Source organism: Mycolicibacter sinensis (genome assembly GCF_001667375.1).
GTDB classification, from domain to species: domain Bacteria; phylum Actinomycetota; class Actinomycetes; order Mycobacteriales; family Mycobacteriaceae; genus Mycobacterium; species Mycobacterium sinense_A.
On sequence record NZ_LZIN01000066.1, the window covers coordinates 1 to 54,549 of the forward strand.

54 protein-coding genes and 3 tRNA genes are annotated in these 54,549 nt (G+C 68.0%); 39 read left to right on the top strand and 18 right to left on the bottom strand.

The window, feature by feature from the left end:
* Positions 1 to 128: 128 nt before the first annotated feature.
* The 4 genes from A5771_RS12660 to A5771_RS12675 are packed head-to-tail and all read right to left on the bottom strand — an operon-like array spanning position 129 to position 2,606.
* On the bottom strand, positions 129 to 746 hold the full coding sequence (locus tag A5771_RS12660) for an RES family NAD+ phosphorylase (RefSeq protein ID WP_109401124.1): 618 nt from the start codon (positions 744 to 746) through the stop codon (positions 129 to 131).
* Entirely contained in the window at positions 739 to 1,254 is a 516-nt protein-coding gene (locus A5771_RS12665; protein WP_064855570.1) for a hypothetical protein, read from the bottom strand. Before A5771_RS12665 ends, A5771_RS12660 begins: the two co-directional genes overlap by 8 nt.
* A 9-nt stretch (positions 1,255 to 1,263) precedes the next feature.
* Complete coding sequence (locus A5771_RS12670; protein ID WP_064855571.1) at positions 1,264 to 2,103, bottom strand: cytochrome c biogenesis CcdA family protein; 840 nt, start codon at positions 2,101 to 2,103, stop codon at positions 1,264 to 1,266.
* A complete protein-coding gene (locus A5771_RS12675; RefSeq protein ID WP_064855572.1) occupies positions 2,100 to 2,606 on the bottom strand; it encodes a redoxin family protein in 507 nt (168 codons plus the stop codon). Before A5771_RS12675 ends, A5771_RS12670 begins: the two co-directional genes overlap by 4 nt.
* A gap of 45 nt (positions 2,607 to 2,651) precedes the next feature.
* Between A5771_RS12675 and A5771_RS12680 the strand changes: the two genes are divergently transcribed.
* The 3 genes from A5771_RS12680 to A5771_RS12690 are packed head-to-tail and all read left to right on the top strand — an operon-like array spanning position 2,652 to position 4,615.
* Positions 2,652 to 3,089, top strand: coding sequence for an SRPBCC family protein (locus A5771_RS12680; protein ID WP_064855573.1), 438 nt, complete (start codon positions 2,652 to 2,654; stop codon positions 3,087 to 3,089).
* An 11-nt stretch (positions 3,090 to 3,100) separates the two neighbouring features.
* Positions 3,101 to 3,562 (top strand): cyanase, encoded by a 462-nt coding sequence (cynS, locus tag A5771_RS12685; RefSeq protein WP_064855574.1) that lies wholly within the window; start codon positions 3,101 to 3,103, stop codon positions 3,560 to 3,562.
* Between the two features lie 9 nt (positions 3,563 to 3,571).
* Positions 3,572 to 4,615, top strand: a complete 1,044-nt coding sequence (locus tag A5771_RS12690; RefSeq protein ID WP_064855615.1) for a patatin-like phospholipase family protein — start codon at positions 3,572 to 3,574, stop codon at positions 4,613 to 4,615.
* Positions 4,616 to 4,618: 3 nt separating this feature from the next.
* Here A5771_RS12690 and A5771_RS12695 read toward each other — a convergent pair whose 3' ends face one another.
* Together A5771_RS12695 and A5771_RS12700 are read right to left on the bottom strand one after the other, a co-directional pair.
* Complete coding sequence (locus A5771_RS12695; RefSeq protein ID WP_064855575.1) at positions 4,619 to 5,449, bottom strand: hypothetical protein; 831 nt, start codon at positions 5,447 to 5,449, stop codon at positions 4,619 to 4,621.
* A gap of 11 nt (positions 5,450 to 5,460) precedes the next feature.
* The gene (locus A5771_RS12700) at positions 5,461 to 6,177 is read right to left on the bottom strand and encodes an MBL fold metallo-hydrolase (RefSeq protein ID WP_064855616.1); all 717 of its coding nucleotides are present in this window, start codon (positions 6,175 to 6,177) and stop codon (positions 5,461 to 5,463) included.
* A 178-nt stretch (positions 6,178 to 6,355) separates the two neighbouring features.
* Between A5771_RS12700 and A5771_RS12705 the strand changes: the two genes are divergently transcribed.
* The 11 genes from A5771_RS12705 to rplA all read left to right on the top strand — a co-directional run bounded on the left by A5771_RS12705 (position 6,356) and on the right by rplA (position 10,978).
* Positions 6,356 to 6,428 (top strand) — tRNA-Thr (locus A5771_RS12705).
* A 38-nt stretch (positions 6,429 to 6,466) separates the two neighbouring features.
* A tRNA-Met gene (locus A5771_RS12710) sits at positions 6,467 to 6,540 on the top strand.
* Between the two features lie 43 nt (positions 6,541 to 6,583).
* A complete protein-coding gene (gene rpmG / locus A5771_RS12715; RefSeq protein WP_013827599.1) occupies positions 6,584 to 6,751 on the top strand; it encodes a 50S ribosomal protein L33 in 168 nt (55 codons plus the stop codon).
* Positions 6,752 to 6,763: 12 nt separating this feature from the next.
* Positions 6,764 to 7,240, top strand: a complete 477-nt coding sequence (gene hadA / locus A5771_RS12720; protein ID WP_064855576.1) for a (3R)-hydroxyacyl-ACP dehydratase subunit HadA — start codon at positions 6,764 to 6,766, stop codon at positions 7,238 to 7,240.
* Positions 7,227 to 7,655 (top strand): (3R)-hydroxyacyl-ACP dehydratase subunit HadB, encoded by a 429-nt coding sequence (gene hadB / locus A5771_RS12725; RefSeq protein WP_064855577.1) that lies wholly within the window; start codon positions 7,227 to 7,229, stop codon positions 7,653 to 7,655. The genes hadA and hadB overlap by 14 nt, the downstream gene beginning before the upstream one ends.
* Before the next feature lie 10 nt (positions 7,656 to 7,665).
* Positions 7,666 to 8,166, top strand: coding sequence for a (3R)-hydroxyacyl-ACP dehydratase subunit HadC (hadC, locus tag A5771_RS12730; RefSeq protein WP_064855578.1), 501 nt, complete (start codon positions 7,666 to 7,668; stop codon positions 8,164 to 8,166).
* Between the two features lie 154 nt (positions 8,167 to 8,320).
* Positions 8,321 to 8,393 (top strand) — tRNA-Trp (locus tag A5771_RS12735).
* An 86-nt stretch (positions 8,394 to 8,479) separates the two neighbouring features.
* A complete protein-coding gene (gene secE, locus A5771_RS12740; RefSeq protein WP_064855579.1) occupies positions 8,480 to 8,923 on the top strand; it encodes a preprotein translocase subunit SecE in 444 nt (147 codons plus the stop codon).
* A gap of 23 nt (positions 8,924 to 8,946) precedes the next feature.
* Positions 8,947 to 9,720 carry a transcription termination/antitermination protein NusG gene (gene nusG / locus A5771_RS12745; RefSeq protein WP_064855580.1) on the top strand — a complete coding sequence of 258 codons (774 nt, stop codon included), beginning with the start codon at positions 8,947 to 8,949 and terminating at the stop codon, positions 9,718 to 9,720.
* Positions 9,721 to 9,746: 26 nt separating this feature from the next.
* The gene (gene rplK, locus A5771_RS12750; protein WP_064855581.1) at positions 9,747 to 10,175 is read left to right on the top strand and encodes a 50S ribosomal protein L11; all 429 of its coding nucleotides are present in this window, start codon (positions 9,747 to 9,749) and stop codon (positions 10,173 to 10,175) included.
* 95 nt (positions 10,176 to 10,270) lie between these two features.
* Entirely contained in the window at positions 10,271 to 10,978 is a 708-nt protein-coding gene (rplA, locus tag A5771_RS12755; protein WP_064855582.1) for a 50S ribosomal protein L1, read from the top strand.
* An 88-nt stretch (positions 10,979 to 11,066) separates the two neighbouring features.
* Here rplA and A5771_RS12760 read toward each other — a convergent pair whose 3' ends face one another.
* The 7 genes from A5771_RS12760 to A5771_RS12790 all read right to left on the bottom strand — a co-directional run bounded on the left by A5771_RS12760 (position 11,067) and on the right by A5771_RS12790 (position 17,469).
* Positions 11,067 to 11,954, bottom strand: coding sequence for a cyclopropane mycolic acid synthase family methyltransferase (locus A5771_RS12760; protein ID WP_064855617.1), 888 nt, complete (start codon positions 11,952 to 11,954; stop codon positions 11,067 to 11,069).
* A 129-nt stretch (positions 11,955 to 12,083) separates the two neighbouring features.
* A complete protein-coding gene (locus tag A5771_RS12765) occupies positions 12,084 to 12,947 on the bottom strand; it encodes a cyclopropane mycolic acid synthase family methyltransferase (RefSeq protein ID WP_064855583.1) in 864 nt (287 codons plus the stop codon).
* A 140-nt stretch (positions 12,948 to 13,087) separates the two neighbouring features.
* Entirely contained in the window at positions 13,088 to 13,951 is an 864-nt protein-coding gene (locus A5771_RS12770; RefSeq protein ID WP_064855584.1) for a cyclopropane mycolic acid synthase family methyltransferase, read from the bottom strand.
* 83 nt (positions 13,952 to 14,034) lie between these two features.
* On the bottom strand, positions 14,035 to 14,883 hold the full coding sequence (locus A5771_RS12775; RefSeq protein WP_275084986.1) for an alpha/beta fold hydrolase: 849 nt from the start codon (positions 14,881 to 14,883) through the stop codon (positions 14,035 to 14,037).
* 59 nt (positions 14,884 to 14,942) lie between these two features.
* Entirely contained in the window at positions 14,943 to 16,289 is a 1,347-nt protein-coding gene (locus tag A5771_RS12780) for an ABC1 kinase family protein (protein WP_109401125.1), read from the bottom strand.
* Positions 16,290 to 16,339: 50 nt separating this feature from the next.
* Entirely contained in the window at positions 16,340 to 16,942 is a 603-nt protein-coding gene (locus A5771_RS12785) for a DinB family protein (protein WP_207545440.1), read from the bottom strand.
* Positions 16,943 to 16,944: 2 nt separating this feature from the next.
* Positions 16,945 to 17,469, bottom strand: coding sequence for a DinB family protein (locus tag A5771_RS12790; protein WP_064855587.1), 525 nt, complete (start codon positions 17,467 to 17,469; stop codon positions 16,945 to 16,947).
* Positions 17,470 to 17,571: 102 nt separating this feature from the next.
* On the opposite strand from A5771_RS12790, the gene A5771_RS12795 reads away from it, so the two are divergent.
* Entirely contained in the window at positions 17,572 to 21,738 is a 4,167-nt protein-coding gene (locus tag A5771_RS12795) for an NEW3 domain-containing protein (RefSeq protein WP_064855588.1), read from the top strand.
* A gap of 5 nt (positions 21,739 to 21,743) precedes the next feature.
* Positions 21,744 to 22,655 (top strand): ROK family protein, encoded by a 912-nt coding sequence (locus tag A5771_RS12800; protein ID WP_064855619.1) that lies wholly within the window; start codon positions 21,744 to 21,746, stop codon positions 22,653 to 22,655.
* 6 nt (positions 22,656 to 22,661) lie between these two features.
* Here A5771_RS12800 and A5771_RS12805 read toward each other — a convergent pair whose 3' ends face one another.
* The 3 genes from A5771_RS12805 to A5771_RS12815 all read right to left on the bottom strand — a co-directional run bounded on the left by A5771_RS12805 (position 22,662) and on the right by A5771_RS12815 (position 24,635).
* Entirely contained in the window at positions 22,662 to 23,159 is a 498-nt protein-coding gene (locus tag A5771_RS12805; protein WP_064855589.1) for a carboxymuconolactone decarboxylase family protein, read from the bottom strand.
* Positions 23,156 to 24,244 (bottom strand): NAD(P)H-dependent amine dehydrogenase family protein, encoded by a 1,089-nt coding sequence (locus A5771_RS12810; protein WP_064855590.1) that lies wholly within the window; start codon positions 24,242 to 24,244, stop codon positions 23,156 to 23,158. The genes A5771_RS12805 and A5771_RS12810 overlap by 4 nt, the downstream gene beginning before the upstream one ends.
* A 67-nt stretch (positions 24,245 to 24,311) precedes the next feature.
* Positions 24,312 to 24,635: a winged helix-turn-helix transcriptional regulator gene (locus A5771_RS12815; RefSeq protein WP_064855591.1), complete on the bottom strand. Its 324-nt coding sequence runs from the start codon at positions 24,633 to 24,635 to the stop codon at positions 24,312 to 24,314.
* 71 nt (positions 24,636 to 24,706) lie between these two features.
* Between A5771_RS12815 and A5771_RS12820 the strand changes: the two genes are divergently transcribed.
* The 12 genes from A5771_RS12820 (at position 24,707) to A5771_RS12875 (ending at position 42,512) form a co-directional block, all read left to right on the top strand.
* Complete coding sequence (locus tag A5771_RS12820) at positions 24,707 to 25,135, top strand: DUF1772 domain-containing protein (protein ID WP_064855592.1); 429 nt, start codon at positions 24,707 to 24,709, stop codon at positions 25,133 to 25,135.
* Positions 25,136 to 25,379: 244 nt separating this feature from the next.
* Positions 25,380 to 25,985, top strand: coding sequence for a 50S ribosomal protein L10 (gene rplJ, locus A5771_RS12825; protein ID WP_064855593.1), 606 nt, complete (start codon positions 25,380 to 25,382; stop codon positions 25,983 to 25,985).
* A gap of 52 nt (positions 25,986 to 26,037) precedes the next feature.
* The gene (gene rplL, locus A5771_RS12830; protein WP_064855594.1) at positions 26,038 to 26,427 is read left to right on the top strand and encodes a 50S ribosomal protein L7/L12; all 390 of its coding nucleotides are present in this window, start codon (positions 26,038 to 26,040) and stop codon (positions 26,425 to 26,427) included.
* 189 nt (positions 26,428 to 26,616) lie between these two features.
* A complete protein-coding gene (locus A5771_RS12835; RefSeq protein WP_064855595.1) occupies positions 26,617 to 27,660 on the top strand; it encodes an ABC transporter ATP-binding protein in 1,044 nt (347 codons plus the stop codon).
* Between the two features lie 378 nt (positions 27,661 to 28,038).
* Complete coding sequence (locus tag A5771_RS12840) at positions 28,039 to 31,593, top strand: DNA-directed RNA polymerase subunit beta (RefSeq protein ID WP_082947214.1); 3,555 nt, start codon at positions 28,039 to 28,041, stop codon at positions 31,591 to 31,593.
* A 38-nt stretch (positions 31,594 to 31,631) separates the two neighbouring features.
* Positions 31,632 to 35,582: a DNA-directed RNA polymerase subunit beta' gene (locus A5771_RS12845; protein WP_064855596.1), complete on the top strand. Its 3,951-nt coding sequence runs from the start codon at positions 31,632 to 31,634 to the stop codon at positions 35,580 to 35,582.
* A 165-nt stretch (positions 35,583 to 35,747) separates the two neighbouring features.
* Positions 35,748 to 37,277 (top strand): hypothetical protein, encoded by a 1,530-nt coding sequence (locus A5771_RS12850; RefSeq protein WP_064855597.1) that lies wholly within the window; start codon positions 35,748 to 35,750, stop codon positions 37,275 to 37,277.
* 10 nt (positions 37,278 to 37,287) lie between these two features.
* On the top strand, positions 37,288 to 38,046 hold the full coding sequence (locus A5771_RS12855) for a deoxyribonuclease IV (protein WP_064855598.1): 759 nt from the start codon (positions 37,288 to 37,290) through the stop codon (positions 38,044 to 38,046).
* A 343-nt stretch (positions 38,047 to 38,389) separates the two neighbouring features.
* The gene (locus tag A5771_RS12860; RefSeq protein ID WP_064855599.1) at positions 38,390 to 40,030 is read left to right on the top strand and encodes an acyl-CoA dehydrogenase family protein; all 1,641 of its coding nucleotides are present in this window, start codon (positions 38,390 to 38,392) and stop codon (positions 40,028 to 40,030) included.
* Between the two features lie 40 nt (positions 40,031 to 40,070).
* Positions 40,071 to 41,006: a crotonase/enoyl-CoA hydratase family protein gene (locus A5771_RS12865; RefSeq protein WP_064855600.1), complete on the top strand. Its 936-nt coding sequence runs from the start codon at positions 40,071 to 40,073 to the stop codon at positions 41,004 to 41,006.
* A 7-nt stretch (positions 41,007 to 41,013) separates the two neighbouring features.
* Positions 41,014 to 41,751, top strand: a complete 738-nt coding sequence (locus A5771_RS12870; RefSeq protein WP_234783040.1) for a PaaX family transcriptional regulator C-terminal domain-containing protein — start codon at positions 41,014 to 41,016, stop codon at positions 41,749 to 41,751.
* Positions 41,748 to 42,512, top strand: coding sequence for a crotonase/enoyl-CoA hydratase family protein (locus A5771_RS12875; RefSeq protein ID WP_064855602.1), 765 nt, complete (start codon positions 41,748 to 41,750; stop codon positions 42,510 to 42,512). Before A5771_RS12870 ends, A5771_RS12875 begins: the two co-directional genes overlap by 4 nt.
* A 20-nt stretch (positions 42,513 to 42,532) precedes the next feature.
* Here the strand turns inward: A5771_RS12875 and A5771_RS12880 are convergent, their stop codons facing one another.
* Together A5771_RS12880 and A5771_RS12885 are read right to left on the bottom strand one after the other, a co-directional pair.
* Positions 42,533 to 42,928, bottom strand: coding sequence for a DUF3060 domain-containing protein (locus tag A5771_RS12880; protein ID WP_064855603.1), 396 nt, complete (start codon positions 42,926 to 42,928; stop codon positions 42,533 to 42,535).
* Positions 42,925 to 43,290 (bottom strand): DUF3060 domain-containing protein, encoded by a 366-nt coding sequence (locus tag A5771_RS12885; RefSeq protein ID WP_064855604.1) that lies wholly within the window; start codon positions 43,288 to 43,290, stop codon positions 42,925 to 42,927. The genes A5771_RS12880 and A5771_RS12885 overlap by 4 nt, the downstream gene beginning before the upstream one ends.
* 142 nt (positions 43,291 to 43,432) lie before the next feature.
* On the opposite strand from A5771_RS12885, the gene A5771_RS12890 reads away from it, so the two are divergent.
* The 11 genes from A5771_RS12890 to A5771_RS12940 all read left to right on the top strand — a co-directional run.
* Complete coding sequence (locus A5771_RS12890; protein WP_064855605.1) at positions 43,433 to 44,062, top strand: TetR/AcrR family transcriptional regulator; 630 nt, start codon at positions 43,433 to 43,435, stop codon at positions 44,060 to 44,062.
* Between the two features lie 252 nt (positions 44,063 to 44,314).
* Positions 44,315 to 44,689, top strand: coding sequence for a 30S ribosomal protein S12 (rpsL, locus tag A5771_RS12895; protein ID WP_064855606.1), 375 nt, complete (start codon positions 44,315 to 44,317; stop codon positions 44,687 to 44,689).
* Positions 44,689 to 45,159, top strand: a complete 471-nt coding sequence (gene rpsG, locus A5771_RS12900; protein ID WP_064855607.1) for a 30S ribosomal protein S7 — start codon at positions 44,689 to 44,691, stop codon at positions 45,157 to 45,159. The genes rpsL and rpsG overlap by 1 nt, the downstream gene beginning before the upstream one ends.
* An 84-nt stretch (positions 45,160 to 45,243) precedes the next feature.
* Positions 45,244 to 47,346 carry an elongation factor G gene (gene fusA, locus A5771_RS12905; RefSeq protein ID WP_064855608.1) on the top strand — a complete coding sequence of 701 codons (2,103 nt, stop codon included), beginning with the start codon at positions 45,244 to 45,246 and terminating at the stop codon, positions 47,344 to 47,346.
* 91 nt (positions 47,347 to 47,437) lie between these two features.
* The gene (tuf, locus tag A5771_RS12910; protein ID WP_064855609.1) at positions 47,438 to 48,628 is read left to right on the top strand and encodes an elongation factor Tu; all 1,191 of its coding nucleotides are present in this window, start codon (positions 47,438 to 47,440) and stop codon (positions 48,626 to 48,628) included.
* 187 nt (positions 48,629 to 48,815) lie between these two features.
* Positions 48,816 to 49,646, top strand: a complete 831-nt coding sequence (locus A5771_RS12915; RefSeq protein WP_234783041.1) for a mycofactocin-coupled SDR family oxidoreductase — start codon at positions 48,816 to 48,818, stop codon at positions 49,644 to 49,646.
* A 33-nt stretch (positions 49,647 to 49,679) separates the two neighbouring features.
* A complete protein-coding gene (locus tag A5771_RS12920; RefSeq protein WP_428844409.1) occupies positions 49,680 to 50,858 on the top strand; it encodes an NAD(P)/FAD-dependent oxidoreductase in 1,179 nt (392 codons plus the stop codon).
* Positions 50,859 to 50,946: 88 nt separating this feature from the next.
* A complete protein-coding gene (locus A5771_RS12925) occupies positions 50,947 to 51,990 on the top strand; it encodes a phosphotransferase family protein (RefSeq protein ID WP_064855611.1) in 1,044 nt (347 codons plus the stop codon).
* A 1-nt stretch (position 51,991) separates the two neighbouring features.
* Positions 51,992 to 52,750, top strand: a complete 759-nt coding sequence (locus tag A5771_RS12930) for an SDR family NAD(P)-dependent oxidoreductase (protein WP_064855612.1) — start codon at positions 51,992 to 51,994, stop codon at positions 52,748 to 52,750.
* A 72-nt stretch (positions 52,751 to 52,822) separates the two neighbouring features.
* Complete coding sequence (locus A5771_RS12935) at positions 52,823 to 54,121, top strand: acyl-CoA dehydrogenase family protein (RefSeq protein ID WP_064855613.1); 1,299 nt, start codon at positions 52,823 to 52,825, stop codon at positions 54,119 to 54,121.
* The coding region (locus A5771_RS12940; RefSeq protein ID WP_234783042.1) for a TetR/AcrR family transcriptional regulator at positions 54,118 to 54,549 on the top strand (432 nt) is incomplete at its 3' end. The genes A5771_RS12935 and A5771_RS12940, both read left to right, overlap by 4 nt.

The following is a 54,549-nucleotide window of genomic DNA, read 5'->3' on the forward strand; positions in this document are numbered from 1 at the left end:
CGGCCCGGCACCCGATTCCCATCGCCCACCCCCGGGAAGCTGACATAACATCGCCTGTCGCTCAAAGGCGGGCACACGCCCATATCCTCCGGACCGGTGACGGATGGGGCAGGTGGGAAACGATGTGCTCAGTACCCGATCGTAAACCCGTGCCGCAGCACCAGATCCGCTGTGACATCGGGTCGCTGCGACAGCGGCCACGCCGCCACCTCGAACGCCTCGACGGCGAAGAACGCGTAGTTGACCGAGGTCTCCGGGGTGGTGCGCGACCGGTAGACGATCGCGTCCGGGCATTCCTCGGGCTCAGGCCACCAGCGCCGCACCGCGTCGGCGAGTCGCTGGCAGGTGGCCCACACCGCGTCGTGCTGGCCGGTGCTGATCTGGTCGTCGACGCCCAGGGCGTCCAGGTTGCGTTCGGTGCGCAAGTCGAGCACCCGCAGATGCCGCGCCGCGGTCAGCCGCACCAGGTGGTGGCCGGCGTGGTCGGCCGGGATCATCAACCCGGTCAGCCGGTAGCGCTCACGGAACGCACCGAGCAGATCCGTTGCCCCATAACGGGTGCGGAACATTCCCGACGTCGGGTCGAAGCGGTAGCGCGGCTCGGGGAACCCGTCCCAAGCCCACCGGGAGGGGTGCTCGGCGTCCAGGCGCCACAGCTGCGTTCCGGCGGTGATCCGGCGGCGGCGCAGGCCGGTCGGCCGGGCTTCGGGCAGTGCGGCCCGGTAGCCGGCGGGAAGCTCAGGCACCGAGCGCGGTCAGCATCCGCCGGGCTTCCGCCGCGGTGGCGGGACGGCGCAGTGCCTCGGCGATCGAGATACCGCCCAACTCGTCATGGGTGAGCCGCATGATGCGGTCGGCGGCCAGCGGATCGGTGCTGAACCGGGCCAGCAACTCCAGGATCTCGGGCAGGTCGGCGCGCAGCCGTGCGTCGTCGAATTGCCACGCCGGAAACCAGGTCTGGTTGCCCACGGCCGCGCCGATCAGCTTGCCGCGGCTGCGCAGCCGGTGCACCGCCTGCGGGGTGCCCAGCCGCAGCAGCGCCTGGACCTTCGGGGTGGGCAGCGCCCCGGCGACGAAGTCGTCGACGAGGGCGGCGCGACGCTGGTCGTTCAGCGCGTGGGCGGCGATACGCTCCAAAGTGCCCTGCGGCGCCGTCGGCGCCTCCAGCAGGGCGTCGAGGACCTGGGCGAACCCGGCATCGGTGCGGGCACGTTCGGCGACCTGGCGGGCGATGGGTGCGACGGCGGCGGGCATGCGTCCATGCTACCCGCGAGTGCGTCTAATTGAAACAATCGAAACCAATACCAGTACCGCGGCCGCTCCCAGCAGCGGCCAGACGCCCAGCGCGTCGACCCGATCGGCCAGCCAGGACTGCACCGCGCCGGCCGCGTGGATCACCGGATCGTCGGCGTCGGCCCCGGAGAAGTACAACCGGATCTCGTAGTAGCCGTAGTAGGTGACGTACAACCCGGTCAACAGCACGATCACCCCGGCGATGCGGCCCACATACGGCAGCACCCGGCGCAGCGCCGAGGTCGCCGACGAACCGGCCAGTGCCACCGCCAGCGCCGCGACGCCGACGGTGATGCTCATGCCCGCGGCGTAGGCGACGAACGCCAGCACCCCGGCCAGCGTCGAGCCCTGGTGGAAGGTCGTGCTGATCACCGCGAGAAACGGTGCGATCGTGCACGACAACGAGGCGACCGCATAGCCCACGCCGTAGCCGTACATCGACCGCAGCCGCGCCGTCGGCGTCCCGCCCGCCTTGGGCAGCAGCACCGAGATGTCCCGGCCGGCCAGCAGCCAGCCGCCCATCGCCAGCAGCAGCACGCCGATGACCACGGTGGCGAACGGCAGATACTTCTGCGCCGAGGCGATCAACGGCGACACCGCCAGCCCGAAAATCCCGAACACCGTCAGGAACCCGGCCGACATCGTCACCGTCGCCGCACCGGCGCGGGCCAGCGCCACCGGACGCGAGGTGTCCCGGCTGTCGGCGATCACCAAACCCAGATACCCCGGCAGAAACGCGAAACCACACGGGTTCAGCGCCGCGACCAGCCCGGCGCCCAGAGCGAAACTCAGTGTGGCGGTGTCGATCACGTCGGCGTCAGCGCCTGCACCCGCGCACTCAGATCGGCTTCGGACAGCGAGCCCTTCACCACTTCGACTCCGCCGTCCGGGCTGACGAAGGCGTACGCGGGCTGGCGGGTCACCCCGAACCGGGCCCACACCGCGGCGTCGGCGTCGTTGAGCTCGGTGAAGGAGTCCACACCGTACTTGGCGACGAAGTCCTGCAGCGCGCTCAGCTCATCGCGCGCGCCCACCCCGACGAACGTCACCGCCGGATGCGCGGCGGCCACCCGCGCCACCACCGGCGCATCCTTCTGACAGGTGGGACACCACGGCGCCCAGAACCACAGCACCGCCGGCCGGCCGTGCAGGCTCGAACCGGAGAATTTCCGGCCGTCCAGGGTTTGGGCGGTGAAGTCCAGCTGGGTGCCCTCGGCCGTCGTCCGCGAACCGCATCCCGCGGCCAGCAGGGCCGTCGCGGCCACGAGTACGGCGATCAGCAGGCACAGTCCAGAGGCTTTGGGAGCGGGCATGCCGCCGAGTATGCCAGCGGTGCCGGCCGGGCTAAGGTCGCTGACATGGCCCGCGGACGCCTGGAGCACACCGCCGACATCGGGGCGTCGCCGGAGATTGTGACGGCGTTTCTGGCCGACCTGACCAATTACGAAGCGCTGCACCCGATGCTGGTGGACGTGCGCCGCGTCCCCGGCGGCACCGACGGCGCCACCCGCTACCTGGCCCCGCACCGCATGCGCCTGTACGGCATTCCGATCCGCTTCACCTGCCGGGTGGACCTGCGCACCGACGGCCCCGGCGAGATCCGCAGCCACACCTTGCAGCGGCCCGGCATCGAAATGTGGTCGACGGTGACGGTGCGCCCGCACGGCGACGGCAGCCAGCTGCATGAGCAGGTCGACATCAGCGCACCCCGGCTGTTGATGAACACCGTGCTGCGCGACGGCGGCAGCTCGCATGCCGCGATGTGGCAGAACCTGCGACGCTATTTCGCGAGCTGACCGACACGGGCATGCTGGAAGCCATGAACCGAAGCGAGATCACCGAGCAGATCGTCGCCGCCCGGCTGGCCAAGGGCCTGAGCTGGCAGGAGCTGGCCGACGCCATCAAGAAGCCGGTCGTGTGGACCACGTCGGCGCTGCTGGGCCAGCAGCCCATCCCCGCCGAGCAGGGCGAAATCCTGGCCGATCTGCTCGGCTTGGATCGTTCGGTGGTACCGATACTGGCCGCGGTGCCGGTGCGCGGCGGGCTCACCACGCCGCCCACCGACCCGACCATCTACCGGCTCTACGAGGCGGTGGGCGTCTACGGCCCCGCGCTCAAAGAACTGATCCACGAGCAGTTCGGCGACGGCATCATGAGCGCGATCAACTTCAGCGTGGACATCGACAAGAAACCGCACCCCGGCGGTGATCGGGTGGTGATCACCCTCGACGGCAAATTCCTGCCCTACGAGTGGAACTCCGCGGACTGAGTGCCGACCGTGGCCAGTCGTCGATCGCAGGGCACCGCGCCGCCGACCGCCGACCTGGTGCTGTCCGGCGGGGGAGTGCGGTTCATCGGGCTGGTCGGGGCGGTGGTAGCGCTGATGGACGCCGGCTACTCGGTGCAGCGCATCTCCGGGGTGTCCGGCGGTTCGGTGGTGGGCACCATCCTGGCCGCGGCCGCCCAGGGCGATCAGCTGACCGCGGCACAGGTCAAGGAACTGGCGCTGTCGGTGCCGCTGTCCACCTGGCGCGACACCGAGGTACCGGTCCCGCTGCTGGGCGCGGCCTACGGATTCTTGCGCGACAGCGGCCTGTACCGCGGCGACGTCGCCCACGACTGGATCCGCAGCGAGCTGGCCAACCTGGGGGTGCACACCTGGGGCGATCTGGCCTACGACGACGACAACCTGCTGACCGAGCGGCGCTACCGCGCGGTGGTCAGCGTGACCGACGTCACGACCGGGCAGCTGGTCCGGCTGCCGTGGGACTACCGGCGGGTCTACGGCCTCGACCCCGACGAGCAGTCGGTCGCCGATGCGGTGCGCGCCTCGATGTCGGTGCCGTTCTTCTACCGCCCGGCGACGCTGACCAGCGCCGCCGGGCGGCAATCCACGCTGGTCGACGGCGGGGTGCTGTCGAACTTCCCGATCGACACGTTCGACCGGCTCGACGGCCGCGCACCGCTGTGGCCCACCTTCGGGGTGACGGTGGTGCCGGAGCTGTCCGGCGGCGATATCGGCGACATGGTTCCGGGCCTGCGGCCGCTGCGCATGTTCGGGCAGTCGCGGCTGCTGGAAAACCTGATCAGCACCCTGCTGGTCGGCCACGACCAGACTTATCTGAACCAGCCGTGGGTCAGCGTGCGTGCCATCAAGATCAACCCGACCGACGTCGGCGTGCTGGACTTCGGGATCTCCCGCGCCCGGCTCGAAGAGCTCTACCAAAACGGCTACGTCGCGACCCAGGAGTTCCTGTCGGGCTGGGACTGGCCGGCCTACCTGGAGCGGTTCCGGGTGGCGCACTACCCGGGCGCCGAGTGACGTTCAGTGCCGGTGCTTGCCCAACTCGGCGCTGGCGTCACCCAGCCGCACGGTGATGTCGGTGTTGCCGGTGCCCTCGAGCTGCTCGCGGCCGCGCAGCCGGTCCTGGATCTCGCGGGCCGCCCCGTTGATCCGCTCGATCTCGCTGCGGAACACGTCCGGGCGGGTCTCCTTGCTGGCGTAGTGGAAGTAGCTGAGCAGGCTGCGCAGCAGCTCCAGCTTCTGCTTCTCCCGCTTGGCCAGGTCGTGCGTCGTCATCAACTCGACGCGCCGCACCGGCGGCAGGTCGCCCCAGTCCAGCGTCACCTTGTTCTCGTAGGGGGTCCGCTTGCCGCGCCCGAACCACCCCTTGGGCTCGTCGGGGGTGTCGTAGTAGGTGACGGTCCCGGTGAACCGCGACTCGATGCCCTCACCGAGCTCGGCCCGGTCGATCGCCGAGTCCCACACCGTGCGCCATTCCTGGTTCGGCGCCAGCACCGTCAGCTCCTCGGGCAGCTGCAAGGCCACCACGTCGGCGTAGCCGTCCGAAGCCGTCTCGTAGCGGGCCACGGTCGGCGGCTGGGCGAACGAGAACCGGATGTCATAGGCGGCGGTCTTGCCGAAGTTGCGGACCACCAGCTCGATGACGTGCCAGTCCGCGGCGTGCGGCTCCATATACATCGCCACGTGCGGGCGGGTCTGCTCGGCGGCCGCGCGGCGGTTGCGCTGCAGTTGCCGGTTCAGATAGAGCAGCGCCAGCACGGTGATCCCGATCGCCAGCCACGCCGCGAACGCCAGCCACGTCTCCGGCCCCGCGTGGGCGATGTCGTACCAGCGGTCCTCGACTGATCCCATCGGCTATCCCCTCATCCGCCCATCAGCATGCGCCACCGGTCCAGGCTTCCGGCGCTGAATACATAGTTGGATCGCTTGACCTCGGAGAGCGCAGCGCTCGGGTCGGCCGAATACCAGTGCCCGGGGAACACCGTCGGGTCACCCGGCAGGGCGGCCAGCTGCTGCAGGCTGCGGTACATCTCGTCGGAGTCGCCACCGGGGAAGTCGGTGCGGCCGCAGCCCTCCAGAAACAACGTGTCGCCGGCGACGAGCCGGCCCTCGAGCAGGAAGCACTGACTGCCCGGGGTGTGCCCGGGGGTGTGCAGCAGCTCGATCTCGATGTCGCCGATGCTGACCTTGTCGCCGTGCTCATGGGCGGTCAGGTCCGTCATCGGAATTCCGGTGATCCGCGAAACCCACTGTGCCTCATGGGTGTTCACGTGAACCGGGACGCTGGCCCGCTCCAGCAGCTCGGCGAGGCCCTTGAGTTCGAATCCCATCATCGACCCGCCCACGTGATCGGGGTGGTGGTGGGTCACCAGTACGCCGGACAGCCGCATGCCGTCGGCCTCGATGGTGTCGAGCAGGTCGCCGGCGGCGTAGGCCGGGTCGACCACCACGGCGTCGCCGGTCTGCCGGTCGCCGATCAGGTACGCGAAATTGCGCATCTGGGTGGCCATCGGGTCCCCGACCGCGAAATCGCGTCCGGAGAGCAGTTGGCGGAAATACAGCCGGTCGGATTCGGGCACGCCTCCCACCCTAAAGCAGCGGGTACCGCAAACCCGGCGAAGCCGGGCGCGGCAGGTCGTCGCCATCAGCCGCGGCGACTCGGCAGGTCGTCGCCATCAGCACCGCGGTTTGGTGACCTCGCGGGCGAGGTTGTAACCTTCTACAGGCTTACGGCGCCGCATGGCCGCCGTTGGTCAGGCCCCCTTAGCTCAGTCGGCAGAGCGTTTCCATGGTAAGGAAAAGGTCAACGGTTCGATTCCGTTAGGGGGCTCGGTGGACGCCGGGCCTGCTGGCAGGTGTATTACCCGCGGCGATGTAGCTCAGTTGGTTAGAGCGAACGACTCATAATCGTTAGGTCGCCGGTTCAAGTCCGGCCATCGCTACTACGAGAACCAGCGCAACAACAGATGAAAGAGGGCAGCTGACGTGGCCTCCAGCACCGATGTGCGGCCGAAGATCACCTTGGCCTGTGAGGTGTGCAAGCACCGCAACTACATCACCAAGAAGAACCGCCGCAACGACCCCGACCGGCTGGAGCTGAAGAAGTTCTGCCCCAACTGCGGCAAGCACCAGTCTCACCGCGAATCCCGCTAGGTAGCGCGAACCGTGTCGTTGGCCGAGCGCCTCGCCGGGGCGCACTACCGCTATCCCGACCACTATGACGTGGAGCGGGAGAAGATCCGCGAATACGCTCGCGCGGTCAAGGCCGTGGACCCGGCCAGCTTCGACGTGCGGGCCGCCGCCGGCCTCGGCTACGACGGCCTGCTGGCCCCGCTGACCTACATCTCGGTGTTCGGTCACAAGGCGATTTCGTCGTTCTTCGAGCATGCCGGTGTCACCGTCGATGACGCTCAGATCGTCCAGGTCGACCAGAAGCTGGAGTTTCACCAGCCGATCAAGGAAGGCGACCGGCTGTACTGCGACGTCTCGGTCGAATCGGTTCGCCACGCACACGGCACCGACATCATCGTGACCCGGCAGGTGGTCACCAATGATGCCGGCGAGACCGTGCAGGAGACATATACGACGCTGGCGGGTCGCGCCGGCGAGGGAGAAAAAGGTTTCACCGATGGCGTTGCGTGAGTTCAGTTCGGTCAAGGTCGGCGATCAGCTGCCTGAGCGGGTCATCCCGCTGTCTCGGCAGGATCTGGTCAACTATGCCGGCGTGTCCGGCGACCTGAACCCGATCCACTGGGACGACGAGATCGCCCAGCAGGTCGGCCTGGACACCGCGATCGCCCACGGCATGCTGACCATGGGGCTTGGCGGCGGCTACGTCACCGCGTGGGTGGGTGACCCGGGAGCGGTGACCGAGTACAACGTCCGTTTCACCGCCGTGGTGCCGGTGCCCAACGACGGCAAGGGCGCCGAGATCGTCTTCAGCGGCCGGGTGAAGTCTGTGGACCCGGAATCCAAGTCGGTGACGATCGCGCTCACCGCCACCACCGACGGAAAGAAGATCTTCGGACGGGCGGTCGCCTCGGCGAAGCTCGCCTAGGGGAACAACAATGGCGATCAAAACCGATATCCGGGGCCTGATCTGGCGCTACCCGGAGCCGTTCGTGGTGGGCCGCGAGAAGATCCGCGAGTTCGCCCGGGCCATCAAGGCCGAGGACCCCGCCTGCTACGACGAGGCGGCGGCGGCCGAACTGGGCTACGACTCGGTGCTGGCCCCGCTGACCTTCGTGGCGATCCTGGCCAAGTTGGTGCAGTCCGACTTCTTCCGCAACGTCGACACCGGCTACACCACCATGCAGATGGTCCAGGTCGACCAGGGGTTCACCTACCGCAAACCGATCAAGGCCGGCGACGTCCTCTACGCGCGGATGGAGATCGCGTCGGTCAACGAGCGGTTCGGCGCCGACATCGTGACGACCCGCAACATCTTGACCAACCAGGACGGCGACGTCGTGCTGGAGGCGTTCACCACGATGATGGGCCACGACGGCGACGATTCGGTGAGCCTGAAGTGGGACGCCGAATCCGGTCAGGTCGTCCGAACAGCCTGATTAGTAACTGGCCGCAGCGGCGAGGTACACTCGGACCTCGGGGTTTTCCCAGCACTAGCGCGCTTTCCGTGGATCCGGGGAGCGCGCGAATTGTGTGGGCCGGAGACGGTGCACAGGTGAGACCCCGGAACGCAGGTTGGTCTGCCAACCGCGAAGGGGCGTAGCTCAACTGGCAGAGCAGCGGTCTCCAAAACCGCAGGTTGCAGGTTCAAGTCCTGTCGCCCCTGCTGACGTGCCATGGTGGACAGTGGACACTGGAACTCACCAGGTGCGGTACGGCAATACGTAAGCGAGAAGAACGAAGGAGCGTGCGGTGACCGACGAGCTCGACCGTCCCGACGCCGCAGCCGACGGCGACAGCGAGGCCGACTCTCCTCTGCGCCCCGGTCGCACGGCCGTGGCGAGCAGGCAGGTCGGGGACCCGCTGCGTCCTACCGGCAAGCGCTCCCGGCGGCGCGGCGCGGCCGGCGGCGTCGATGGGCTGGAGTCCACCGCGACCGAGCTGGGTGGGGACGAGGCCAAGAAGGCCAAGAAGGTCAAAAAGAAGTCGGACGGGCCGTCGCGCAATCCGTTCCTCTTCGTCTTCAACTACCTCAAGCAGGTCGTCGGCGAACTTCGCAAGGTGATCTGGCCGAACCGCAAGCAGATGGTTACCTACACCGCGGTGGTGCTGGCGTTCCTGGTCTTCATGGTGGCTCTGGTCGCCGGTGCGGACTACGGATTCGCCCGGCTGGTGCTGCTGGTGTTCGGCGAGTGAAGTTATAGGAAGGACTGACAACCGTGACTACCTTCGACGGCGATACGCCTGCGGGCGAGCCGGTCGACGTGGCGGAGACCACCGAGGTGCCTGCCGAGGCCCCGGCCGAAGAGACGGCTGAGGCCGCCGAGGCGGCCGACGCTGAGGCGGCCGAGGCTGAGCCCGCCGAGGAACTCGACCCCGCGGTGGCGCTCAAGGCCGAGCTGCGCACCAAGCCGGGCGATTGGTACGTCATCCACTCCTACGCCGGCTACGAGAACAAGGTGAAGGCCAACCTCGAGACCCGCGTGCAGAACCTGGACGTCGGCGACTACATCTTCCAGGTGGAAGTGCCCACCGAAGAGGTCACCGAGATCAAGAACGGCCAGCGCAAGCAGGTCAACCGCAAGGTGCTGCCCGGCTACATCCTGGTGCGGATGGACCTGACCGACGACTCCTGGTCGGCGGTGCGCAACACCCCGGGCGTCACCGGGTTCGTCGGCGCCACCTCCCGGCCGACCTCGCTGCCGCTGGACGACGTGGTCAAGTTCCTGCTGCCGCAGGGCGCGGCCAAGAAGCAGGCGCGCGGTGCGGCCAGCACTGCGGCGGCGGCCCACGAGGGCGGGCTGGAGCGGCCGGTCATCGAGGTCGACTACGAGGTCGGCGAGTCGGTCACCGTGATGGACGGGCCGTTCGCCACGCTGCCCGCCTCGATCAGCGAGGTCAACGCCGAACAACAGAAGCTCAAGGTGCTGGTGTCCATCTTCGGCCGCGAGACGCCTGTGGAACTGACCTTTAACCAGGTCTCCAAGATCTAGTACGTAGGAAAGGAACACCCCAACTCATGGCCCCGAAGAAGAAGGTCGCCGGGCTGATCAAGCTTCAGATCGAAGCCGGTCAGGCCAACCCCGCGCCGCCGGTCGGACCCGCGCTCGGTCAGCACGGCGTCAACATCATGGAGTTCTGCAAGGCGTACAACGCCGCGACGGAGAACCAGCGCGGCAACGTCGTCCCGGTGGAGATCACCGTCTACGAGGACCGCAGCTTCACCTTCGCGCTCAAGACCCCGCCCGCGGCGCGGCTGCTGCTCAAGGCCGCCGGGATCGCCAAGGGTTCGGCCGAGCCGCACAAGACCAAGGTCGCCAAGGTGAGCTGGGACCAGGTCCGCGAGATCGCCGAGACCAAGAAGGCCGACCTCAACGCCAACGACATCGAGGCCGGAGCCAAGATCATCGCCGGCACCGCCCGCTCGATGGGCATCACAGTCGAATAAGCCCTCGGCGAAGGACTATTCGTCGAGAAAGAAGTACGTGGGAGGGCCAGCTTCGGCCCGCCAACCACAACCAACCATTTGAGATTGGATAACCGATGAGCAAGAACAGCAAGGCATTCCGCGCCGCCGCCGAGAAGGTGGACCGCGACAACTTCTACACCCCGCTGCAGGCCGCCAAGCTGGCCAAGGAGACGTCCTCGACCAAGCAGGACGCCACCGTCGAGGTGGCCATCCGGCTCGGCGTCGACCCGCGTAAGGCCGACCAGATGGTCCGCGGCACCGTGAACCTGCCGCACGGCACCGGTAAGACCGCCCGGGTCGCGGTGTTCGCGGTCGGAGAGAAGGCCGACGCCGCTATCGCCGCCGGCGCCGACGTGGTCGGCAGCGACGACCTGATCGAGAAGATCCAGGGCGGGTTCCTCGACTTCGACGCCGCGATCGCCACCCCGGACCAGATGGCCAAGGTGGGCCGCATCGCCCGCGTGCTGGGCCCACGCGGCCTGATGCCCAACCCCAAGACCGGCACCGTGACCCCCGACGTCGCCAAGGCCGTCACGGACATCAAGGGCGGCAAGATCAACTTCCGGGTGGACAAGCAGGCCAACCTGCACTTCGTCATCGGCAAGGCGTCCTTCGAGGAGACCAAGCTGGCGGAGAACTACGGCGCCGCGCTCGACGAGGTGCTGCGGCTCAAGCCGTCGTCGTCCAAGGGGCGCTACCTGAAGAAGGTCACCATCTCCACGACGACGGGCCCCGGCATCCCGGTGGACCCGACCGTCACCCGCAACTTCGCGGCCGAGTAAACCCTCGCCACATCCTCGCGACAAGACGCGAAAGCCCCCAATTCCGGAAGGAAAAGGGGGCTTTGGCGTCTGCTCGGCGGGGAGGCGGTTACGCGCTCTTGGCGTAGCTGACCAGGCTGACGTCCAGGGCCTCGTCGGTGAAGTAGTACTCGCAGCCGCGCAGGTACTTCATGTAGCGCTGGTAGACCTCTTCGGACTGGATCGCGACGGCCTCGTCGTGGTGGGCCTCCAGCGCGTCGCCCCAGATCTTGAGCGTCTTGATGTAGTGCGAGCGCAGCGAAATCGCTTCGGGCACCGTGAAACCGGCCTTCTCGCCGTGCGCCACCATCATGTCGGTGGTGGGCAGCCGGCCGCCCGGGAAGATCTCGGTGAGGATGAACTTGATGAACCGCGCGGTCTCGAACGTCAGCTTCTTGCCGCGGGCGTTCAAGTCGTACGGGTGGAAGCTGACGCTGCTCTGGATGGACATCCGGCCGTCGGCCGGCATGATGTCGTAACAGGTCTTGAAGAAGTCGTCGTAGTTCTCGAAGCCGAAGTGCTCGAACGCCTCGATGGAGACGATCCGGTCCACCGGCTCGTCGAACTCCTCCCAGCCCTTCAGCAGCACCCGGCGGGACCGTTCGGTGTCGATCTCGTCGAGCAGGCTCTGTGAGTAGGCGTGCTGGTTGGTCGACAGGGTCAGGCCGATCACGTTGACGTCGTACTTCTCGACGGCGCGCTTCATGGTCCCGCCCCAGCCGCAGCCGACGTCGAGCAGGGTCATTCCGGGCCGCAGGTCCAGCTTGTCGAGGTTCAAGTCGACCTTGGCGATCTGCGCCTGCTCCAGATTCAGGTCCGGCGGCTCGAAGTAGGCGCAACTGTAGGTGCGGCTCGGGTCCTGGAATAGGGCGAAGAAGTCATCGGACAGGTCGTAGTGAGCCTGGATGTTCTCGAACTTCGGACGCATTCCCGCGGTGCGTGTCGATTTCTCCGCCATCTTTGACTGGCTGCCTTCCTGATGTAACCCGCCGTGACCGGACGCGGTGTGTGATGTGTCGCCCAAGCCGGTCAACCGTTGAATCATAGCGGGCGCACAGTGCCCGCATCGGCATCGGTGGCCGAATGTCTACTTGGCGAGGGTGAACTGGTTGACGTCAATGTAGCCAAGTCGGAACCGCTCCGCACACCCGGTCAGATACCTCATGTAGCGCTGGTAGACCCCCTCGGACTGGACGGCGATCGCCTCGTCGTGGTGGGCCCCCAAAGCCTGCGCCCACAGGTCCAGGGTCCGGGCGTAGTGCGGCTGCAGCGACTGGGTGCGCTCCACGGTGAAATCGGCTCGTTCGGAGTGCTCGTGCACCATCTCGATCGACGGCAGCCGGCCGCCCGGGAAGATCTCGCTCATGATGAACTTGGTGAACCGGGCGGCATCCATGGTCAGCGGCAGGCCGCGTTCGGCGAACTGGTTGCCCGACAGCGTGGTGATGGTGTGCAGCAGCATCTTGCCGTCGGCCGGCAGTAGCCGGTGGGCCATCGCAAAGAAGGAGTCGTAGCGCTCGAAGCCGAAGTGTTCGAACGCGCCGATCGAGACGATCCGGTCCACCGGTTCGTCGAACTGCTCCCAGCCGGCCAGCACCACCCGTCGCTCGCGCGGGCTGTCCAGCGCATCGAAGCTGCGCCGCACGTGCGCGGCTTGATTGCGGCTCAGGGTCAGCCCGATCACGTTGACGTCGTAACGCTCGATGGCGCGGCGCAGGGTGGCACCCCAGCCGCACCCGACGTCGAGCAACGTCATGCCGGGCCGCAGACCCAGCTTGCCCAGCGACAGGTCGATCTTGGCGAGCTGGGCCTGCTCCAGCGTCATGTCGTCACGTTCGAAATAGGCGCAGCTGTAGGTTCTGGTCGGGTCCAGGAACAGTTCGAAGAATTCATCCGATAAGTCGTAGTGCGCCTGCACCTCCGCGAAATGCGGATTCAGCTTCGAAGACATGACAAGGACTCCCCCCGATGGCGGTGTGCTCCCCCCGAGCACGAAAAGCCGCCTCCGGAATCCTACGCGCACTCAGCGCGTCGCCCCGCCGTCGAGCGCGGCGGCGGGGGTGTTCTCGCCGGTGAACCGGCTGCTCAGCGCTACTTCTGCAGCGTGTACTGGTGGACGGTGTTGTAGCCGTCGCGGAACAGTTTGACGCAGCCGTTGAGGTACTTGTCGAAGCGGTCGTAGGCGACCTGGCCCTGCACCTCGATCGCCCGCTCCTTGTTGGCGGCCAGCATCGCGGCCCAGTCCTCCAGGGTGCGTGCGTAGTGCGGCCCGATCTCGTCGTCGCGGGTGCAGGTGAAGCCGGCCTCGGCTGCGTACTTGCGGGGCAACCACGCCGACGGCAGCTGCCCGCCGGGGAAGATCTCCTTCATGATGAACAGGGTGAACTTGGCCAGGTCCATCGTCAGTGGCAGGCCCCTGGCCAGCGCGTCCTCCGACCCGGCGATCGCGGTAATGGTGTGCAGCAGCATCCGCCCGTCTTCGGGCAGTGCGTCATAGGTGACGCGGAAGAAGTCCGCCCAGCGGTCACGGCCGAAGTGCTCGAACGCGCCGATCGACACGATCCGGTCCACCTTGTCGGTGAACTCCTCCCAGCCCTGCAGCCGCACCTCGACGCTGCGGTTGGTGTCCACCTTGGACAGCTTGTCGATCGCGTACTCGCGCTGCTCACCGCTGAGGGTGAGCCCGATGACGTTGACGTCGTACTTCTCGATCGCGCGCTGCATGCAGGCCCCCCAGCCGCAGCCAATGTCCAGCAGCGTCATGCCGGGCTCTAGACCCAGCTTGCCCAGCGCCAAGTCGAACTTGGCGATCTGCGCCTCGTCACAGGTGGTGTCCTGGTCGGGGTAGAACCCGCAGGTGTAGCCCATGGTGGGACCGAGGAACAGTTCGTAGAACTCATTCGAGATGTCGTAGATAGACTGCAGTTCCTCGTACTTCGGCTCCAACTTGGGCATAGCTAGGTTTACTCGCGATCTGGTGGGGGGATAGGTAGAGGCTCGCTCATCCTACCGTTTAGCGTAAGTCTTTTGATAATGCGCTACCGGCTGGCGGCAAACGTGGTGGTCAGCTCGTTGATCACCGGATCCCACAGCTCCTCGGGCAAGTCGTGGCCCATGCCCTCGATCAGCACCAGCCGGGCCCGGTCGATCGCGTCGGCGATAGCCCGTCCTCCCGACGGGCGCATCAGCTTGTCGGCCAGCCCGTGGATGACCACCGTCGGCGCGGTGATCAGCCGGTCGTAGGCGGTCAGGCTGCCGCTGGCCAGGATGGCGCCGAACTGCCGCGCGATGCCCCATGGGTAATAGCTGCGTTCGTAAGCCTCGATGACGTTGGCCCGCAACTGCTCCTCCGGTGTCGGGTAGCCGGGGCTGCCGATGATCCGGCTAGCCCGCACCGCGTTGTCGATGATCACCTCACGCGGAGAGTCCGGCGGCGGCCCCGACAGCAGCGCCAGCAGGGCGCGCGGCGCCGGCGGCGGCAGGAACCGCCGGTTGTTGCTGGAGAAGATCACCCCCAGCGACCGGGTCCGGTGGGCGAACCGGGCCGCGAACACCTGCGCGATCATCCCGCCCATCGAGGCGCCGACCACGTGCGCCTTCTCGATACCCAGGTGGTCCAGCAGGGCGGCGGCGTCGTCGGCCATGTCTTCGAGCGTGTAGACGGCCGAACTGGGTTTGCCCAGCCAGAACCGTGCCATCCGCGGCACCAGTGCGCCGCGGGCGTGCTTGCGGCCCAGTTTGGTCGACAACCCGACATCCCGGTTGTCGTAGCGGATCACCCGCAAGCCGTGGGCCACCAGCTTCTCGCAGAACCCGGTGCGCCACAGCAGCAGCTGCGCGCCCAAGCCCATCACCAGCAGTACCGGCGGGTCGCCGACGTCGCCCATGTCCTCATAGAAGATGTCCAGGTCTCCGGAGCGGGCGGTACCGCTGCGAACGTCCACGGCTATACCTCCGGTGCGTCTTTGTGTTCGCGGCTGACGTCGACCATGAAGTTGGCGAAGTAGCCGGTCAGCTGCGGGTCCGACATCATCTGCCAGCGCGGCGCCAGCAGCTTCATGTAACGCTCCACGTACAGGAACTGCTTGCCGATCAGCACCAGCTCGCGGGGCAGTTTGACGTCGTAGGCGTCGGCCAGCGTGCCGAGTTGCTTACCGATCTCGGCATACGACATGTCGCCGAGTGACTTCATCGTCAACGGGGTGGCGAACGCCTCCAGGTCCTGGGCGGCCTGGCCCTCGGGTTTGACCGTGCCGACCGCGCCCATCAGCACCACGATCTTGCCGGCCGCGGCGTGGTCCTTCTTGACCAGCAGCGCATACACCAGCTCACGGAGCAGCCAGCGGGTGCGCGGGTCGATGCGGCCCATGATCCCGAAGTCCAGGAACACCACCCGGCCCGCCTCGTCGACCAGCAGGTTGCCGGCGTGCAGGTCGCCGTGGAACAGCCCGTGCCGCAGGCCGCCCTCGAAGGTGGAGAACAGCAGCGCCTTGACCAGCTCCACGCCGTCGAACCCGGCCTTGCGGATTGCGGGCGCGTCGTCAATGCGGACGCCCGACACCCGCTCCATCGTCAGCACCCGTTCGCTGGTGAAGTCCCAGTGCACGTCGGGCACCTTGATGTTTTTGCCCAGCGGTGAGGCGTGCAGGTGCGACACCCAGGTCTGCATGGACTGCGCCTCGATGCGAAAGTCCAGTTCTTCGGCGAGGTTGTCGGAGAAGTCGGCGACGACGTCCTGGGCCGACAGTCGGCGGCCCAGCTTGGCCAGCTCGACCAGCTGCGCGAAGCGTTTGAGGATCTGCAGGTCGGCGGCGACCCGGCGGCGGATACCCGGCCGCTGGATCTTGACCACGACCTCCTCGCCGCTGTGCAGGGTGGCGAAGTGCACCTGGGCGATCGAGGCCGACGCGATCGGGTTCTCATCGAACTGCGCGAACAGCTCGGCCGGTTCGGCGCCCAGTTCCTCGACGAACAGTTGGTGCACCGCGGCCGGGTCGGCCGGCGGTACGGCATCCAGCAATCCGCGGAATTCCCGCGATAACGGTTCGCCGAACGCGCCGGGGCTCGAGGCGATGATCTGGCCGAACTTGACGTAGGTGGGGCCCAGGTCGGCGAAGGTCTGCGGCAGCTCCCGGATCACCTTCTGCTGGATCGGGCCGGGCTTGAGCAGTCCGGTGAAGACCCGGGCGGCGGCGCGGGCGAGCTGCCAGCCGGTCGCACCGATGCGGGCGGCCTCGACCGGCAACGGCACCCGGTCGAGCTGGACCACCTGGCGAGGCGGGGTCGAACTCATTGCTGCAGTCTGCCAAATCAGCGGCGGAAGTTCTCCGCCAGCGCACCGTCTTACGCCTTGGCGCCCGGTCGCCAGGGGGTCAGCCATGCGGTCGGTTCGGCGCCCTCGAAGCCGGCGATCAGTTCGTACATGGTGGCGCCGTCGATGCTTTCCCGGATGATGTCGGCGTGCCCGGCATGTCGGGCGAGCTCGTTGATCACGTGGTGGAACACCCAGCGCACCGTCCACGCGTCGACGTCGGTGGGAAACCACGGTGCGTCGCGCGGCACCGGCACCGCGGCGTCGAGGTCGGCGTACTCCAACAGGTGTAGCGTCTCGGCGTTTTGCGCAGCGAACGCTTCCAGCGCCCCGGCCAGGGTCTCGTCCTGGCGCAGTACGTACTGGTCCTGATATTCGCGGGCCCTCTCCTCGCCCGGCCGGCTGTCCGCGACCGGCGCGGCCGGGGCGGCGGCGACGCGAGACATCCAGCTGTGTTGCAGACCGGTGGCGTGTTTGATCAGCGCGCCGATCGACAGGGCGCTCGCGGTCGGGGTGGCCCGGGCCTGTCCGTCGGTCAGGCCGTAGGCCACCGCGAAGTAGGCGCTTTGGTGGTAGGCCACAAATTCGCGCAGCGCGTGGCGTTCGTCGGTCACCGGCGGGGCGAGTCCGGGCATGGTCAGTCCTTTCGATCGAGTTGGTGCGCGTACAGATCCCGCAGGCAGGCGATTTCGGCTCCGTGATGGATGGCTTCGCGGTGGATATGCAAGACCAGCTCCGCCATGGTGCGCTCGGCCCACGGCCCCTCTGCCGCGCCGATGGGCCGGGCCAACGCGGACTCATCGAGGCCACGTACCCCGGCAATCCAGTCTGCATAGGCGTCGTCGAGCTGGCGCAGTGCGGTGGCGGCGTCGAGGGCGTACGGCCAGGTCTGGTAATCGGCCGGCGGCCCGCCGAAGTGGTGGTGGTTGCGGACGGCGAACACGCCGACGATCACGTGCGCCATTCGCCAGGCGATGGTGGTGAACGGCGCCGGCTCGGGCACCGGAAAGCCAAAGTCGATGCCGTCGCGGCGTACGGACCAACAGCCGGCCACCGGCTCCCACAGGTACTCGTCGTCGGTGAGGCCGTCCAGCCGCGGGCGCAGCTGGTTTTGCCAGTGCCAGTCGAGTTGGTCGGCCAGCAAGTCACTCCAGACGGGCATGACCCAAGCCTGCCAGTCCGGTCGGACAACTCCCACGCACGCCGAACTCAGCCGGTCGCCGAAAGGCTCCGCCCGGCAGGCGCGCGTCCGTAGGTTTGTGTCATGCGGATCCTCGACGCCGAAGCGACCGAGAAGTTCGTCGGGCCGGCCGACGCCCCGCTGCAGCTGGTACGGGTGAGCTACCGCGACGCCGAGGCGCCGACCCCGGTGCGCATCCAGGGCGACGGTCTGGCCGGGCAGGCCGTCGCACAGCCGGGCAGCGGCATCGTCGAGGTGCCGGTAACCGTCGACGACGCGGTGCCCGGCCAGCAGCGGGTCGCGCGCGTCAACGGCCGGAGTTTCACGTTCACCGTGGCCGAACCCGGCTGGACGATGTTCATGGTCGGGCACTTCCACTACGACCCGGTGTGGTGGAACACCCAGGCCAACTACACCAGCGTGTGGACCGAGAACCCGCTGGGCGCGTGCCGGCAAACCAACGGCGTCAACCTGGTGCGCGGCCATCTGGACTGGGCCCGGGACCACCCCGAGTACAAATTCGTCCTGGCCGAAGTCGACTACCTCAAGCCGTACTGGGACACCCACCCGGCCGACCGCGCCGAGCTGCGCCGGCTGATCGGCCAAGGCCGAGTCGAGGTGATGGGCGGCACCTACAACGAACCGTCGACCAACCTCATCGACGCCGAGACGACGATCCGGAACCTGGTGGCAGGCATCGGTTTTCAGCGCGACATCATGGGCGGGGATCCCGGGACGGCCTGGCAGCTCGACGTGTTCGGCCACGACCCGCAGTTTCCCGGACTGGTGGCCGACGCCGGGCTGAGCTCCAGCGCGTGGGCGCGCGGACCGTTCCACCAGTGGGGGCCGATGGAAGGCGGCGGCGATCCGCGCCGCATGCAGTTCCCCAGCGAGTTCGAATGGATCGCGCCGTCGGGGCGTGGCCTACTGACGCACTACATGCCCGCGCACTACGCCGGCGGCTGGTGGATGGACGCGAGTGCGTCGTTGGCCGACGCCGAGGACGAGGTCTACGGGCTGTTCACCGAGCTGAAGAAGGTCGCCGCCACCCGCAACGTGCTGCTGCCGGTCGGCACCGACTTCACCCCGCCCAACCGGTGGATCACCGAAATCCACCGGGACTGGAACGCCCGCTACACCTGGCCGAAGTTCGTCTGCGCGCTGCCGCGGGAGTTCTTCGCCGCGGTGCGCGCCGAACTCCAGCAGCGCAACGAGGCGCCGTCGCCGCAGACCCGCGACATGAACCCGATCTACACCGGCTGCCACGTCTCCTACATCGACACCAAGCAGGCCAACCGGGCCGCCGAACGGGCGATCCTGGGTGCGGAGCGCTTCGCGGTGTTCGCCGCGGCGCTGACCGGGGCGGACTACCCGGAGGCGGCGCTGGCCAAGGCGTGGGCGCAACTGTCCTACGGCGCCCACCACGACGCCATCACCGGCTCGGAGGCCGACCAGGTCTACCTGGATCTGCTGACCGGCTGGCGCGACGCCTGGCAGCTGGGTGTCGACGCCCGCGACAACGCGCTGGCGGAGCTGTCGGGCTTGGTGACTGCCGACGAAGGGGCCGTGGTGTGGAACCCGGCGGCCGCTGATCGGACCGACGTGGTCACCGTGCACCTGGAGACACCGCTGCCGGCGGGGGCACGTGTCATCGACAGCGACGGCACCGAATCGCCGGCCCACGTCGAGCACGGCGGCACCACGGTCAGCTGGCTGGCCCGAGTGCCCTCGCTGGGCTGGCAGGCCTACCGGCTGGTTCCCGCCGACGAGGCCCGGGGCTGGCGGCCACTACCGGGCACCGCGATCGGCAACGAGCACCACCGGCTGAACGCCGACCCGCACCGCGGCGGCGGCATCACCTCGTGGCTGTGCCACGGCCGGGAGATGATTATCGAAGGCGGCCTGGGCAACCAGCTCGCCGTCTACGACGAATACCCCAAACACCCCCGATCCGGTGAGGGCCCTTGGCATCTGGTGCCCAGCGGCAACCTGTTCACCTCGGCGGTGGCCACCGAGGTGAGCGTGCAGGCCTACCGCGGGCCGCTGGGGGAGCGGCTGGTGGTCTCGGGGCGGATCCGCGGCGTGCTGGCCTACACCCAGACGCTGACGCTGTGGCATGGCGTGGACCGGGTCGACTGCTCCACCACCGTCGACGAGTTCACCGGCGCCGACCATCTGCTGCGGCTGCGCTGGCCCTGCCCGGTGCCCGGCGCGCTACCGGTCGCCGAGGTGGCCGACGCCGTCATCGGCCGCGGCTTCGGCCTGCTGCACGAGCCCAGTGGACGCTCGGTGGACACCGCGCAGTACCCACGGACCCTCGACACCCCCGCCCACCGCTGGTTCGGGCTGTCGGCCACGGCCCGGATCAACGTCGGGAGCAACAGCCGCGCGATGTCGGTGGCCGAAGTCGTCAGCTGCGACGGACTCGAGACACCGCGGGAGTTGATGGTCGCGCTGGTGCGCGCCGGCGTCACCGCCACCTGTTCGCAGGCCGGCGGCCCCCGGTACGGCAACCTCGCCGTCGACTCCAATCTGCCGGATTGCCGCATCGCGCTGGGCGGGCCGGACCGCAACACCTTCACCCGGGCCGTGCTGGACGCCGCCGATCCGGCCTACACCGACGAGCTGCAGCGGCAGCTCTCCGAGCAGGGCCGGGCCCGGGTGTGGGTGCCGGCGGAGAAACCCCTCACCGAGGTCTGGGTGCCCGGTGCCGACCTGACCGGCCCGCGCGCCCTGCCGGTGCTGGTGATCGCCGCCCGCGAAGACGGCTTGGCGGCCGAGATCGCCCGGCTGGCCGAGGAGCTGGCGGATGCCGAGATCAGCGTGCAACAGCAGGCCCCGGCTGACCTGGAGCCGTTCGAGGCGCGCAGCGTCGCCCTGATCAACCGCGGTGTCCCCAGCTTCGCCGTCGACTCCGCCGGCACGTTGCACACCGCGCTGATGCGCTCCTGCACCAGCTGGCCGTCGGCGGCCTGGACCGACGGTCCGCGCCGCACCGCGCCCGACGGCAGCGCCTTCCAGCTGATGCACTGGACGCACACCTTCGATTACGCGCTGGTGGCCGGCGACGGCGACTGGCGTCAGGCCGAAATCCCTTTGCGCAGCGCACAATTCGCCGACCCGCTGCGGGCCGTCCCGGTGGCCGCGGGTTCCGGCCCGCTGCCGGGGAGCGGCTCACTGCTGCGCGTCGAGCCGGCCGCCGGTGTCGGCCTGGAGGCGCTCAAGGCGGCCGGCAACCCGACAGCGCGGGGCAGCGCGCAGCCCGTCGACCCCAACACCGTCACGCTGCGCCTGGTGGAGACCCGCGGAGCCGGCGCCACCGTCACGCTGCACAGCGACCTGGGCGCGGTGAGCGTGCTGGGCCGCGCCGATCTGCTGGAACAGCCGCGCGAACACCGCGACCCGAATCGGTTGCACGGCTACGAGATCGCCACCCTCGCCGCCCGGCTGGACGTCGAACGGGTGGGTGCCGCCGGCGCCCGCCTGGCGCCCGAGCAGGAAGCCGCCCAGCCGCTGTACGCCCGCTACTGGCTGCACAATCGCGGGCCGGCGCCCCTGGGTGGTCTGCCGGCGATCCCGGCGTTGCATCCGCACCGGCTGGAGGCGGATCCGGGCGAGCAGCTCACCTTTGAGCTGAGCGTGGCCAGCGACAGCGTCGACGCGACACTGGCCGGCGCGGTGACGCCGGTGTGCCCGGCTGGCTGGACGGCCACGCCCGGCGAGCACCCGGTGCGGCTGCAGCCGGGCCAGCACACCGGCACCCCGGTGGCGGTGAGGGTGCCGGCCGCTGCCGCGGCGGGGCTCTACCCGATCCGCGCCCGGCTCGACCTCACCGGTGACGTGCCACGGGCGTGGCGGCAAGCGGTCGAAGACGTGGCGGTGGTGGCCGTCGGCGATCCGGGAGCCGACCGGCTGCTCTATGTCGACGGCGCGGCCGACATCGAGGTGACCGCCGGGCGAACCGCACGCCTGAGCGTCATCGTCGGCACCGACGCCCACGCCGACCTGGCGGTGGAGGCGCACCTGATCACGCCCTGGGGCACCTGGGAGTGGGCCGGGCCCGCCGCGGTAGGCGCGCTGGTCCCGGCCCGCGGCAGCGTCGACGTCGAGTTCACCCTGAGCCCACCGCTGTGGGCGAAGCCCGGCTTCTGGTGGGCGCTGGTCCGGGTCGGCGGGGCCGGCGGGCTGGTGTACACCCCGGCGGTGCGGATGACGGTGGCGGCCGCCGAGTCGATCGGCGTCGACCGATGAGCGAGCTGGCGACCCTCGCGCTGGACGTCGGCGGCACCAAGATCGCCGCCGGCCTCATCGGCGCCGACGGAACCCTGCTCTACACCGCCACCCGGCCCACCCGCGGTGACCAGGGCCCCGAGGTGGTGTGGGCGGTGGTGGTCGAGCTGCTCGGCGACGTCCTGGCGAAAGCCGGCGGGCGGGTCGGCGCGGTCGGGATCGGCTCGGCCGGCCCCATCGACGTCAACGCCGGGACGGTCAACCCGATCAACATCCCCGGCTGGCGCGGGTTCGCCCTGCGTGACCGGGTGGCCGCCGCGGTGCCCGGGGTGCCGGTGCGGTTGGGCGGCGACGGCGTCTGCATGGCGCTGGGCGAACACCGGTACGGGGCCGGGCGCGGGACGCGATCGATGCTGGGCATGGTGGTCTCGACCGGGGTGGGCGGAGGTCTGGTGCTCGATGGAGCGCCCTTTCACGGGCGCACCGGCAACGCCGGGCACGTCGGGCACGTCGTCGTCGACGCCGATGGCGAACCGTGCCGCTGCGGCGGCCGGGGCTGTGTGGAGACCATCTCCTCCGGCCCGGCGATGGTGCGTTGGGCGCTGGCCAACGGCTGGACGCCGGAGACCGCCGAGGCCGACGCCAAGGCGCTCGCTGCGGCCGCCGAGGCCGGTGACCCGGTGGCGCGGCGCGCATTCCGGCGCGGCACCGATGCGCTGGCGGCGATGATCGCCTCGGTGGCTGCGGTCTGCGACCTGGACCTGGTGGTGATCGGCGGGGGAGTCGCGAAATCCGGTGCGCTGCTGTTCGATCCGCTGCGTGCGGCGTTGTCCGAGCACGCCCGGCTGGACTTCCTGACCGGGCTGCACGTGGTGCCCGCCGAACTCGGCGGCGACGCCGGCCTGGTGGGCGCGGCCGCGCTGGCCACCCTGGTCTGACTCTGCTTAGGCGGTCTGCGTTGTGGCGTGGCTGGGAAGGGCGCAGATCGCGTCCAGGCCGAAGACCCTGTTCAATCGGCCGAAGGCCAGCCAGGCCCCCAGGGACATCGTCAGTTCCACGGCCTCACGCTGGTCGTAGTGGGCCTGGAAGCGGGTCCAGAACTCGTCGTCCAAGCCATGATGGTCGAGGACGTAGCGTTCCGCGTACTCCGCTGCCAGGCGTGCTCTGTCGTCCAGGCGGCCTGTCGTGCGCCAGTGCTCTACTGCTTCGGCGAACTCTTCTTCCACCTTGACGCCGTCGCGTTCCGTTCTCCAGTCCTGGCAAAACAGGCAGCCGTTCAATTGGGCGATGCGCAGTCGCGCGGCCTCGAACTCGCGCAGGCCCAGCGTCGAATGGGCGTAGACAGCCAGGGAGAAGTTCGCCGCCGCCGGGCCGATCCCAGGGACCAGGGAGCCCCAGACGTACTCGATGGCGTCCTGGCCCTCGGGGATGTCGATGTTCACTTCGTGCCTCCGAAGGGTCGGCCGGGGATCCAGCGCAGCGGGACGTCGAGCGCGTCGTACAGGCCGGGGACGGCGGCGACAAGCCAGTCGAGGGCGCCGACGATGCGGCCCACCGCGGTGGCGTTGCCGCCCTCGGAGCGGTTGCCGTTCTCGGTGGCCTCGACGGTCACCTCTATCCGGGGGCTGCCTTCGATGATCACGCGGTGGGCGCCGTCTTCGCCCGCCGGTGGCTGCGGCCAGTCGGGCGCGCAGGACGGGTCAATGCGGGTGACGTGTTCGATCACGATGCGGGCCTCGCCGTCGACGATGCCCTGGACCTCGAAGCGCACGGCGCCCTGGGTGCCCGCCTCGAAGTCGCCCATCGCGGCGGTCGTGACGGTGGCGTCGAGGGCGCGGCGTTCGACGTGCTCGCGTACGTCGTCCAACTCGACGCCCAGCGCGCGGGCGATCAGCCGGACCTGCCCACCCCACACCATCGACGGGACGGTCGCCATCAACATCGGCGGCTGGTAGTCGAGCGGGTGCCCCATGCCGACGAGGTGGCGGACGGAGTCCGGCTGGTCGTAGGTCGTGTAGTCGAAGATCTCCTGGCAGCGGATCCCGTCGACACGGGCGGCGAGCCCGCTGACGAGCAGCGGCAGGATGTCGTTGCCCCAGCCGGGGTCGATGCCGGACACGAACAACGATCCGCCGCCGTCGGCGATGGCCTTCTCGACGGGTTCGCGCACTTCGCGCGGGGCGCTTCGGTGGTCGTACAGAGGATAGAGGGACGGTGTGACGACGGCGGCACCGGCGCGGATCGCACGGCAGACGTCGGCGAGGGCGTCGTCGGGGCGGATGTCGCCGGAGGCGGCGTAGACGACGGCGCGCGGGCCTGCGGCGAGGGCGGCTTCGACGTCGTCGGTGGCAGCGACGCCGACCGTGCGGCCGAGTCCACCGAGGTCGCCCGCGTCGCGGCCCACCTTGGCCGGGTCGTGGACGATGACGTGGGCGAGTTCGAGTGCGGGGTGGGCGTCGACGGCGCGGATCGCCAACCGTCCGACGTTCCCGGTGCCCCAGATGAGGGTGGGGATGGTGTCGCTCATCACAGGAGCCTAGCAAGCGATTGGTTGGCTAACGGGCCCGTGGACGGCCCCCGCCCTGGGCGCCGAGTCAGCGCGAAAGGTGGACACGGCCCCACTCGCACAGCTGGGCCAGCACCGGGGCCAACGTCTGCCCGTACTCAGAGATCGAATAGTGCACACAGGGCGGCACAGTGCCGGCGTCGTGGCGGTCGATGATCCCGTCGGCGACGAGTTCGTGCAGATGACGGATGAGCATTCGTTCGGTGATGCCCGGGATGCTGCGCCGTAGCTCCGCGGTGCGCATCGGCCCGTCGGTCAGCCGCCACAGGATGGTGCCTTTCCAGCGGCCGTTGACGACCGACAGTGCGGCGTCGATCGGGCAGTCACTGACAATTTTTTTTGATGCCGCCACCAGGTCTCCTGACGCTGACGAATTTGTCAGTACCTTGCTTTTTGTCAGCATAGCTATCACAGTCGTCTGTTGTGAAGCAGATTGTGGAGATTCTTGCGATATCGGTGACCGGAATCCTGGTGGGTGCGGAGTTCGCGGTGGCGGCGTTCCTCAACCCGATTCTGGGGCGGCTGCCTGACGACGAGCGCCGGGCCGCCCGCGCGGACGGCGCCCGGATGCTGGGACGGCTGATGCCGTTCTGGTATTTCGCCGCGTTTGCCTTGCTGGTGGCGGTCGCCGTCGTCGCGGACTCGCAGCGCCGGCTGGTCGGTACCGGGGTGGGCCTGATGGCCGTCGCCGTGCTGCTGTCGGTGGCAGTCTTGGTGCCGATCAACAACCGCATCGCGGCCGGGGAGGTGTCCACCCGGCTCGTGGCGCGCTGGGACCGGCTGCACCGGTTGCGGGTGGCGATCCTGGCGACGCTGTTCGTCGTGCTGGTGACCGGCGCACTGAACGCCTGACCCCGGGTCGGTTTTGGCTGATCGGCCCCCATCACGCTATGGTGTGTGGCGATCCACCGAAGACCGTCGGTCACCGAGCAATCGGTTGAAGGTCCGGGAACATCCCGGCGGCCCACGCAGGAGGACGAGGCACCGGCTCCGCCGGCACACATTGTGACGCCCCGACCGCATCCTGCGTCGGGGCGTTCGTTATTTCCCGGGTGGAACAACGTGAGACAACGACAGCGACACCGAGGAGGTATGCATGGCGCGGGCTGACAAGACCGCCGCCGTCGCGGACATCGTCGAGCAGTTCAACGGCTCGACCGCCACTGTGATCACCGAGTACCGCGGTCTGACGGTTGCGAACCTGGCGGAGCTGCGGCGTTCGCTCGGCGGCTCGGCAACCTACGCGGTGGCGAAGAATACCCTGGTCAAACTGGCCGCGGCCGAGGCCGGCCTGGAGGGGCTCGACGAGCTCTTCGCGGGTCCGACGGCGATCGCGTTCGTCCAGGGCGAGCCGGTCGACGCGGCCAAGGCCATCAAGAAGTTCGCCAAGGACCACAAGGCGCTGGTCATCAAGGGCGGCTACATGGACGGTCGCGCGCTGACCGTCGCCGAGGTGGAGCGCATCGCCGACCTGGAGTCGCGCGAGGTGCTGCTGGCCAAGATGGCCGGTGCCATGAAGGCCAACCTGTCCAAGGCTGCCGGACTCTTCGCCGCTCCGGCGTCGCAGATGGCTCGCCTGGCAGCGGCGCTGCAGGAGAAGAAGCCCGCCGAGGCAGCTGCGGCTCCGGCCGAGACCGAGGCTCCCGCCGAGACCGAAGCTCCCGCCGAGACCGCCGAGGCTGCGGCCGACGCCACCGAATAACCAGACACAAACCAACCCAACTTCCTAACCGGAATCAGAAAGGACCGAAACCATGGCCAAAATTTCCACCGAAGAGCTGCTCGACGTCTTCAAAGAGATGACCCTGCTTGAGCTGTCGGAGTTCGTGAAGCAGTTCGAGGAGACCTTCGACGTCACCGCTGCCGCCCCGGTCGCTGTGGCCGCCGCCGGCGGTGCCGCCCCGGCCGCCGCCGAGGCCGCCGAGGAGCAGTCCGAGTTCGACGTCATCCTGGAGTCGGCCGGCGAGAAGAAGATCGGCGTGATCAAGGTGGTCCGCGAGGTCGTGTCGGGCCTGGGACTCAAGGAGGCCAAGGACCTGGTCGACGGCGCTCCCAAGCCGCTGCTGGAGAAGGTCGCCAAGGAGGCCGCCGAGGAGGCCAAGGCCAAGCTCGAGGCTGCCGGCGCGACGGTCACCCTCAAGTAGTTTTTTCCGCCCGGACCCCCGGAAGCCGCGAGGCTCCCGGGGGTCTGCGCTATTCAGGATGGGCTCGCCGGAAACTGGACATCGGCGCACTGATGCGGACCGCCGTTGCGGGGCGCACCGGTGCGCTACAGTGGCCCAAGCCACACGCGCAGGCGTGGCACGACGAGAGTTTGCGGAAGGACCTCACTAATGGGTGTCGCCATCGAGGTAGAGGGCTTGACCAAGTCCTTCGGATCGGCCCGGATCTGGGAAGACGTCTCATTGACGATCCCCGAGGGCGAGGTCAGCGTCATGCTGGGCCCGTCGGGTACCGGCAAGTCGGTGTTCCTGAAGTCGCTGATCGGGCTGCTGCGGCCCGAGCGCGGTTCGATCGTCATCGACGGCACCGACATCCTGCAGTGCTCGGCCAAGGAGCTCTACGAGATCCGCACCCTGTTCGGGGTGCTGTTCCAGGACGGCGCGCTGTTCGGGTCGATGAACATCTACGACAACACCGCCTTCCCGCTGCGTGAGCACACCAAGAAGTCCGAGAGCGAGATCCGTGACATCGTCATGGAGAAGCTGGATCTGGTCGGTATGCCCAACGACGGCTACAAGTTCCCCGGTGAGATCTCCGGTGGTATGCGCAAGCGTGCCGGCCTGGCCCGCGCGCTGGTGCTGGACCCGAAGATCATCCTGGTCGACGAGCCGGACTCGGGTCTGGACCCGGTCCGCACCGCGTATCTGAGCCAGTTGCTGATCGACATCAACGCCCAGATCGACGCCACCATCCTGATCGTCACGCACAACATCAACGTGGTGCGTACCGTGCCGGACAACATCGGGATGCTTTACCGCAAGAAGCTGGTGATGTTCGGTCCGCGTGAGGTGCTGCTGACCAGTGAGGAGCCGGCGGTCAAGCAGTTCCTCAACGGCCGCCGGATCGGCCCGATCGGCATGTCCGAGGAGAAGGACCAGGCGACCGCGGCCGCTGAGCAGGCCGCGGTCGACGCCGGGCACGCCGACGGCGGCGTCGACGACGTGGAGGGGGTGCCGCCGCAGATCGTCGCCAGCCCCGGTATGCCCGAGCGTCAGGCGGTGGCCCGCCGTCAGGCCCGGGTGCGCGAGATCCTGCACACCCTGCCCCCCAAAGCCCAGGCGGCCATCCGCGAGGATCTCGACGGCACCCAGAAGTACGCGGTGCGCGACTACCCGGTCGATGACGCCCCCACGGCGTCGATCCGGACCCAGTAGGGCGGAGGGCCTGACTGCCGACCCGCACCGTGTCAGCTCTTGACGGACGGACCTAAACGGTCCAATCTGGTCACCAGCATTTGTGCTCGGGGCTCCGGCGGAGGCCAGCCAGCACCGATAGGGTCCCGGGACGCGGCGGTTGAGGTTTGCGTCAGCCTGCGCTATTGTTGGACGTTGCGCTGGCTTCCTCCTGCCCACCCTTACCCGCACCCGAACCCGCAGCACCAGCCCGAGTCGCGTTTGCCGGCTCGTTTAGGGCTTGTGACGTCCGGGTTTGGCTGTGCGTGAGACCGGACAGAGCGTCCGCCAGCCGAACCAACGGTCGATATCCGCAGCGAACGGGGTCTGGTGAGAACCGGGACCCGCTGGCCGCATTAGGTGCTGGAAGGATGCATCTTGGCAGTCTCCCGCCAGAGCAAGAAGAACGCTTCAGGTACTACCACCCAAAATTCCCCCAATAGTTCCGTCCCGGGAGCTCCCAACCGGATCTCCTTCGCCAAGCTGCGCGAGCCGCTCGAGGTTCCGGGTCTGCTCGACGTGCAGACCGACTCCTTCCAGTGGCTGATCGGTGCTCCGGAATGGCGCGACAAGGTGGCCAAGCTGACCGGCGCGACGCCCAAGGGCGGCCTCGAAGACGTGCTCGAGGAACTCTCGCCGATCGAAGACTTCTCCGGCTCGATGTCGCTGTCGTTCTCCGACCCGCGGTTCGACGACGTCAAGGCGCCGGTCGACGAGTGCCGCGACAAGGACATGACCTACGCCGCGCCGCTGTTCGTCACCGCGGAGTTCATCAACAACAACACCGGCGAGATCAAGAGCCAGACGGTGTTCATGGGCGACTTCCCGATGATGACCGAGAAGGGCACCTTCATCATCAACGGCACCGAGCGTGTCGTCGTCTCCCAGTTGGTGCGCTCGCCCGGCGTGTACTTCGACGCCAGCATCGACAAGTCGACCGAGAAGACGCTGCACTCGGTCAAGGTGATCCCGGGCCGTGGCGCCTGGCTGGAGTTCGACGTCGACAAGCGCGACCTGGTCGGCGTTCGTATCGACCGCAAGCGCCGCCAGCCGGTCACCGTGCTGCTCAAGGCGCTGGGCTGGACCAGCGAGCAGATCCGGGAGCGGTTCGGCTTCTCCGACATCATGATGTCGACGCTGGAGAAGGACAACGCCGCCAACTCCGACGAGGCGTTGCTGGACATCTACCGCAAGCTGCGGCCGGGCGAACCCCCCACCAAGGAGTCCGCGCAGACCCTGCTGGAGAACCTGTTCTTCAAGGAGAAGCGCTACGACCTGGCCCGGGTGGGTCGCTACAAGATCAACAAGAAGCTGGGCCTGCCGGCCGCACCCGCCGACGTCGAGTCGTCGCCGACCACGCTGACCGAAGAGGACATCGTGGCCACCATCGAGTACCTGGTGCGGCTGCACCAGGCCGCTCAGGACGGCCAGCAGGGCACCATGACGGTGCCCGGCGGCGTCGAGGTGCCCGTCGAGGTCGACGACATCGACCACTTCGGCAACCGCCGGCTGCGCACCGTGGGTGAGCTGATCCAGAACCAGATCCGGGTCGGGCTGTCCCGGATGGAGCGCGTGGTCCGGGAGCGGATGACCACCCAGGACGTCGAGGCCATCACGCCGCAGACCCTGATCAACATCCGCCCGGTGGTCGCCGCGATCAAGGAGTTCTTCGGCACCAGCCAGCTCTCCCAGTTCATGGACCAGAACAACCCGCTGTCGGGTCTGACCCACAAGCGCCGGCTGTCGGCGCTGGGGCCCGGTGGTCTGTCCCGTGAGCGCGCCGGCCTGGAAGTTCGTGACGTGCACCCGAGCCACTACGGCCGGATGTGTCCGATCGAGACCCCGGAAGGCCCGAACATCGGTCTGATCGGGTCGCTGTCGGTGTACGCGCGGGTGAACCCGTTCGGCTTCATCGAGACGCCCTACCGCAAGGTGGTCGACGGTGTCGTCAGCGACGAGATCCACTACCTGACCGCCGACGAGGAGGACCGCCACGTCGTGGCGCAGGCCAACTCGCCGCTGGAGGACGACGGCCGGTTCGCCGAGGAACGAGTTCTGGTGCGCCGCAAGGGCGGCGAGGTCGAGTACGTGTCGTCGGCCGAGGTCGACTACATGGACGTCTCGCCGCGCCAGATGGTGTCGGTGGCCACGGCCATGATCCCGTTCCTCGAGCACGACGACGCCAACCGTGCCCTGATGGGCGCCAACATGCAGCGCCAGGCGGTTCCGCTGGTGCGCAGCGAGGCGCCGCTGGTGGGCACCGGCATGGAGCTGCGCGCCGCGATCGACGCCGGTGACGTGATCGTCGCCGACAAGACCGGGGTCATCGAGGAGGTCTCGGCCGACTTCATCACGGTGATGGCCGATGACGGCACCCGGCAGACCTACCGGATGCGCAAATTCAACCGGTCCAACCACGGCACCTGCGCCAACCAGCGTCCGATCGTCGACGCCGGCCAGCGGGTCGAGGTCGGCCAGGTGATCGCGGACGGCCCGTGCACCGACAACGGCGAGATGGCCCTGGGCAAGAACCTGCTCGTGGCGATCATGCCGTGGGAGGGGCACAACTACGAGGACGCGATCATCCTGTCCAACAGGCTGGTCGAGGAGGACACGCTGACCTCGATTCACATCGAGGAGCACGAGATCGACGCCCGCGACACCAAACTGGGCGCCGAGGAGATCACCCGGGACATCCCGAACGTCTCCGATGAGGTGCTGGCAGACCTCGACGAGCGCGGCATCGTCCGCATCGGCGCCGAGGTCCGCGACGGTGACATCCTGGTCGGCAAGGTCACTCCCAAGGGTGAGACCGAGCTGACCCCCGAGGAGCGGCTGCTGCGCGCGATCTTCGGTGAGAAGGCCCGCGAAGTCCGCGACACCTCACTGAAGGTGCCGCACGGCGAGTCCGGCAAGGTCATCGGCATCCGGGTGTTCTCCCGCGAGGACGACGACGAGCTGCCCGCCGGGGTCAACGAGCTGGTGCGCGTCTATGTCGCGCAGAAGCGCAAGATCTCCGACGGTGACAAGCTGGCCGGCCGCCACGGCAACAAGGGCGTCATCGGCAAGATCCTGCCGGCCGAGGACATGCCGTTCCTGCCGGACGGCACCCCGGTCGACATCATCCTGAACACCCACGGTGTGCCGCGACGGATGAACATCGGTCAGATCCTGGAGACCCACCTGGGCTGGATCGCCAAGACCGGATGGAACATCGATGTGGCTGCCGGCGTACCGGACTGGGCCGACAAGCTCCACGAGGAGCTGTACACGGCCGACCCGGACACCCGCACCGCCACCCCGGTGTTCGACGGCGCGCAGGAGAACGAGCTGCAGGGTCTGCTGTCCTCGACGTTGGCCAACCGCGACGGCGAGGTCATGGTCAACGGCGACGGCAAGGCAATGCTGTTCGACGGCCGCTCCGGTGAGCCGTTCCCGTACCCGGTGACCGTCGGCTACATGTACATCATGAAGCTGCACCACCTGGTGGACGACAAGATCCACGCCCGCTCTACCGGCCCGTACTCGATGATCACCCAGCAGCCGCTGGGCGGTAAGGCGCAGTTCGGTGGCCAGCGGTTCGGTGAGATGGAGTGCTGGGCCATGCAGGCCTACGGTGCGGCCTACACGCTGCAGGAGTTGCTGACGATCAAGTCCGACGACACGGTCGGCCGCGTCAAGGTCTACGAGGCGATCGTCAAGGGCGAGAACATCCCCGAGCCGGGTATCCCGGAGTCGTTCAAGGTGCTGCTCAAAGAGCTGCAGTCGCTGTGCCTCAACGTCGAGGTGCTGGCGAAGGACGGCGCGGCGATCGAATTGCGCGAAGGCGAGGACGAGGACCTGGAGCGGGCAGCCGCCAACCTGGGAATCAACTTGTCCCGCAACGAATCCGCCTCGGTGGAAGACCTCGCTTAGTTATTAGCTACTAAACCCGCAAGGGGAAAGGGAGTTACGTGCTCGACGTCAACTTCTTCGATGAGCTCCGCATCGGTCTGGCAACCGCGGAGGACATCCGGCAATGGTCCTACGGTGAGGTCAAGAAGCCGGAAACGATCAACTACCGCACGCTCAAGCCCGAAAAGGACGGCCTGTTCTGCGAGAAGATCTTCGGACCGACTCGCGACTGGGAGTGCTACTGCGGCAAGTACAAGCGCGTGCGCTTCAAGGGCATCATCTGTGAGCGCTGTGGCGTCGAGGTGACCCGCGCCAAGGTGCGTCGTGAGCGGATGGGCCACATCGAACTGGCCGCTCCGGTCACCCACATCTGGTACTTCAAGGGTGTGCCGTCCCGGTTGGGCTACCTGCTCGACCTGGCGCCCAAGGACCTCGAGAAGATCATCTACTTCGCGGCCTACGTCATCACCAGCGTCGACACCGAGATGCGTCACAACGAGCTGTCCACGCTGGAAGCCGAGATGGTCGTCGAGAAAAAGGGCGTCGAGGACCAGCGGGACGCCGACCTGGAGGCCCGCGCCCAGAAGCTGGAGGCCGACCTGGCCGAGCTGGAGGCCGAGGGTGCGAAAGCCGATGTGCGGCGCAAGGTTCGCGATGGCGGCGAGCGCGAGATGCGCCAGCTGCGCGACCGCGCCCAGCGTGAGCTGGACCGGCTCGACAACATCTGGGACACTTTCGTCAAGCTGGCTCCCAAGCAGCTGATCGTCGACGAGACCGTCTACCGCGAGCTGGTCGACCGTTACGGCGAGTACTTCACCGGTGCGATGGGTGCGGAGTCGATTCAGAAGCTGATCGAGACCTTCGACATCGACGCCGAGGCCGAGTCGCTGCGCGACACCATCAAGAACGGCAAGGGGCAGAAGAAGCTTCGCGCCCTCAAGCGCCTCAAGGTGGTGGCGGCCTTCCAGATGTCGGGCAACTCCCCGATGGGCATGGTGCTCGACGCGGTGCCGGTGATCCCGCCGGAGCTGCGCCCGATGGTGCAGCTCGACGGTGGCCGGTTCGCCACGTCCGACCTCAACGACCTGTACCGCCGGGTCATCAACCGCAACAACCGGTTGAAGCGACTGATCGACCTCGGGGCGCCCGAGATCATCGTCAACAACGAGAAGCGGATGCTGCAGGAGTCCGTCGACGCGCTGTTCGACAACGGCCGTCGCGGCCGGCCGGTCACCGGCCCGGGGAACCGTCCGCTGAAGTCGCTTTCCGATCTGCTCAAGGGCAAGCAGGGCCGGTTCCGGCAGAACCTGCTCGGCAAGCGTGTCGACTACTCGGGCCGTTCGGTCATCGTGGTCGGTCCGCAGCTCAAGCTGCACCAGTGCGGTCTGCCCAAGCTGATGGCGCTCGAGCTGTTCAAGCCGTTCGTGATGAAGCGACTGGTCGACCTGAACCACGCGCAGAACATCAAGAGCGCCAAGCGGATGGTGGAGCGGCAGCGCCCGCAGGTGTGGGACGTCCTCGAAGAGGTCATCGCCGAGCACCCGGTGCTGCTCAACCGGGCACCCACGCTGCACCGCCTGGGTATCCAGGCCTTCGAGCCGCAGCTGGTGGAGGGCAAGGCCATTCAGCTGCACCCGCTGGTGTGTGAGGCCTTCAACGCCGACTTCGACGGCGACCAGATGGCGGTGCACCTGCCGCTGAGCGCCGAGGCGCAGGCCGAGGCCCGCATCCTGATGCTGTCGTCGAACAACATCCTGTCGCCGGCCTCGGGTCGCCCGCTGGCCATGCCGCGTCTGGACATGGTGACCGGCCTGTACTACCTGACCACCGAGATCGAAGGTGACGCAGGCGAATACGTCCCGGCCGCCAAGGACCGCCCGGAGTCCGGCGTGTACTCCTCGCCGGCCGAGGCGATCATGGCCGTCGACCGCGGTGCGCTTTCCGTGCGGGCCAAGATCAAGGTGCGTCTGGACCAGCTGCGGCCGCCGGCCGAGGTCGAGACCGAGCTGTTCGGCGCCAACGGCTGGCGGCCGGGCGACGCCTGGATGGCCGAGACCACGCTGGGCCGGGTGATGTTCAACGAGCTGCTGCCGACCGGGTATCCGTTCGTGAACAAGCAGATGCACAAGAAGGTTCAGGCCGTCATCATCAACGACCTGGCCGAGCGCTACCCGATGATCGTGGTCGCCCAGACCGTGGACAAGCTCAAGGACGCCGGCTTCTACTGGGCCACCCGTTCTGGGGTCACCGTCTCGATGGCCGATGTGCTGGTGCCGCCGCGCAAGAAGGAGATCCTGGACTCCTACGAGGAGCGCGCCGACAAGGTCGAAAAGCAGTTCCAGCGTGGCGCTCTCAACCACGAGGAGCGCAACGAGGCGCTGGTGGAGATCTGGAAGGAAGCCACCGAGGAGGTGGGTAACGCGCTGCGTGACCACTACCCGGCCGACAACCCGATCATCACCATCGTCGACTCCGGTGCCACGGGTAACTTCACCCAGACCCGGACGCTGGCCGGCATGAAGGGCCTGGTGACCAACCCCAAGGGTGAGTTCATCCCGCGGCCGATCAAGTCCTCCTTCCGTGAGGGCCTGACGGTGCTGGAGTACTTCATCAACACCCACGGTGCTCGAAAGGGCTTGGCGGACACCGCGTTGCGTACCGCCGACTCGGGTTACCTGACCCGTCGTCTGGTGGACGTCTCGCAGGACGTGATCGTGCGCGAACACGACTGCGGCACTGAGCGCGGCATCATGGTGGAGCTGGCTGAGGTGGCCGCCGACGGATCGCTGATCCGCAACGCGTTCATCGAGACCTCGGCGTACGCCCGCACGTTGGCCGTCGATGCGGCCGATGCGAAGGGCAAGGTCGTCATCGAGCGCGGCCACGACCTCGGCGACCCGTCGATCGAGGCACTGCTGGCTGCCGGAATCACCAGCGTGAAGGTGCGTTCGGTGCTGACCTGTGCCACCGGAACCGGCGTGTGTGCCACGTGCTACGGCCGGTCGATGGCCACCGGCAAGCTGGTCGACATCGGCGAGGCCGTCGGCATCGTCGCGGCCCAGTCCATCGGTGAGCCCGGTACCCAGCTGACCATGCGCACCTTCCACCAGGGTGGTGTCGGTGAGGACATCACCGGTGGTCTGCCGCGGGTGCAGGAGTTGTTCGAGGCGCGCATCCCGCGTGGCAAGGCGCCGATCGCCGATGTCGCCGGCCGGGTGCAGCTCGAAGAGGGCGAGAAGTTCTACAAGATCACGATCGTGCCGGACGACGGTGGCGAGGAAGTGGTCTACGACAAGCTGCCCAAGCGTCAGCGGCTGCGGGTGTTCAAGCACGAGGACGGCTCGGAGCGGTTGCTGTCCGACGGCGACCACGTCGAGGTCGGCCAGCAGCTCATGGAGGGCTCGGCCGATCCGCACGAGGTGCTGCGCGTGCAGGGCCCGCGCGAGGTACAGATCCACCTGGTCAACGAGGTCCAGCAGGTCTACCGGGCTCAGGGTGTGTCGATCCACGACAAGCACATCGAGGTGATCGTCCGGCAGATGCTGCGCCGGGTGACCATCATCGACTCGGGCGCCACGGAGTTCCTGCCCGGTTCGCTGACCGAGCGGGCCGAGTTCGAGACGGCGAACCGGCGGGTGGTGGCCGAGGGGCTGGAGCCCGCGGCCGGTCGTCCGGTGCTGATGGGTATCACCAAGGCGTCGCTGGCCACCGACTCGTGGCTGAGCGCGGCGTCGTTCCAGGAGACCACCCGCGTGCTGACCGATGCGGCGATCAACTGCCGCAGCGACAAGCTGCAGGGCCTCAAGGAGAACGTGATCATCGGCAAGCTGATCCCGGCCGGCACCGGCATCAACCGGTACCGCAACATCGCGGTGCAGCCGACCGAGGAGGCCCGGGCCGCGGCGTACACGATCCCGTCCTACGAGGATCAGTACTACAGCCCGGACTTCGGCGCGGCCACCGGTGCCGCGGTGCCGCTGGACGACTACGGCTACAGCGACTACCGCTAGTCCGACGACGAGGAAAGCCCTGGGCACGCCCGGGGCTTTTCTCGTTCCTCCCGCCGAGCGTGAAGGTGGCTTCACGTTCGATGGCCGAGCGTGAAGTTGGCTTCACGTTCGGCGCGAAGGAGGCTCGGGTTGCGGCCACCGCGCCGAGCAGGTTGCATCGTTGGCATGGGGGACGAGGTCAAGCGCACCGACTACAGTCGCACTCAGCGCCAGCTCTACCGGCAAAAGATCCAACAGTGTCTCGACGTTTTCGAGAGGATGCTGGCCCAGTCCAGCTTCGACTGCGACGACCAGCCGCTGACCGGCATGGAGATCGAGGCCAACCTGGTCGGCGGTGACTACCGGCCGGTGATGGCCAATTCCGACGTGCTCGCCAGAATCGACGATCCGGCTTACCAGCGCGAGTTGGGCGCCTTCAACATCGAATTCAACGTCCCGCCGCGGCCGCTGCCCGGGCGCCTCGGGCTGGAGTTGGAGGCCGAGGTGCGTGCCAGCCTCAATGCCGCAGAGGTCAAGGCCCACGCCGACGGCGCACGCATCGTGATGATCGGGATTCTGCCCACGCTGATGCCCGAGCACCTGACCGGAGACTGGATGAGCGAGTCGGCCAGGTATGCGGCGCTCAACGATTCGATCTTCGCTGCGCGCGGGGAAGACCTCGCCATCGACATCGACGGACCGGAGCCGCTGAGCCTGCAGGCGACGACCATCGCACCGGAATCGGCATGCACCAGCATGCAACTGCACCTTCAGGTGTCGCCGGCTCAGTTCGCCGACCACTGGAACGCCGCGCAGGTACTGGCCGGCCCGCAGCTGGCCCTGGGCGCCAATTCGCCGTACTTCTTCGGCCACCGGCTGTGGGCGGAGACCCGGGTCGAGCTGTTCGCCCAGTCCACCGACACCCGCCCCGACGAGCTGAAGAACCAGGGCGTGCGGCCGCGGGTGTGGTTCGGCGAGCGGTGGATCACCTCGATCTTCGACCTGTTCGAGGAGAACGTGCGCTACTTCCCGTCGCTGCTGCCGGAGGTCTCCGAGGAGGACCCGGCCGCCGAGCTGGCGCAGGGCCGCACACCGCAGCTGGCCGAGCTGCGCCTGCACAACGGGACGGTGTACCGGTGGAACCGGCCGGTTTATGACGTCGTCGACGGACGGCCGCACCTGCGCGTGGAGAACCGGGTGCTGCCGTCCGGGCCGACGGTTGCCGACATGCTGGCCAACGCGGTCTTCTACTACGGCCTGCTGCGCAGGATGGCCCGTGAACGACGGCCGCTGTGGACCCAGATGAGTTTTGCCGCCGCCCACCGCAACTTCCGTGCGGCCGCCCGCCACGGCCTGGACGCCCGGCTGGACTGGCCGGAGCTGGGCGAGGTCAGCGTGGCAGAGCTGACCCGGCGCGAGCTGCTTCCGATGGCCCGGCAGGGCCTCGACGAGTGGGGGGTGGCCGCGGAAGTCTCCGACCGGTTCCTGGGCATCATCGAGGGCCGGATCGACTCTGGGCGCAACGGCGCCACCTGGCAGGTGGCGACGGTGCGGGCGTTGCAGGCACAGGGGATGAGCCGGCCGGATGCGCTGGCGGAGATGCTGCGGCGCTACTGCGCACACATGCACACCAATCAGCCGGTACACACCTGGCAGTGGCCTGATTGTCCGGCTCCTCAGCCGGCTCGTCCCTCGCCCGCATCGTCGCCGAACTAGGCTCACCGGCGTGTTGATCGGTTCCCATGTGCGCCCTGCTGATCCGTTGGCCGCCGCGGAGGCGGACGGCGCCGACACGGTGCAGATCTTTCTCGGCAACCCGCAGAGCTGGAAGCCCCCCAAACCGCGCGAGGATGCCGAGCGCCTGCGACAGGCCGCGCTGCCGATCTATGTGCACGCGCCCTACCTGATCAACGTGGCTTCGCCGAACAACCGGGTGCGCATCCCCTCGCGCACCGTCCTGCAGCAGACCTGCGATGCCGCCGCCGATATCGGCGCGGCCGCGGTGATCGTGCACGGCGGACACGTCAGCGCCGACGACGACGATCCGGAAGCCGGGTTCGTCCGCTGGCGCAAGGCGCTGGACCGGCTGGAGACGACGGTGCCGGTGTATCTGGAGAACACCGCCGGTGGCGAGTATGCGATGGCCCGTCGTTTCGACACCATCGCCAAGCTGTGGGACCACATCGGCGACACCGGGGTGGGGTTCTGCCTGGACACCTGCCACGCCTGGGCGGCCGGGGAGAAGCTGGCCGACGCGGTGGAGCGGATCAAGGGCATCACCGGCCGCATCGACCTGGTGCACTGCAACGACTCGCGGGACGCCGCGGGCTCCGGCCGGGATCGGCACGCCAACTTCGGTACCGGCCAGATCGATCCCGAGCTGCTGGTCGCCGTGGTCAAGGCCGCCGGCGCCCCGGTCATTTGCGAAACCGCCGACGAGGGCCGCAAGGCCGACATCGCGTTTCTGAAGGAGCGCGCCGGCTGACCCTGACCGGCTGGCTGGCTGGCGAAGACCGTACCTCCCCGGTTCGGCATCCAATAATCCGTTATGTCCGTTTTCCCGTGAAGTAGATGACAAGCGGTTGGTGATGTGCTATTAATTTGCTATGGCTCCGCGAGTAGGGCGGCTTGCAGGTCCATTGCGCCGGGAGGGTCTTTGATGACTGAACGGCTGCGGCGGAATTGAGCTGCCCCTAGCACGGCGCCCATAGACGCGGCGGTCACGGCCTGGAACCTCCCGACCTCGGGCCGTGACCGCCGTTTTGTTCGCCGAACATAAGTGAAGTTACATGCGTTGTGCGTACGTCGAAAAACTGTAATACTGCGTTATGGCCGATACGCATGTCGTCATCAACCAGGTCCCTCCGCTGGAGGGCTACAACCCCGCTTCGTCGCCGGTTCTCCTCGAGGCGCTGATCCGCGAGGGCGGTCAGTGGGGCGTCGACGAGGTCACCGACCTCGGCGCCATCTCCGGCTCGCGGCAGGCCCAGCGCTGGGGTGAGCTCGCCGATCGCAACCGGCCGGTCCTGCACACCCACGACGTCGTCGGCAACCGCATCGACGAAGTGGAATACGACCCCGCCTACCACGAGCTGATGCGCACCGCGATCGAGCACGGCCTGCACGCCGCGCCGTGGGCCGATCCGCGGCCGGGCGCCCACGTGGTGCGGGCCGCCCAGACCGGGGTGTGGACCGCCGAGCCCGGCCACATGTGCCCGATCTCGATGACGTACGCGATCGTCCCGGCCCTGCGTTACAACGACGAACTGTCGAAAACCTACGAGCCGCTGTTGACCAGTCGGGTCTATGACCCCGAGCTGAAGGTGCCGGCCGACAAGGCGGGAATCACCGCGGGCATGTCGATGACCGAGAAACAGGGCGGCTCCGATGTGCGCGCCGGCACCACCCAGGCGGTGCCCAACGCTGATGGCAGCTACACGCTGACCGGGCACAAGTGGTTCACCTCGGCGCCGATGTGCGACGTGTTCCTGGTGCTGGCCCAGGCGCCCGGTGGCCTGAGTTGCTTCTTTCTGCCGCGGGTGCTGCCGGATGGCACCCGCAACCGGATGCGGCTGCAGCGGCTCAAGGACAAACTCGGCAACCACGCCAACGCCTCCAGTGAGGTCGAGTACGACGGCGCCACCGCGTGGCTGGTCGGGGAGGAGGGCCGTGGCGTCTCGGTCATCATCGAGATGGTCAACCTCACCCGGCTGGACTGCGCGCTGGGCAGTGCCACCAGCATGCGGATGGGGCTGGCCCGCGCGATCTACCACGCGCAGCACCGAAAAGCGTTCGGCGCCTACCTGATCGACCAACCTCTAATGCGCAACGTGCTGGCCGACCTGGCGGTGGAAGCCGAGGCGGCCACCATGGTGACCATGCGGATGGCCGGCGCCACCGACAAGGCGGTCCAAGGTGACGACCGGGAGGGGCTGCTGCGCCGGATCGGGCTGGCGGCCACCAAGTACTGGGTGTGCAAGCGCGCCACCCCGCACGCCGCCGAGGCGATGGAATGCCTGGGCGGCAACGGCTACATCGAGGACACCTTGATGCCGCGGCTCTACCGGGAGGCGCCGCTGATGGGCATCTGGGAGGGTTCGGGCAACGTCAGCGCACTGGACACGCTGCGGGCCTTGGCCACCCAGCCCGACTCGGTGGCGGTGCTCTTCGACGAGCTGGCCGACAGCGCCGGGCAAGACGTCCGGCTCGACGCCCACGTTACTGCCCTCAAGGCGCAGCTGGGCGACCTCGGCGACGTGGACGCAGCGCAGTACCGGGCCCGCAAGATCGCCGAGGACATCTGCCTGGCACTGCAGGGGGCGCTGCTGGTGCGGCACGGCCACCCGGCCGTCGCCGAGGCGTTTCTGGCCACCCGATTCGACGGGCAGTGGGGCGGGGCGTTCGGTACGCTTCCCGCGGGCCTGGACCTTGGGCCGATCCTCGAGCGCGCCGTCGTCAAAGGGTCGTAACAGGTCGTCGAGGGTCGTACACGGTCAGAAAAGGCGATACATGCGGCATCACATTGCCCCGGTCGAATTCGACAATCTGCGCACCATGACCTACGAGGTCACCGATCGCATCGCCCGGATCACCTTCAACCGCCCGGAGAAGGGCAACGCGATCACCGCCGACACCCCACTGGAGTTGTCGGCCCTGGTGGAGCGCGCCGACCTGGACCCGAACGTGCACGTGATCCTGGTGTCCGGCCGCGGCGAGGGATTTTGCGCGGGCTTCGACCTGGGCGCCTACGCCGAGGGTTCGTCGTCACCGGGCGGTGAGAACTATCGGGGCAGCGTGCTCGACGGCAAGACCCAAGCTGCCAACCACCGCCCGGACCAGCCCTGGGACCCGATGGTCGACTACCAGATGATGAGCCGGTTCGTCCGGGGCTTCGCCTCGCTGATGCACGCCGACAAGCCGACCGTGGTCAAGATCCACGGCTACTGCGTGGCCGGCGGTACCGACATCGCCTTGCACGCCGACCAGGTGATCGCGGCCTCCGACGCCAAGATCGGCTATCCGCCGATGCGGGTATGGGGCGTGCCGGCGGCCGGGCTGTGGGCACACCGGCTCGGCGACCAGCGCGCCAAACGCCTTCTGCTGACCGGGGATTGCATCACCGGCGCGCAAGCCGCCGAATGGGGTCTGGCGATCGAGGCACCCGATCCGACCGATCTCGACGAGCGCACTGAACGGCTGGTGGCCCGCATCGCCGCCATGCCGGTCAACCAGCTGATCATGGCCAAGCTGGCGCTCAATACTGCGCTGCTGCAACAGGGGGTGGCCACCAGCCGGATGGTCAGCACCGTCTTCGACGGGGTGGCGCGGCACACCCCGGAGGGGCACGCGTTCGTCGCCGATGCGGGCGCGCACGGCTTCCGCGAGGCGGTGCGGCACCGTGACGAGCCGTTCGGGGACTACGGCCGACAGGCATCCGGGGTGTAAGCGTCAGATGGCTGAGACACCAGTTCGCATGACGGCCCGCTCGGTGGTGTTGTCGGTGCTGCTGGGAGCGCATCCCGCCTCGGCCACTTCAGCTGAATTACTGAGGCTCACGGCGGGTTTCGGCATCAAAGAAACCGCGATGCGAGTGGCGCTGACCCGGCTGATGGCCGCCGGGGACCTGGTGCGTTCCGCTGAGGGCTATCGGCTCTCCGACCGTCTGCTGCAGCGTCAGCGCCGGCAGGACGAGGCGCTGAACCCGCGTACCAGGCAGTGGAGCGGCGACTGGCTCACGGTGGTGATCACCAGCATCGGCTGCGACGCGCGAACCCGGGCCGCATTGCGCTCCGGGCTCACCGAGCGGCGATTCGCCGAACTGCGCGAAGGGATTTGGATGCGGCCGGACAACATCGACGCCGAGCTGGGCGCTGATCTGGCCTCCCACACCCGGTTGCTCACCGCCCGCGATGAACGGCCGGCCGAACTGGCCGCCAAGCTGTGGGATCTGGCCGGGTGGGCGGCCACCGGCAACGAGCTGCTCACGGCGATGACCCAGGCTCCCGAGGTACCGGACCGCTTCACCGTCGCCGCGGCCATGGTCCGCCATCTGCGCCGCGACCCGGTGCTGCCGGCCGAACTGCTGCCGCCGGACTGGCCGGGCGATCGGATCCGCAGTCGCTACCGGGAATTCGCCGACGAAGTGGCGGCGCGGCGTGATGCAGACCGAGCGGTGGAGGTGCCGTCATGACGGACTCGGTACGGGTGGAGCGCAGTGGTGCGGTGACGACGGTGATCCTGAACCGGCCGCAGGCCCGCAATGCCGTGGACGGACCGACCGCGGCCGCGCTGTATCAGGCCTTCGCCGATTTCGACCGCGACGACACCGCCTCGGTGGCGGTGCTGTGGGGGGATCACGGAACCTTCTGTGCGGGAGCCGATCTCAAAGCCTTCGGCACCGAGAAAGCCAACCAGACCCACCGCACCGGGCCGGGGCCGATGGGCCCGACCCGAATGACGTTGTCCAAGCCGGTGATCGCCGCGGTGAGCGGCTATGCGGTGGCCGGCGGTCTGGAGTTGGCGCTGTGGTGTGATCTGCGCGTCGCCGAGGCCGACGCCGTGTTCGGGGTGTTCTGCCGGCGCTGGGGGGTGCCGCTCATCGACGGCGGCACCGTGCGGTTGCCCCGGCTGATCGGCCACAGCCGCGCCATGGACATGATCCTCACCGGCCGCGCCGTGGACGCCGATGAGGCGCACGCGATCGGGTTGGCCAACCGGGTGGTGCCCCACGGGCAGGCCCGCGCCGGGGCCGAGCAATTGGCCGGCGAACTCGCCGAGCTGCCGCAGGGCTGCCTGCGCTCGGATCGGCTCTCGGCGCTGCGACAGTGGGGGATGACCGAAGCCCACGCGATGGATCAGGAATTCGCCAGCCTGTCGCGGGTGGCCGCGGAGGCGCTGCACGGGGCGGGCCGGTTCGCCGGCGGTGCCGGCCGGCACGGCGCCAAAGCCTGACCGGCGGCCGGCGCCAAAGCCTAGCGCTTATCGGCGATGGTGTTGCCCGACCCGCGATCGTCCACCGTCGGCTCGCCGCTGCGGTAGGTGATGGAGTTGTTGAGCCCGGTGACCGTCAGCGACTTCTCCACCCGTTCCACGGTGATCCGGTTGTCGGCACCGGCGACGTTCACCGCTTCGCAGCTGCCCCGGACCGTGAGCCTGTTGTTGGATCCGGCAACGTTCAGCGACTTGCCGTCGGCGCAGTCCACCGCCGACGTCGTCCCGAACGATTGGTAGTTGATCGTCTCGTCAAAGCTCTTGGAGATCCGGGCCGATTCAGCCGACTCCGAGCTGCAACCGGTCACGCCGGCGCCGACCGCCACCAGCACAACACCGAGAAGCGAGTAGCGGCTTCGGCGGTGATCGCGGGTCACGCTGGTACGCGGGCGAGCCGGTTGGTCATCCCCAGCTCACGTCCGCGGTCGAACAGGAAAGGGTCGCCATTTTTGTAGTAGACGGTCTGGTCGTAGCCGTAGACGGTGACGTCGTTGATGATGGTCTCGGCGATGACGGTGTTCTGCGAGCCCTGCATGGTCACCGCCCAGCAGTCCCCGAACGCATGCACGGTGATGTTGACCCCGTTGATGAACAGGGTGCCGCCCTGGCAGTCCAGCGTGCGCGTTTCATGCACCCCGTAGATGTGGATGTCGCCGGGCACGGCCTGGGCGTCCGGGGCGCCGGCTAGCGGAGCGGCCGCAAAGGTCAGCAGCGCAGCTCCCAGCGCGCTCCACTTCATCTCCCGTGCCCCTCTCGCCGGACGCGATTTCGGCAAAGCTTACGTCGCGCCGGCTTGGCCGTACGCGGGTTCCCCTACATATCGGTGGATTAGAGTTCTTTGCTGATCTGTCCGGCACGCACTGCTACGAAGGGCAACCGCCATGTCAGCTCGACCAGACCTGCCGGCGGCGGGCGGTCGCTCGCGTGCCAACGGCAAATCGGGGGCGCGCCCGGTCAAGCTGAGCCGGGACGTCATCGTCAACGCTGCACTGAACTTCCTGGACCGCGAAGGCTGGGACGCGCTGACCATCAATGCGCTGGCCACCCAGCTGGGCACCAAGGGCCCGTCGCTGTACAACCACGTGCACAGCCTGGGGGACCTGCGCCGCGCGATGCGGATGCGGGTCATCGACGACATTCTCGAGATGCTGACCCAGGTCGGCCAGGGCCGGGCGCGCGACGACGCGGTGCTGGTGATGGCCGGGGCCTACCGCAGCTACGCCCACCACCACCCGGGCCGCTATTCGGCGTTCACCCGGATGCCGCTGGGCGGGGAGGACCCGGAGTACACCGCCGCTGCCACCCGCGCGGCCGCCCCGGTGATCGAGGTGCTGGCGTCCTACGGGCTCGACGGTGATCGGGCGTTTCACGCGGCGCTGGAGTTCTGGGCGGCGATGCACGGATTCGTGCTGTTGGAGATGACCGGGGTGATGGATGACGTCGACACCGACGCCATCTTCTCGGACATGGTGCGCCGGCTGGCGTCGGCGATGGAGAGCCGAACCGGGTAGCCGCCGCACAGCCCGAAAGGGCCGGGGCGACGCGCTTTGACCTGCCGGAGTCCAGGCGGGTATTGTGGTAGCTCGTGCCTGGCCACGAGGCGCGTTTGGTGACATAACGCGCGCGCCTGGCCCAATTCGCATGTCCATTATGCAGCGGAGGAATTCGCAGCGGCCCATGCGACACGCCCGACCGCGGGGTAGCGGTAGGGCACAGACCGCAGGATTTACAAGAGTTTGAACAGCGATACAGGAAGCCGGTAGATGCCAACCATTCAGCAGCTGGTCCGCAAGGGCCGCCGCGACAAGATCGGCAAGGTCAAGACCGCGGCCCTCAAGGGCAGCCCGCAGCGTCGTGGCGTGTGCACCCGCGTGTACACCACCACCCCGAAGAAGCCGAACTCGGCCCTTCGCAAGGTGGCCCGCGTCAAGCTGACCAGCCAGGTCGAGGTGACCGCCTACATCCCGGGCGAGGGTCACAACCTGCAGGAGCACTCGATGGTGCTGGTGCGTGGTGGCCGGGTGAAGGACCTGCCGGGTGTGCGCTACAAGATCATCCGCGGCTCGCTGGACACCCAGGGGGTCAAGGGCCGCAAGCAGGCCCGCAGCCGCTACGGCGCCAAGAAGGAGAAGAGCTGATGCCGCGCAAGGGCCCCGCACCGAAGCGTCCCCTGGTCTCCGACCCGGTCTACGGGTCGCAGCTGGTCACCCAGCTCGTCAACAAGGTCCTGCTGGACGGCAAGAAGTCGCTGGCCGAGCGCATCGTCTACGGCGCGCTGGAACAGGCCCGGGACAAGACCGGCACCGACCCGGTCGTGACGCTCAAGCGTGCGCTGGACAACGTCAAGCCGGCCCTCGAGGTGCGCAGCCGCCGCGTTGGTGGTGCCACCTACCAGGTACCGGTCGAGGTGCGCCCCGAGCGCTCCACCACGCTGGCCCTGCGCTGGCTGGTCAGCTTCTCCAAGGCCCGTCGTGAGAAGACCATGGTCGAGCGTCTCGCCAACGAGATCCTGGATGCCAGCAATGGCCTGGGTGCGGCCGTCAAGCGGCGGGAAGACACTCACAAGATGGCCGAGGCGAACCGGGCGTTCGCGCACTACCGCTGGTGATCCAGCCGGCGCGGTGCCAAATTTTGGCGCCGTGCCCAGCGCGACAAAAGCAATTGACGTAATCGAAAGAGTGGGAAGACTGCTGTGGCACAGGACGTGCTCACCGACCTGAACAAGGTCCGCAACATCGGCATCATGGCGCACATCGATGCCGGTAAGACGACGACGACCGAGCGGATCCTGTACTACACCGGTGTCAACTACAAGATCGGTGAGACGCACGACGGCGCCTCGACGACCGACTGGATGGAGCAGGAGCAGGAGCGCGGCATCACCATCACCTCGGCCGCGGTGACCTGTTTCTGGAACAACAACCAGATCAACATCATCGACACCCCGGGCCACGTCGACTTCACCGTCGAGGTGGAGCGGTCCCTGCGTGTTCTCGATGGCGCCGTCGCGGTATTCGACGGCAAGGAGGGCGTCGAGCCGCAGTCCGAGCAGGTGTGGCGGCAGGCCGACAAGTACGACGTGCCGCGGATCTGCTTCGTCAACAAGATGGACAAGCTGGGCGCGGACTTCTACTTCACCGTGCGCACCATCCAGGAACGCCTCGGCGCCCGCCCGCTGGTCATCCAGCTGCCTATCGGCGCGGAGAACGACTTCGAGGGCATCGTCGACCTGGTCGAGATGAAGGCCAAGGTCTGGCGCGGCGAGACCAAGCTCGGCGAGACCTACGAGACCGTCGACATCCCGGCCGATCTGGCCGACAAGGCCGAGGAGTACCGGACCGCGCTGCTGGAGGCCGTCGCCGAGACCGATGAGGCGCTGCTGGAGAAGTACCTTGGCGGCGAGGAGCTCTCGGTCGAGGAGATCAAGGCCGGCATCCGCAAGCTGACGGTCTCCTCGGAGCTGTACCCGGTGCTGTGCGGCAGCGCGTTCAAGAACAAGGGCGTTCAGCCGATGCTGGACGCGGTGATCGACTACCTGCCGTCGCCGCTGGACGTCGAGTCCGTGCAGGGCCACGTGCCCGGCAAGGAAGACGAGGTCATCAGCCGCAAGCCCAGCATCGACGAGCCGTTCTCGGCGCTGGCGTTCAAGATCGCGGTGCACCCGTTCTTCGGCAAGCTGACCTACGTGCGGGTGTACTCGGGCAAGGTCGAGTCCGGCACCCAGGTGATCAACTCGACCAAGGGCAAGAAGGAGCGGCTGGGCAAGCTGTTCCAGATGCACTCCAACAAGGAGAATCCGGTCGACTCGGCCTCCGCCGGCCACATCTACGCGGTGATCGGCCTCAAGGACACCACCACCGGCGACACGCTGTGCGACCCGGCCAACCAGATCGTGCTGGAGTCGATGACCTTCCCGGCGCCGGTCATCGAGGTGGCGATCGAGCCCAAGACCAAGAGCGACCAGGAGAAGCTGGGCCTGGCGATCCAGAAGCTGGCCGAAGAGGACCCGACCTTCAAGGTCCACCTCGACCAGGAGACCGGCCAGACTGTGATCGGCGGGATGGGCGAGCTGCACCTGGACATCCTGGTGGACCGGATGCGTCGCGAGTTCAAGGTCGAGGCCAACGTCGGCAAGCCGCAGGTGGCCTACAAGGAGACCATCCGCCGCAAGGTGGAGAAGGTCGAGTACACCCACAAGAAGCAGACGGGTGGCTCGGGCCAGTTCGCGAAGGTTCTCATCGACATCGAGCCGTTCACCGGCGAAGACGGGGCGACCTACGAGTTCGAGAACAAGGTCACCGGTGGCCGCGTTCCCCGCGAGTACATCCCCGCGGTGGACGCCGGCGCCCAGGACGCCATGCAGTACGGCGTGCTGGCCGGCTACCCGCTGGTCAACCTCAAGGTCACCCTGACCGACGGTCAGTACCACGATGTCGACTCCTCCGAGATGGCCTTCAAGGTGGCCGGCTCGCAGGCGCTGAAGAAGGCTGCCGCAGCGGCGCAGCCGGTGATCCTGGAACCGATCATGGCCGTCGAGGTCACCACGCCCGAGGACTACATGGGCGATGTGATCGGCGACCTGAACTCCCGCCGTGGTCAGATCCAGGCCATGGAGGAGCGCAGCGGTGCGCGTGTCGTGAAGGCGCAGGTTCCGCTGTCGGAGATGTTCGGCTACGTCGGCGACCTCCGGTCGAAGACCCAGGGCCGGGCGAACTACTCCATGGTGTTCGACTCCTACGCCGAAGTGCCGGCGCAGGTGTCGAAGGAGATTATCGCGAAGGCGACGGGCGAGTAACTAGTTTTTCGCCCGTGCCGCTACGGTGGCACAAACCCAAAATGATCAAACCTGCTGTAACCCAGCACCAACAAGTCCAGGAGGACAAGAAGTGGCGAAGGCGAAGTTCGAGCGGACGAAGCCGCACGTCAACATCGGGACCATCGGTCACGTTGACCACGGCAAGACCACGCTGACCGCGGCTATCACCAAGGTTCTGCACGACAAGTACCCGGACCTGAACGAGTCGCGTGCGTTCGACCAGATCGACAACGCTCCCGAGGAGCGTCAGCGCGGTATCACGATCAACATCTCCCACGTGGAGTACCAGACTGAGAAGCGGCACTACGCCCACGTCGACGCGCCGGGCCACGCCGACTACATCAAGAACATGATCACCGGTGCCGCCCAGATGGACGGCGCGATCCTGGTCGTCGCGGCCACCGACGGCCCGATGCCGCAGACCCGCGAGCACGTGCTGCTGGCCCGTCAGGTCGGCGTGCCCTACATCCTGGTGGCGCTGAACAAGTCCGACATGGTCGATGACGAGGAGCTCCTGGAGCTCGTCGAGCTGGAGGTCCGCGAGCTGCTGGCCGCCCAGGAGTTCGACGAGGAGGCCCCGGTGGTCCGGGTGTCGGCTCTGAAGGCGCTCGAGGGCGACGAGAAGTGGGTCAAGTCCGTTCAGGACCTGATGGAGGCCGTCGACGAGTCCATCCCGGACCCGGTCCGCGACACCGACAAGCCGTTCCTGATGCCGGTTGAGGACGTCTTCACCATCACCGGTCGTGGCACCGTGGTCACCGGTCGTGTCGAGCGTGGCGTGATCAACGTGAACGAGGACGTCGAGATCGTCGGTATCAAGACCACCACCACCAAGACCACCGTCACCGGTGTGGAGATGTTCCGCAAGCTGCTGGACCAGGGCCAGGCCGGTGACAACGTCGGTCTGCTGATCCGCGGTATCAAGCGCGAGGACGTCGAGCGTGGCCAGGTTGTGGTCAAGCCCGGCACCACCACCCCGCACACCGAGTTCGAGGGTCAGGCCTACATCCTGTCCAAGGACGAGGGCGGTCGCCACACGCCGTTCTTCACCAACTACCGTCCGCAGTTCTACTTCCGCACCACCGACGTGACCGGTGTGGTGAGCCTGCCGGAGGGCACCGAGATGGTGATGCCCGGTGACAACACCGAGATGAGCGTGAAGCTGATCCAGCCCGTCGCCATGGACGAGGGTCTGCGGTTCGCCATCCGTGAGGGTGGTCGTACCGTCGGCGCCGGCCGGGTCACCAAGATCATCAAGTAGTTTCGCCGCGCGACACAAAAGCCCTCGACTCAGGTCGAGGGCTTTTGTGCGTTGCGACGTGCGGTTTATTCGGCAAAAGCGGCCTTCCCCCGACCAAACCGCACCGTCGGCGATACGGCGGCCCGCCGAGTGCGGCGGCCGTGGGGGACCTAGAACAGGTTCCAGTTTCAGCTGCTAGCCTCGTCGCGTGAGCCAGAACGAGAAGCACGAACTGCAGGGCAAGGTGGCGCTGGTCACCGGCGCGGCGCGCGGCCAGGGCCGGGCGCACGCGATCCGGCTGGCGGCCGCGGGCGCCGACATCATCGCCTGCGACATCTGCGCACCGGCGTCGGAGGCGATCACCTATCCGGCGGCCACGCCCGACGATCTCGCCGAGATGGTCGCCGGGGTCGAGGCGCACGGCCGCAAGGTGCTGGCCCGTCCCGTGGACGTGCGCGACGACGCCGCGCTGCGCGCCCTGGTCTCCGACGGGGTGGAGCAGTTCGGCCGGCTCGACGTGGTGGTGGCCAACGCCGGAGTGCTGAGCTGGGGCCGGCTTTGGGAGCTCACCGACGAGCAGTGGAACACCGTCATCGACGTCAACCTGACCGGCACCTGGCGCACCATCCGGGCGGCGGTGCCGGCGATGATCGAGGCCGGCAACGGCGGCTCGATCGTGATCGTCAGTTCCTCGGCCGGGGTGAAGGCCACCCCCGGCAACGGCCACTACGCGGCCTCCAAGTACGGCCTGGTGGCCCTGACCAACACCCTGGCGCTGGAGGTCGGCGAGCACGGGATCCGGGTGAACTCGATTCACCCCTACTCCGTGGACACCCCGATGATCGAGCCGCAGGTGATGGCCAAGATCTTCGGCGACCACCCCGACTTCCTGCACGCCTTCCCGCCGATGCCGTTGCGCCCCAACGGTTTCATCACGTCCGAAGAGGTCGCCGAGGTGGTGGTCTGGCTCGCCGGCGCGGGCTCCGGCGTCCTTACTGGTGTGCAGATCCCGGTCGACAAGGGCGCTTTGAAATACTGAGCGCTCTGCTGGGACCACACTAGGGGGATCGACGTGCCCGAACGCGGGATCGTCATCGTCGGCGGCGGCGTGGCGGCGGTGCGCACCGCCGAGGAACTGCGGCGCGAGGAGTATGCCGGGCCGATCACCATCGTCTCCGACGAGGCCCGCCCGCCGTACGACCGGCCGCCGCTGACCAAAGACGTGCTGCGCGGCGAACGCGACGACAGCACCCTGGAACCGCCGGAGTTCTACGCCTCACGCGACATCGACCTGCGGCTGGGCTGCGGCGCCCGCGGGGTTGACACCGCGGCACAGACCGTGACGCTGGCCGACGGCACCGTCCTGGCCTATGACCAGCTCGTCATCGCCACCGGGCTGGTGCCGCGGCGCATTCCCAGCCTCGGCGACGTCAACGGCATCCGGGTGGTCCGCTCGTTCGAAGACAGTCTGGTGCTGCGCGGCGACGCGGCCGCCGCCCGCCGCGCGGTGGTGATCGGCGCCGGTTTCATCGGCTGTGAAGCGGCGGCCAGCCTGCGCAAGCTCGGGGTGGATGTCGCGCTGGTCGAGCCGCAACCGGCCCCGCTGGCCGGCGTGCTCGGTGAGCAGATCGGCGAACTGGTGGCGCGGTTGCACCGGGCCAACGGCGTCGACGTCCGCAGCGGCGTCGGGGTCGCCGAGGTCCGCGGCGCCGGCCATGTCGAGACCGTCGTGCTGGCCGACGGTGCCGAGCTGGCCGCCGACCTGGTGGTGCTCGGCGTGGGCTCCCGGCCGGCCACTGAGTGGCTGGAGGGCTGCGGCATCGAGCTGGGCAACGGAGTGCTCTGCGACCTGACCGGGCGCACCAGCGCACCCAACGTGTGGGCCGTCGGCGATGTGGCGTTCTGGCGCGGCCGCGGCGGCCACGAGATCCGGGTGGAGCACTGGAGCAACGTCGTCACCCAGGTGCGGGTCATGGTCCCGGCGATGCTGGGCCGGGAATCCCTGCACGACGTGGCGGTGCCCCCGTACTTCTGGAGCGACCAGTACGACGTCAAGATCCAGTGCCTGGGCGAGCCGCAGGCCACCGACACCGTGCACCTGGTCGAAGACGACGGCCACAAGTTCCTGGCCTACTACGAGCGCGAGGGCGTGCTGGTCGGTGTCGTCGGCGCCGGCCGGCCCGGCAAGGTGATGGGGGCGCGGGGCAAGATCGCCACCGGCGCCCCGATCTCCGAGGTGCTCAACCCCTAGGTCACCGTTAAGCCCCCGCGCATGCGGGAGCCCTTCCATTTTCGGCGGAGAACGGTATTCTCCGTACGGAGATTGAAAGGTGCGGCTCATGGACGGTGGGCAGGATTCCCGGCTCGACGCGGCGGCGCTGGAGCGCTGGCTGGATGCCAACGCCGCACCCGGCCAGGGCGAGCTGCCGGTGCTGGAACCGCTGACCGGCGGCTCACAGAACACCCTTTACCGGCTGCGCCGCGGCGAAGCCACCATGGTGCTGCGGATGCCGGGCGCGCGGGCGGACGCCGCCCGGATCGACGGGCTGCGCCGCGAGATCCGGCTGGTGCGGGCGCTGTCGGGAACCGATGTCCCGCACGCGGAGCTGATCGCCGCCGACGACAACGGCGACCTGATCGGCATGCCGTTCTACGTGATGGCCGAGGTGGACGGCTGGAACTCCACCGGCAACGCCTGGCCGGGCCCGTTCGACACCGACCTGGCCGCCCGCCGCGGCCTGGCCCTCGAGTTGGTCGAGGGCGCCGCCCGCCTCGGCCGGCTGGACTGGCGCGCCCGCGGGCTCGACGGGTTCGGGCGCCCGGACGGATTCCATGAGCGCCAGGTCGACCGCTGGCTGGCGTTTCTGGACAGCTACCGGGTGCGCGAGTTGCCCGGGCTGGACGACGCGTCGGACTGGCTGCGGCGCAACCGTCCCGACCATTACACCCCGGGCATCATGCACGGCGACTACCAGTTCGCCAACGTGATGTACGCCCACGGTGCTCCGGCGAAACTGGTCGCGATCATCGACTGGGAGATGACCACCATCGGCGATCCACTGCTCGACCTGGCCTGGGCGCTGCTCGGCTATGACGGCGAAAACCCGCGCACCCACGGCTATTACGCCGACCTCGCGGGCATGCCGACCCGCAGCGAGCTACTGGAGCGCTACGAGCAGGTCAGTGGACTGTCCACCGAGAACATCGACTACTACCTGGTGCTGGCCAACTGGAAACTCGGGATCGTGCTGGAGAAGACCTACGCCGCATCGGTGACCGGCTCTCAAGTCGACCCGGCGATTGCCGCCGCGATGGGCCCGATGATCCCGCAGTTGATCGCCAACGCCGCCGAACTGGCCCGCTCGCTGCCGTCGGTTCGCTGACATGGGATACGCCGACGGACTGTTCGACCTGACCGACCGGGTGGTGCTGGTCACCGGCGGCAGCCGGGGACTGGGCCGACAGATGGCGTTGGCCGCCGCCCGCTGCGGCGCCGACGTGGTGATCGCCAGCCGCAAACTCGATGCGTGCCAGGCGGCCGCGGCCGAGATCGAGGCCGAAACCGGACGCAGCGCCCTGCCGCACGCGGTGCACGTCGGGCGCTGGGATGAGCTCGACGGTCTGGTCGAGGCGGCCTATGGGCGGTTCGGCAAGGTCGATGTGCTGGTCAACAATGCGGGTATGTCGCCGGTCTACGACAAGCAGACCGACGTCACCGAGAAGATGTTCGACGCGGTGGTCAACCTCAACCTCAAAGGACCGTTTCGGCTCTCGGCGCTGATCGGTGAGCGGATGGTGGCCGCGGGCCGGGGCTCGATCATCAACGTTTCCACCCATGGCTCGCTGCGCCCGCACCCGTCGTTCATCCCCTACGCGGCGTCCAAGGCCGGCCTCAACGCCATGACCGAGGCGCTGGCCCAGGCCTTCGGCCCGACGGTGCGGGTCAACACCTTGATGCCGGGGCCGTTTCTCACCGATATCGCCAAGGCCTGGGATTTCGATGTAGCGAATGCATTCGGGCACTTCGCCTTGCAGCGCGCCGGAGAGCCGCGCGAGATCGTCGGCGCCGCACTGTTTTTGATGTCGGACGCCTCCAGCTACACCACCGGTTCGATCGTGCGGGCCGACGGCGGCATTCCCTAGGCGATCGCAAGCGCGGCGGAGCCGGGCGCAGCGGGTCGCCGCTAATGAACCTGACAGACAGGGAGTAGAGACATGGCCTGGGATTTCTCCACCGAACCGGAGTTCGAGGCGAAGCTGGACTGGATCCGGGCGTTCGTGCGCGACGAGGTCGAACCGCTCGAGGTGCTGTTCCCCGGCTGCGAATACCTGCCGCTGGACGACCAGCGCCGCCGGATCGTCGATCCCCTCAAAGACCAAGTGCGCGAGCAGGGACTGTGGGCGCCGCATCTGGGCCCCGAACTCGGCGGGCAGGGGTTCGGTGCGGTCAAGCTGGCCTTGATCAACGAGATCCTGGGCCGGTCCAGCTGGGCGCCGATCGTGTTCGGCACCCAGGCCCCCGACACCGGCAACGCCGAGATCCTGGCCCGCTTCGGCACCGCCGACCAGAAGGACAAGTATCTGGCCGGGTTGCTGTCCGGGGAGATCTTCTCCTGCTTCTCGATGACCGAACCGCAGGGCGGCGCCGACCCGCGGGTGTTCACCACGAAAGCTGTTCGTGACGGGGATGACTGGGTGATCACCGGGCGAAAGTACTTCTCCTCCAACGCCTCGGTGGCGTCGTTCTTCATCGTGGTGGCCATCACCGACCCGGACGTGCCGGTGCACCGAGGCGCGTCGACCTTCCTGATCCCGGCCGGCACACCGGGTCTGGTCATCGAAGCCACCCACCACCTGGTGGGCTCGCATCCGCACGAGGCGGGCCATTCGCTGGTGCGCTACGACGACGTGCGGGTGCCGGCGGACGCGATCCTTGGCGAACCGGGCCGGGGCTTCCTGATCCTGCAGAATCGGCTGGCCGGCGGGCGGCTGCACCACGCCATGCGTTCGATCGGGGTGGCGCAGCGCGCCATCGACATGATGGCCCGGCGCGCCAAAAGCCGTTTCACCCAGGGCAGTTCACTGGCCGACAAGCAGCTGGTTCAGGCGTTCATCGCCGACTCGTATGCCGAGCTGATCCCGTTCCGGTTGACGGTGCTGCACGCCGCCTGGCTGATCGACACCGCCGGCGAGCACGCGGCTCGCGCCGAGATCGGGGTGTGCAAGATCCTGGCCTCGCAGATCCTGAAGTCGATCGGGTTGCGCGCCATTCAGGTTCACGGCGCGATGGGTCTGACCGAGCAGCTGCCGTTGACCAATGTGCTGTTGGGCGGGGTGGCGCTCGGGCTGGCCGACGGGCCCACCGAGGCGCACAAGGTGAACCTGGCCCGGCTGCTGCTCAAAGACTATGAGGCCGAGGACCCGGAGTGGCCCAGCGAGTTCCTGGACAACCGCATCGAGGCCGCCCGCGCCAAGTACGGCGACCTGGTCGACCGGATTCCCGCGGTGCCATGACCACCCGTGTCGATGCCGCGGTGCACCGCGCGCTCGACGACCGCCAGCAGCAGGCCACCGCAGAGGTGGAGCGCATCCTGGCGGCCGCCGTGACGGTGCTGGAGCGGGTGGCGCCCGAAGAACCGCGGGTGTCCGACATCGTGGCCGAGGCCGGGTCGTCGAACAAGGCGTTCTACCGCTACTTCACCGGCAAGGACGAACTCTTCCAGGCGGTGATGGAGCGCGGCGTGGCCATCGTCGTCTCCTATCTGCAGCACCAGCTGGCCAAGGAGAGCACCCCCGCCGGTCGGGTGGAGCGGTGGATACGAGGTACCGTCGCGCAGGTGTCCGACCCGCACCTGTTGAGCATGAGCCGCGCCGCCACCCGTTCGGTGAGCAGATCGTGCAACGGGCGGAGGATCTCGTCATCGGAGACCCCGGCGGCCCCC

Coding starts and splice junctions, on each gene's coding strand:
- A5771_RS12775 (WP_275084986.1), bottom strand. CDS start 14,883: ATGGGCGACGTCGGCGACCCGCCGGTACTGCTGGTGATGGGCTTGGGC.
- A5771_RS12810 (WP_064855590.1), bottom strand. CDS start 24,244: ATGAGCGACACCATCCCCACCCTCATCTGGGGCACCGGGAACGTCGGA.
- A5771_RS12665 (WP_064855570.1), bottom strand. CDS start 1,254: ATGCCCGCCGCCGTCGCACCCATCGCCCGCCAGGTCGCCGAACGTGCC.
- cynS (WP_064855574.1), top strand. CDS start 3,101: ATGCTGGAAGCCATGAACCGAAGCGAGATCACCGAGCAGATCGTCGCC.
- A5771_RS12850 (WP_064855597.1), top strand. CDS start 35,748: ATGGGGGACGAGGTCAAGCGCACCGACTACAGTCGCACTCAGCGCCAG.
- A5771_RS12695 (WP_064855575.1), bottom strand. CDS start 5,449: ATGGGATCAGTCGAGGACCGCTGGTACGACATCGCCCACGCGGGGCCG.
- A5771_RS12680 (WP_064855573.1), top strand. CDS start 2,652: ATGGCCCGCGGACGCCTGGAGCACACCGCCGACATCGGGGCGTCGCCG.
- A5771_RS12925 (WP_064855611.1), top strand. CDS start 50,947: ATGGACGGTGGGCAGGATTCCCGGCTCGACGCGGCGGCGCTGGAGCGC.
- A5771_RS12675 (WP_064855572.1), bottom strand. CDS start 2,606: ATGCCCGCTCCCAAAGCCTCTGGACTGTGCCTGCTGATCGCCGTACTC.
- A5771_RS12790 (WP_064855587.1), bottom strand. CDS start 17,469: ATGCCCGTCTGGAGTGACTTGCTGGCCGACCAACTCGACTGGCACTGG.
- rplA (WP_064855582.1), top strand. CDS start 10,271: ATGAGCAAGAACAGCAAGGCATTCCGCGCCGCCGCCGAGAAGGTGGAC.
- A5771_RS12795 (WP_064855588.1), top strand. CDS start 17,572: ATGCGGATCCTCGACGCCGAAGCGACCGAGAAGTTCGTCGGGCCGGCC.
- A5771_RS12765 (WP_064855583.1), bottom strand. CDS start 12,947: ATGTCTTCGAAGCTGAATCCGCATTTCGCGGAGGTGCAGGCGCACTAC.
- A5771_RS12885 (WP_064855604.1), bottom strand. CDS start 43,290: ATGAAGTGGAGCGCGCTGGGAGCTGCGCTGCTGACCTTTGCGGCCGCT.
- hadB (WP_064855577.1), top strand. CDS start 7,227: ATGGCGTTGCGTGAGTTCAGTTCGGTCAAGGTCGGCGATCAGCTGCCT.
- A5771_RS12930 (WP_064855612.1), top strand. CDS start 51,992: ATGGGATACGCCGACGGACTGTTCGACCTGACCGACCGGGTGGTGCTG.
- A5771_RS12760 (WP_064855617.1), bottom strand. CDS start 11,954: ATGGCGGAGAAATCGACACGCACCGCGGGAATGCGTCCGAAGTTCGAG.
- rplL (WP_064855594.1), top strand. CDS start 26,038: ATGGCCAAAATTTCCACCGAAGAGCTGCTCGACGTCTTCAAAGAGATG.
- A5771_RS12860 (WP_064855599.1), top strand. CDS start 38,390: ATGGCCGATACGCATGTCGTCATCAACCAGGTCCCTCCGCTGGAGGGC.
- A5771_RS12890 (WP_064855605.1), top strand. CDS start 43,433: ATGTCAGCTCGACCAGACCTGCCGGCGGCGGGCGGTCGCTCGCGTGCC.
- A5771_RS12935 (WP_064855613.1), top strand. CDS start 52,823: ATGGCCTGGGATTTCTCCACCGAACCGGAGTTCGAGGCGAAGCTGGAC.
- A5771_RS12865 (WP_064855600.1), top strand. CDS start 40,071: ATGCGGCATCACATTGCCCCGGTCGAATTCGACAATCTGCGCACCATG.
- rpsL (WP_064855606.1), top strand. CDS start 44,315: ATGCCAACCATTCAGCAGCTGGTCCGCAAGGGCCGCCGCGACAAGATC.
- A5771_RS12835 (WP_064855595.1), top strand. CDS start 26,617: ATGGGTGTCGCCATCGAGGTAGAGGGCTTGACCAAGTCCTTCGGATCG.
- A5771_RS12870 (WP_234783040.1), top strand. CDS start 41,014: ATGGCTGAGACACCAGTTCGCATGACGGCCCGCTCGGTGGTGTTGTCG.
- rplK (WP_064855581.1), top strand. CDS start 9,747: ATGGCCCCGAAGAAGAAGGTCGCCGGGCTGATCAAGCTTCAGATCGAA.
- rplJ (WP_064855593.1), top strand. CDS start 25,380: ATGGCGCGGGCTGACAAGACCGCCGCCGTCGCGGACATCGTCGAGCAG.
- A5771_RS12780 (WP_109401125.1), bottom strand. CDS start 16,289: ATGAGTTCGACCCCGCCTCGCCAGGTGGTCCAGCTCGACCGGGTGCCG.
- rpsG (WP_064855607.1), top strand. CDS start 44,689: ATGCCGCGCAAGGGCCCCGCACCGAAGCGTCCCCTGGTCTCCGACCCG.
- A5771_RS12785 (WP_207545440.1), bottom strand. CDS start 16,942: ATGCCCGGACTCGCCCCGCCGGTGACCGACGAACGCCACGCGCTGCGC.
- A5771_RS12875 (WP_064855602.1), top strand. CDS start 41,748: ATGACGGACTCGGTACGGGTGGAGCGCAGTGGTGCGGTGACGACGGTG.
- hadC (WP_064855578.1), top strand. CDS start 7,666: ATGGCGATCAAAACCGATATCCGGGGCCTGATCTGGCGCTACCCGGAG.
- A5771_RS12770 (WP_064855584.1), bottom strand. CDS start 13,951: ATGCCCAAGTTGGAGCCGAAGTACGAGGAACTGCAGTCTATCTACGAC.